Origin of the sequence: Litchfieldella anticariensis FP35 = DSM 16096 (assembly GCF_000409775.1) — a bacterium.
GTDB lineage: Bacteria > Pseudomonadota > Gammaproteobacteria > Pseudomonadales > Halomonadaceae > Litchfieldella > Litchfieldella anticariensis.
In genome coordinates this window covers 177,606-235,276 of the sequence record NZ_KE332388.1, presented here as the reverse complement: position 1 = coordinate 235,276, position 57,671 = coordinate 177,606, and the positions used below count along the sequence as shown (strand labels likewise).

The window sequence follows — 57,671 nt, the reverse complement described above, 5'->3', positions numbered from 1 at the left end:
ATCATCCATCGGGATGACATCGGTATGGCTACGACGGTCGTCAAGAAAGTGATGCAGCGGAACCTCGAAGATCGCATTGATCTCACCAGGATCAGGACGTAGTGGCAAGTCAGGGGGTATCAGCCCCACATAGGGGGTGACCGCGATTCCGTGTAACGAGATCAGGTCGCCGAGCTGGCCGAGCAGTTCGACTTCTCTAGAAGGTAAGGCGATCTCCTCTTCGGCCTCGCGTAGTGCGGTGGCCAGCAAGTCGATGTCTCCTGGTTCGCGTTTTCCTCCGGGAAAAGCGACCTGCCCGCTGTGCTGCTTGAGGTGATCGGCACGCCGGGTGAACAGTAGCGTGGGCTCGGACCGTGCGACGATCGGCATCAAAACCGCTGCCTGGGGCAACTCGGTAACGAGTCGGCGAGGGGTGTGCGCTTGCAGGCGCTCGCGAAGATTCTCTAACATGGGAGATCCACTGGGTTTCATCTCTTGTACCCAGCCCTTTAAAGAGCGTCAAGAGTCGATGTTCCCAGGTGTGCCGGCCAGGCCATGTAAGGAGTCCCATGAATTTCTGTAGTCACTGTGGGCATAGCGTCCACTTCGCGATTCCCGATGGCGACGACCGTCCGCGTTATATATGCGAGGCCTGCGGCACCATCCACTACCAGAATCCGCGCATCGTCGCCGGCACGCTACCGGTGAAGGGTAGCAAGATCCTACTGTGTCGGCGCGCTATTGCACCGCGCAAGGGCTATTGGACGCTGCCGGCCGGTTTCATGGAGAACGCCGAGACTACCTTGGAAGCCGCGGCCCGAGAGACGCTCGAAGAAGCTTGCGCCGAAGTGTCGATCCATGGGCTTTATACCCTGATCAACTTGCCTCACATCAACCAGGTCTACATGATCTTCCTGGCCGATCTCGAGGGCAGCTTCGATGCCGGCCCGGAAAGTCTCGAAGTGGCGTTGTTCGAGGAACATGAGATTCCCTGGGACGAGCTGGCTTTTCCCACCATCGAGCGTACCCTGCACCACTTCTACGCTGACCGCGATGAAGGTGCTTTCCCGCTGCATATCAGTGACATTACGCCGGAAGATAGGGAACGTTATTTCGGCAGCGCCTGAGGAAGCACTCAATAAATGCCTGTGCAGCTCAATCACTGCGTTACGCGGTGCTCGCAAGCCTCACATATACCCCATATGCTCCGGTTGCTGCGCTCCGGGCGCCTTATGCTTGAGCTGCTCGTCGATTTATTCAGCGCTTCCTGATTAATCCCTGTCGATATTGAACGCAGACCACGTCTGACGCGTCGGCATGATTTCCAGCCGGTTGATGTTGATATGGTCGGGCAGGGTGGCGATATAAAAGATCTGCTCGGCGATGTCTTCTGCTTGTAGCGGTGTGGTGCCGCGATACAGCTTGTCGGAAGCAGCCTGATCGCCTTTGGTGCGCACCAGGGTGAACTCGGTTTCTGCCAGGCCTGGGGCGACATCGGTGACACGTACGCCGGTCCCTTGCAGGTCGCAGCGCAGGTTGTAGCTGAACTGCTCGACGAAGGCTTTGGTCGCACCGTACACGTGGCCGCCAGGATAGGGCCAATGTCCGGCTACCGAGCCCAGATTGATGATACTGGCGCCAACGCCGGTGTCGATAAGTAGCGGCAGGGCAGCGTGAGTGACGTTGACCAGACCGGTGACGTTGGTGTCGATCATGGTGTGCCAATCCTTGAGATTGACCTTTTGTGCCGGTTCGGGGGCCAGTGCCAGACCGGCGTTGTTGACTAGACACTTGAGAGGGCGAAAATCGCTCGGCAGGCTGGCGATGGCGTCGGTTACCGCCTCCGCATCGCGCACGTCCAGCGTGATGATCAGCACGTCCACTTGTTTGCCGAGCTCCTGCTTCAAGGCTTCGAGCCGCTCCGTGCGGCGCCCGGTCAGGATCAGCGACCAGCCGGCGGCAGTGAAGCGGCGGGCGCTGGCGCGTCCAAATCCGGATGTGGCACCGGTGATCATGGCGATAGGCATCGCGTGTCTCCTCTACACTCGTTGATGAATGGCGGCAAGAGCTCCAGATTGCCACGCTCGAGCCGGCTAGGTCACGTACCCTACAGCGCATTGCAGGCTAGCTCCAGCAACCCGCTGGTGGCATCGCGCAGTGAATTGAACTTCCACGAAGGTTGGAGCTATCGCGGTCCGGGTGGGAACGCAGCTTCGCTGCGATGGGACTTCTGTTCAAATATCATCCAGACGCCACACGTCGTAGGCGGGTTCCTCGTAAGGGTGGGCGGCCTTCAGAGCCGCGACAGCGTCGCGAATCAGTGAGTCCTCGCATACCAATTCCACTTTGAGCTCCTCGACGCGCTCCAGGTCGCCGATCTTACCGATATGTGGAGTGGCACCGTCGAGCGGACGGAACTGCCCAGTACCAGGGGTCTGGAAGCAACAGGCCTCGTAGTCGCCGATACGTCCCGCACCTGTGGCGAAGATGGCTTCCTTGACGCTTTCGGCATTCTTTAGGGGGACGAAGAAGGCCAGCTTGTACATGGGGCACTCCTATATGCGAATCCTGAAATTTTGCCATAGTGATAGGGATCTATCGTGTCAGTATGGCTTCTGTACGTGCAATAAGAAGTGGGAGGAGGTCGGAGATGGAGCGTCATCTGCAGGAACTACTATCGACACTGGGGCTGACGCCACAAGGGGAGCCGCGACCGTTGTCCGGTGGCGATATCGCTGCTGTTTATCGACTCGATACCGACCAGGGCATGGTAGTGGTCAAGTGTGATACGGCGGAGCGCCTTGCTGGTGAGGCCGATGGCTTGCGAGCGCTGCGCGATGCCGGCACTCGCCTGGTAGTACCGGAAGTGCTAGGTGAAGCGGATGGCTGGTTGGTAATGGAAGCCCTCGATAGCGGGCTGGCAACTACCGGGAACGACGAGGTGCTGGGTGAGGGGCTGCGCGAACTGCATGCTGTGACGGCTGAGACTCATGGCTGGTATCGCGACAATGCCTGTGGGCGTACGCCGCAGCCTAATACCTCACTTGCCGATGGGCGCGCTTTTCAGCGTGAGCGACGCCTGTTGCCCATGACGGCGGCGTGTTACCAGCGTGGATTGATAGATTCCCGCTTGCGGGGGCGTCTCGAGGCGGTGGCTACCTCGTTGGACGACTGGTTGCCGGATGTCCCGGCGAGCCTGGTGCATGGCGACCTGTGGGGGGGCAATGTATTGCACACGGCACGTGGTCCCGCGATCATCGACCCAGCCGTCTATCGTCACTACCCTGAGGTCGATCTGGCCATGTTGACCCTGTTCGGTTCTCCGTCCGAGACGTTCTTCGACGCCTACTGGAACGGCCCTCGCCCAGACGACTGGCCGCGACGGCAGGCGCTATTCCAGTTGTATCCGCTACTCAACCACCTGTTGCTGTTCGGTGGTGCCTACCACAGTGGGGTCGAAAGCACGGTATCGAGGTTAGAGGCTTACCAAGCTTTATAGGCTCCCCCATAACACTGCAACGACGACAATCCTCATCCCTGAGATGCATGAGCTACTCTCGGAACATGAGTGTCAGCGACGCCCTGCGGGATAACGATGTCGTTGCCCTGCAACGTAGTGCCAACAAAGTATCCGGAGAAACGGTACCTCCGAACTACTGGGTGCAAGCCTATGTCCTCATGGCGACACAAATGGCACATCGATCTGCAAGAGTGCAGGTAGCTGTCACAAAAGACAGGGTATCTTGACCTTAATCTAGGTTGAGGAATTAGCCTTGGGTGCCCATGCTGGCCCATTTCGCTCTTTTTCCTGTGATCGGAAAAAGGCAAGGCTATGCAAAGAAAAGGGAATGTGACTGTGCAAAGGTAGTATACATACATGAATGTAGCTATAATCGTCACGTTCTCGCGATGACGAATCACCTTCTCCTGCAAGGAATTCCGATGTCATACAAGCACGACTCCTTCTCCAACGGCAGGGCTCGGACCCTGGCGAGGCGCCGCGCCGTTCTACCGCTCTTGATGACCATGTTGCTGGCCGGTCAGGCGCAGGCTGCGGATTTACTGACCATTACCCGCGATGCGCTGGAAAACGATGCCGATCTCGCGGCAGCGCGAGCGCGTCTGTCGAGCACACAGGCTGGCCGGGATGTCGTCCGTGGCAGCCTGTTGCCGCAGATCAGTGCTTCGGCCCAGGCGGCGCACAATCGCACCTACGACTCCCAATCGTCGTCTTCATCTTTGGAGGGGCTGGGCGGCTCAGCTCCAGGTGGCCTGGAAGGGCTGAGTTCCCTCTTTGAGGAGGACGATGTCTACAACAGTGCCAGCATTGGCCTGGAGGCTACTCAGTCATTGTACGACGCTGTCAGCAGTCGAGAGGTGACGCAGGCCGAGCGGGAAATCGACCAGGAAGCTTTCAGTCTGGCGGCCAGTGAGCAGCAACTGCTATCCGATGTGGCTAACGCTTATTTCGAGATTCTGCGCGCCAACGACATTCTGGCGGCGCGTGAAGCCCAAGAACGTGCCATTGAGCGTCAGCTTGAACAGGTCCGCGAACAATTCGAAGTCGGTTTGGTTGCCATCACCGATGTCGAGGAGGCCGTGGCCAGTTTCGACCAGGCTAGAGCCGATAGAATTGCCGCGCAGAGCGATTTGCAGGTCAGTTTCGAAGCGCTGGAAAGGTTGACCGGACAGCGTTACGACAGCATCGAGAGCCTATCCGAAGACATGCCGGTCGAAGTGCCTGCGCCAGTCGAACGTGATGCCTGGGTGGAACTGGCGTTGGCCAATAGTCCTGTGCTCAAGGGGGCGCAAGCGGGGGTCGAGGTGTCGCGCAGTGCCGTTGAAGTGGCGCGTGCGGCACGTTTGCCGGTGCTGGAGGCCTTCGCCAGCTACGATTATGGGGATAGCGACAGCGAGACTCTCAGTGGCTACGACTCGTCCAGTCAAGTGGGGGTGCGAGCCAGCATGCCACTCTACACCGGCGGCACCACCAGCAGTCAGATTCGTCAGAACACCTATGACCTGGAGGCCAGCCAGTACGATGCCGAGGCTCAGCGCCGTGACACGATCCAGCAGGTGCGATCGCTTTTCACGCGTGTGCAGAATGATGTTGCCACCGTCGAGGCTCGGCGTCAGGCGGTCGTGTCCACTCGCAGTGCCTTGGAAGCGACGCGTTCCGGCTACGAGGTCGGTACGCGCAATATCGTCGATGTGCTGAATGCCGAGCAAAACTTCTACGATGCTGTCTCCGCGCTAGCCGAAGCACGCTATGACTTCGTCTTGGACCGGTTGGCGTTGCGCCAGCAGGCCGGGACGCTCGATGCCGAGGTCATTCGTGTCCTGAATACGCAGTTGAAGGCCGATGAACAGGTTTTTCTGGAGCTCAATGGGGCGGGAGATGCCTATGGCGATGCCATGGACATCGGTGAGCCGCCTAGTCGCTGACGGCAGTGTCCGATGCGTTATGTCTTGTCCGCAACGGCTATTCGGCTGAGTCGGCAAGGAGATAGTCAAGCTTGGGGCGTCATCGCTGCTCCATGCGATCCACAGGGACTGAGATAGATGCTAATCATGAAACATGAGCGAATTCGGTTGATGTCGGCGTTGCTGGGACTCGGCTTGTTGCTGGCAGGTTGCGGCAATGAGCAGCAGGCGTCTTCGTCCGAGCAGCAGGCGCCGCCGCCCACACCGGCTCAGGTGATGGAGATGGCGCCACGGAATATCTCGCTCGACAAGTCCTATCCGTCCATGCTGCGTAGCGACAATGAAGTCACGGTGGTAGCGCGCGTTAGAGGCACTCTCGAGGAGCGACTCTTCGAGCCCGGCGACCTGGTAGAGGAGGGGGAAAGTCTCTATACCATCGAGCCTCCGTTGTATCGAGCGACGGTACGTCAGCGCGAGGCCGATCTGCAGAGTGCCGAGGCCGAGTTGAACCGGGCCCAGCGAGATGCCAGCCGGTACGAGCGGCTGCTAGGGCAGAACTCCATCAGCCGGCAGCAATACGATCAGGCCCAAGCCGACTTGGGAGTTGCACGTGCTAATGTGGCCCAGGCTCAGGCAGCGCTCGACAGTGCTCGGATCGATCTTGACTACACCAATGTCGAGGCGCCGGTGGGGGGCATGATCGGTCTCAGTGAAGTCAATGTCGGCAATCTGGTCGATGCCGGCACGGAGCTTGCTACCATCACGCCACTGGATCCGCTCGAGGTACGTTTCCAATTGCCTCAGGCGGATGCCTTGGAACTCCGCCGTCAACGTGAGCAAGGCAACAGTGAGATCGCTGCTCAATTGGTGTTTCCCGCCTCCAACAGCAGTCAGCCCGAGACACTTCAGGGAAGACTCGATTTTCTGGGAGCGCGAGTCAGTGAGAGCACCAGTACCGTGGAAGCCAGTGCTACCTTCGATAACCCGGACGGTCTCTTCCTGCCTGGTCAGTTCGTGCGCGTGAGGCTCACGGGGCTTCAGCGTTTCGATGTGCTGGCAGTGCCGGAGATCGCGGTGACCGAAGGTTTGATGGGCCCCCAAGTCTTCGTGCTCGATGAAGAAAACAAGGTGCGTGCCCGTAATGTGGAACCGGCGGAAACTGCTGGTCCTTGGCTGATCATCGCTTCTGGGATCGAGCCCGGTGATCGTGTGGTGGTCAGTGATCCGGCGGGTCTCGAGCCGGGCAGGGTCATCGATCCGCAGCCTTTCGATGGCGAAGCGGAGAAGGTTGCCGAGAACGGGACGTCACCACAGGCGACCCAGGCCGGAGCCGAAGGGAACCGGCAAACCGACGAGGCAAACGGGGCCTGATCAATGGTTATTTCCAATTTCTTTATCAAGCGGCCGGTATTCGCCACCGTCATTTCGATCATTGTCGTGCTGGTTGGCTTGATGGCGATGCGTATCCTGCCTATCGAGCAATATCCGGAGGTGGTGCCACCGACAGTCACGGTGGAGGCCACCTATCCAGGCGCCGACGCCGAAACGGTATCGCAAACGGTGGCTGCCCCTCTGGCCGAGGCGATCAACGGGGTTGAGAACATGCTGTACATGACCTCGACCAGTTCGGACAACGGCACGATGAACATGGAGATCGCCTTCAGCATCGATTCCGATGGCGATACCAATACCATCAACGTCAACAACCGGGTACAGCAGACATTGTCGACGTTGCCGGAGGCCGTGCAGGCTCAAGGGGTGACGGTCGAGTTGAGCTCCAGCAGCATTCTGATGTTTGCCGCATTGATCTCGCCCACCGGTGAGTACGACAACATCTACATGCAGAACTATGCCACGCTCAACATTCTCGACGAGCTACGCCAAGTTCCGGGTGTGGGCAATGCACAGGTGTTGGGCGGTGGCGAATTTGCCATGCGTATCTGGCTCAATCCGGACAAGTTGGCGCAATACGACCTGACGCCCGCCGAAGTGGCCAATACGATACGTTCGCAGAACACTGAGATACCGGCGGGCGGTCTGGCCCAGGTGCCGAACAGCAACCCGCGGGCCTATAGCTATACCGTTACGGCTCCCGGGCGCCTGACGAGTGCGGAAGAGTTCCGCAACATCATTCTGCGTACCAACCCCGATGGCTCGACATTGCGTTTGGATGATGTCTCACGTGTTGAACTGGGGGCATCGAGCTATGGGGTCGAGGCGCGCCTCAACGGCAGTTCCATGGCGCCGATTCTCATCAACCAGCAGCCGGGTGCCAATGCGTTGGCCACTGCCGAAGAGGTCAAGGAGACCATGGAACGGCTGTCGGAGCGCTTCCCGGCAGGCCTGGACTATGTGGTGCCCTATGACACCACGCTGTTCATTGGTGCATCGGTGGAGACCGTCACCCATACCTTCATCGAGGCGTTCCTGATCGTTGCGGTGATCGTTTTCGTGTTCTTGCAGAACTGGCGCACGACGCTGATCGCCATGTCGGTGGTACCGGTCTCGGTAGTGGGAACCTTTGCCGGCCTCTATCTATTCGGCTTTTCGATCAATCTGCTGACCCTGTTCGCCATGATACTGGCCATCGGCATCGTGGTGGACGATGCGATACTGGTAGTGGAGAACATCGAGCGTCTTATGGAGGAAGACGACGAAATCCCGATACTCCAGGCCGCGATGCAGGCCATGAAGGAGGTTGGCGGCCCCATCATCGCCACGTCCTTCATCATGGCGGCTGTCTTCGTCCCCGTGGCGTTCCTGGGTGGCTTTACCGGGCAGGTCTATCAGCAATTCGCCTTGACCATCGCGGTATCGGTGGCGATCTCGGCAGTGGTTGCCCTGACCTTCACGCCGGCGATGTGTGCGTTGTTCGTCAAGCACAAACGGCAGATTACCGATTCGAAATTGCTGCGTGCCTTGAATACGCCACTGCGCCTGTTCGATCGTGGCTTTGCCGGGGTGACGAGCTTTTATCTATGGGTGGTGCGTGTAATGGTCAGGTATTGGGGGCTGACCTTGCTCCTGACGGCGGCCACTCTTGGTGCTTCCTACTGGATGTATGAGAACACGCCCTCGACCCTGGTGCCGGAAACCGATCAGGGGATCGTGATTGCCAGCATCTCGTTACCTGACGCGGCTTCGCTGGCGCGTACCGAAGCCTACATGGAGAAACTCAGTCACGAGATCGAGCAGACCCCAGGCGTGGCTTATTCCACAGCGGTAGCGGGCTACGACATGTTGACCAGTTCGGTCAATACCGCGCGTGGCGTGATATTCATCAGCATGGTGCCGTGGGATGAGCGCGACCTCACGGTCCAGCAATTGATCGGCAAGGTCATGCAGGCCGGTGCCATGATCGACGGGGGGTCGGCAATGGCCTTCAATATGCCGCCGATCATCGGGCTGTCTACGACTGGCGGTTTTACCGGTTTCTTGCAGTCGTATGCCGGTGCCACGCCGCAGGAGCTGCAGCAGGCCGCCTTCAAGGTCATGCAGGCGGCCAACCAGCGCCCTGAGCTGAGTCAGGTCTTCACCACCTTCAGTGCCAATGTGCCGTCGTATCGTGCCAACATCGACCGAGAGAAGGCGCTCAGTTACGGTGTGTCGTTGGACGATCTGAATACGACCTTGTCGAATACCTTGGGTACTGGTTTCGTCAACTACTTCACGTATCGTAGCCGCAACTTCCAGGTCTACCTGCAGAACGACGAGGAATTCCGCCAGACGCCGGAGGATCTGAATGGGATCTTCGTTCGTGGTAGCGATGGTGAACGTATTCCCTTGTCGGAATTCGTCACCTTGGAGCGTCAGGCGGTACCGGCGGTCATGACACGCTTCAATGTCTATACGGCTGCCCAGTTCCAAGGCGGAGCGGCGCCTGGCTACAGCTCGGGTCAGGCAATTGCCGCCATGGAGGAAGTGGTCAACGAAACCCTGGGCTCCGGCTGGGGTATGGGCTGGACCGGCACTTCCTATCAAGAGGTGAGTACGGGTAACGCGGCCACCATCGCTATCGTGTTCGGTATCGTCATGATCTTCCTGATCCTGGCCGCCCAGTACGAGAGCTGGTCCTTGCCGTTGGCGGTGGTGACGGCAGTGCCGTTTGCCTTCCTCGGTGCGATCGGTGGTGTCGTGCTGCGAGGTCTGGACTCCAGTGTCTATGTCGAGGTCGGTATGTTGGTGGTGGTAGGGTTGGCGGCCAAGAACGCCATCCTGATCGTCGAGTTCGCCGAACTGCAGCGTCGTGAGATGGGCAAGTCAATCCGCGAAGCCGCCGTGATCGCGTCGGAACTACGTTTCCGGCCGATTGTCATGACCTCGCTGGCGTTCATCTTCGGTACCTTGCCACTGGCGTTGGCGACAGGAGCCAGTGACACCAGTAGTCACCACATCGGCACAACGGTGGCCATGGGCATGGCGTCGGTGGCGGTGCTGGCCAGCTTCTTCGTGCCGTCTTTCTACGCCATGATCGCGCATGTCCAGCAGTGGTTGGCTGAGAAACGCGGCAAGACGACTCAGGAGGTTTCTACCTGACGCCTCGACAAGCCGTGCGCTAGGCCGCTTCCGGTATCGGGAGCGGCCTTTTTCTTGTGGAGGCTTTCTGGAGGTGCATGAGCAAGACCTACTACACTGGAAAGGTGCAAGAGGCTTATCGCCGGTATCGACCCGCTGCCGTCAACGCTTGATATGCTGTGCAGTACGTCGGCCCGACGCCTGGTGAACTGTGGGGAGGGCCTGTTATGGAAGTGCTGATCCAGACCGCATTGAGCTTTCCTGTCGTTATTTTCATGGTCTTGTTGGGCCTGATGGTCATCTACTGGTTGCTGGTAGCCATTGGGTTGGCACCGATCGAGTTTCTTGAGCACGACAGCCTGCGCGATGACCATCTTGCCAGTGCCATGGTATCGCTTGGCTTCGCTGGTGTGCCGGTATCGGTGGCGCTGACGGTACTGCTGGGGTTGGGAACACTCGTGGCGGCGGCCGTGGAACTGCTGGTATTACGCTTTCTGCCTTTGGGAATGTTGCGATTGCCGCTGGGCTTGGTAGTGCTGTGGGGCTCTCTGGCGTTGGCCGCACCGCTTAGCGTCTCACTGTGCTATAAGCTGCAGCCCAGCTTGCACCGTCATCGTTCCGCCTGCCAGTGTTCGCTGTTGGGGCAGACGGTGATCGTCCGGGCCACGGAGCAGGAGGGCAATCTGTATCATGCCACCCTGGAAGAGGATCCCGATGTCGATGTGGTCTTGCATGCCAAGCGTGGTGCCGTCCCCGGACCAGGGGAGCGTTGGGTGCTGGTCAAGTATCTGGCTGACGAAGAAGCCTATCGGGCCGTGCCCAAGGCCAAGTTCATGGATGCACGAACCCGGCTTCGCAAGCTGCGCATGCTGCAGCGTCATAAGGGACATACGGCCCATTGAAATTGACAGAGGATGTCAGGAAGAGGGCGTCAGCAGCCGGCGCAACCAGTACCAACCGCGAATCCAGAATGGCGCATCTTCGCGGCTGACGGGGATGGGAACGGCGCGGAGTTTGGTGAGAAAGGCACGTATCGGTTCGACCTGGCTTGGTCGGTCGAGCATGGGAGCGTGGCCGCATCCTGGCACCTCGATGCTGATCAGACCTGGCTGATCTTCGTGCATACGTTGGACAACCTCGGTACTGAGCAACGTGGAGTCCGCGCCACGAATGACCATCGTCGGACAGATGATGGCTCGCCAGTCGGCCCACATATCGCGGGGCCTGTCATGAATGAACTGCTCGGCAATGCGCGGATCGTAGTGGAAGGTCCAACTGCCGTCGGGGAGGCGGCGTGCACTGTTCAGGGCCAGTTCTCGCCAAGCTGCCTCGTTGTCGATGCCGAAGCCCACATAGTGTCGCTCGAGTTCTCGCGCTAGCTCGCTGAAGGTGGAGAATCGGTGGGGAGCCGTAAAATAGCTACTCAGCCCGATCAATCCCTCCTGCTCCAGTTCTGGCCCCACGTCATTGAGAATCAGGCGCTCGATGCGAGAATGGTGCTCTTCGTGGGAGGCCAGCAGCATGCCCAACAGCCCTCCCATCGAAGTACCTAGCCAAGCCACCTGCTCCAGATCGAAGTGATCGAGAATCGCCACCGCCACCGTCACGTAGTGGCTGTATAGATAATCATGGGCAGGAAACAGCGACCAGCTCGAGAGCCCGCGGCCAGGAGTGTCAGGGGCCAGGATTCGCCAGCTTGGCCCCAGTTCTCGGGCCAGAGCGGCGAAGTCCCCACCATGACGCGCCAGACCATGCCAGGCGACAAGGGTACGAGGAGCGTTCGGGTGCCAGACACGCACGGCCACTTCCAATTCGCGAACGCGGACGAGTTCCAGGTCATCCATGGTCATCACTCTCTTGTCTGCATTGGCTTGAGTGTAGCGTGTTTTTATTGCATTGCAGCAAAAGCTGGAATCTTCGAATCTGGGGCTCACCGCCGCATCAGATCGAATAGGGCGTCGATCAATTCGCGACCGTCCTTGCTGATGGAAAAGCTCTCGGGATTGCGATGCCAGTCATGTACCAGGCCGCCCAGAGTCGATTGCAGCAACCGGGCGGCAATTTCCGGAGACAGGCCGGGTTTGAGCAGGTTGTGCTCATGAGCCAGCTGGAAGTGCTCGCGCAGCTCTTCGTCGCATTCACGTGCCAATTGGTCCTGCATTTCCAGGGGGTTGATATCGCTGAAGAATTCACAGCGATGCAATACAATGGAGTGGATGCGTCGGTAGTGAGGTTGCTCCAGCCTGGCCAGGGCCTTGTGACACGTCAGTCGGATGGCCTCCAAGGGAGAGTCGGTAAGGGTCGGGTCGTTGATCTCCTCGACCAATTCCTGGAAGGGCATGCGTACCCGTTCCAGCAAGGCCGTGAACAGGTCGGCTTTGTTCTTGAAGTGCCAGTACACGGCGCCACGGGTCATGCCGGCGTGACGTGCGATCTGTTCCAAGGAGGTGCGCGCCACGCCCTTTTCGTAGAAGACTTCCTCGGCGGCATCCAGCAGGGCTTCACGAGTCGCAGCGGCTTCCGCCTTGGTTTTTCTGGCCATGGGTACAAAGACCTCGAGTCGCCTTTCGTTTTAGCCATTCTACCGCAAAACCAGGATACTTACATTCGCGACTGTATAATTAAGCGACCTCTCCATAGAGGGAGCAGTGATTGAGCAAGGCTCGTCATTATCGTGGTGGAAAGGTATAAAGGAAACACTGTTCATTCTCAGGATTTCGTTTCATGGCTCGTGCTCCATTCGAACTTGCCGGCACCCGTGTATCTCCTGGTTCGCGTGCTCAGATTGACGTCCCTGTCGCCAAGCTATACACGCATGCTCCATTGCATATTCCGGTAGAAGTGGTGCATGGGCGCCAGAATGGTCCGGTTTTGTTGGTCTGCGGGGCCATCCATGGCGATGAGATCAACGGCGTGGAAATCGTGCGCCGCTTGTTGCGTTCCAAGGCGATCCGGCCCTTGCGTGGAACATTGATCGCCGTACCCATCGTCAATGTCTTCGGTTTCGTGCAACACACTCGCTATCTGCCCGACCGACGCGACCTCAATCGTTGTTTCCCTGGCAGCGAGGCGGGTTCACTGGGCTCGAGGGTGGCAGCGCTGTTTCGCGAGCAGATTGTCGATCAGGCCACCCATATCATCGACCTGCATACCGGGGCCATCCACCGCACCAACCTGCCGCAGATCAGGGCGCAACTGGTCACCGATAGCGAAACCAATGCCATGGCTACGGCCTTTGGCGCACCGGTGATTCTCAATGCTGAGCTGCGCGAGGGCAGCATTCGTCATTACGCTCAAACGCGTGGTGTTCCGGTGCTGACCTATGAAGCAGGCGAGGCGCTACGCTTCGACGAGTGGGCGATCGCGCCGGGAGTACGCGGGATACTGCGCGTGATGCGTACACTTGGCATGCTGTCCGCCGATCGGCGTCGACGCACCCCTAGGCCTGCCGAAGTGGCCGAAGGGTCGAGCTGGGCTAGGGCGCCGATCGACGGTATCTTGCGTCCCAAGGTGCGCTTGGGGGCACGGGTAGCGAGTGGCGAAGTGTTGGGCTTGGTGGCCGATCCCTTCGGCAATGCCGAAGGGGAGGTGAAGGCCAACGCCGATGGCATCGTCATCGGCATGAGCAACCTGCCGCTCGCCAATGAAGGTGAAGCCTTGTTCCATGTCGCGCGTTTCGAGGCTATCGAGGAAGCCGAGAATGCCGTGGAGTCATTCCAGTCGCGGTTCGATACCGGTTTTGAGCCGGCTTGATGATTCCGATAGCTGCGTCTGGCGGTAAACGGGCCTATGATGGGCAGTTCGCTATTACGTTACTTATTACCTTGCTCCGATGAGAGGCTTCCATGCAGTGGCCGTTTTCCCGGCGCGCCAACGCGCTGACCAGTTCCGCCATCCGTGAAATTCTGAAAGTGACCGAGCAACCGGACGTGATTTCGTTCGCTGGAGGCTTGCCGTCAGCGGCTACGTTTCCGGTAGAGGCAATGCAAGTGGCGACCAGGAAGGTACTGGAAGAACACGCGGAAAGCGCACTGCAATATGGTCCGAGCGAAGGGCTTGGCAAGCTGCGCGAGTGGATTGCCGCGGAGTATTCCCGCGACGGTGCTGAAGTACGGCCTTCCCAAGTGTTGTTGACCACCGGATCGCAGCAGGCGTTGGATTTGATTGCCAAGGCATTGATCGATCCCGGCAGTCGTGTATTGGTGGAAACACCGACCTATCTTGGTGCACTGCAGGCATTCTCGCTGTTCGAGCCGGAGTACGTATCGGTTGCCAGCGATGATCAGGGACTGCTACCCGAGACGCTGACTCCTGAGGTCATCGAGGGTGCGCGTTTCCTGTATGCTCTGCCTAATTTCCAGAATCCAACCGGGCGAAGGCTGCCGCTTTCTCGGCGTGAAGCACTCGCGGCCATTGCCCGTGAGCATGATTTGCCGATCGTCGAGGACGACCCCTATGGTGACCTCGACTACCAAGGAGAGCGATTGGCCAGCTTGCGCTCGCTGGCCCCGAAGCAGGTGATTCATCTAGGGTCGTTTTCCAAGGTACTGGCACCGGGGCTGCGGCTCGGTTACGTCATTGCCGATGACGCCTTGATCGCCAAGCTGGTACAGATCAAGCAGGCGGCCGACCTGCATACCCCGAGTTTCACCCAGCAGGTGGTCTACGAGATCGTCAGCCAAGGGTTTTTGAAAGGGCATATTCCGGAAATTCGCACGCTCTACGCTGAACGCTGCCAGGCCATGCTCGCCGCATTGGAGAAACACATGCCCGAGGGTGTGCATTGGAACCGGCCTGAAGGGGGGATGTTCATCTGGGTAACGTTGCCTGAATCATTGGACAGTACTGAGCTATTGACCGAAGCGATTCGGGAGCGAGTGGCATTCGTACCCGGGGCACCGTTCTATGCCACGGCGCCCCAGGCCAATACACTCAGGCTTTCCTTCGTCACTGTCGAACCGGCACGTATCGAGGAAGGAGTTCGACGCCTCGGGCGATTGGTTGCCAGGCAATTGGGTGGCACGTCGGAGCATCTGCCGCTGGTGTGATTTCAAGGCGGGGTCAGGCAGGCTCCGCCTCTCGCTCGGCAACCAGGCCCAGCGCGTCGTCGAACACGGCAAGACCAGCGCCGTCACGGTGAGCGTTTTCCGACAGATGGCGACGGAAGCGGCGCCCACCAGGGCAGCCTTGGAACAAGCCGAGCAAATGGCGGGTGATATGGTTGAGTCGAGCCCCTTCGGCCAACCGTTCAGCGATATAAGGACGTAGGGCCCGTGCCGCCGCATGGCGATTCTCGACAGGTCCTGGTTCTCCGTATAGGACTTCATCCACCTGGGCCAGCAGCCAGGGATTCTGGTACGCCTCGCGACCCACCATCACACTGTCGACGTGGGTGAGTTGAGTCTGACAATCCTCCAACGTCTTGATGCCGCCATTGATGCCGATATGTAGCTCAGGGCGGCTGGCTTTCAGACGATGCACGCGGGCATAGTTGAGCGGTGGGACGTCGCGGTTCTCCTTGGGAGAAAGCCCCTGCAGCCAGGCCTTGCGGGCATGCACGATGAACGTCTTGCAGCCGGCGTCCGCCACCATGGAGATGAAACGCTCCAAGTCGGCATCCTCATCCTGATCGTCGATACCGATACGGCATTTCACGGTTACCGGGATCGATACGGCATCGATCATCGCTCGGACCGCTGTTGCGACCTTCTCCGGATGACCCATCAGACAGGCCCCGATCAGGTTGTTTTGTACCCGATCACTGGGACAACCGACATTCAGGTTGACCTCGTCATACCCCCATTCCTCAGCGATCGCCGCACACTCGGCCAACTCACCGGCATCGCTGCCGCCAAGCTGCAACGCCAACGGATGTTCCACCTCGTCGTAGCCCAGGAACCGCTCCCGCGGGCTACCGTGCAGGATGGCTCCCGTCGTCACCATTTCGGTATATAGCAACGCACGACGCGTCAACGTGCGCGCGAAGGCACGGTAATCGCGGGTCGTCCAATCCATCATCGGCGCGACGGAAAAAGTACGGTCAAGCACGGGCATAACGAATCACAGAAGCTAATGAGGTCGAGCATTCTACCAGCCCGCGTGCTTGATGCGCGATACCTTGGAAAGCCCAATGGGACTTGGAAGAGATCAAGGAAAACAGCGAGTGACAGGTCTGTCAGGCTAGTAAGTACTTACCGGGGCGGTAGCCTCCCATCTTGGGCATGCAATCGCATCGCTCGTCAGGGACAACCTGGCTATTCCGAATCCAGACTGCTCTCAAGAAAGTTATGGGCATGGCCGAATCCAGCAATACTGATACTGCATCATTCGAATTCCTTACGTGCCTGATCACGGGCAAGAAACGCTGTGTTAACCTGTGAGTATTAGAGTTGGGTAAGACAATGATGGCGCGAGCGCCGAGCTTTCTGGAGGGCCAAGTCCTGAATATTCGCCCATCCGTATCCCGGAGTACGACATTGAAGTCGCAGCGGCTTCAGAACGGCTGTTTGATGCCGACAATATAGAAAGCACGCTGTATTCGAGACTGCTCAGCTTGCGCCCGAGGGGCTGGACCCGACCCAGATCGTCGGAGCCAAGGTGCGCGGTGATTCGATAGGGGAGACGCTGCGTGATGGCGACCTGGATCTAGTCGATCGCAGCCACCGCACGACGGATGGTGTGTTTCTGCTGCGTATGGGCGAAGAACTGCGCATCAAGCGCGTACAACGAGTGGCGGGAGGGGCGCTGATATTGATAAGCGATAACGAGCACTATCAGCCTGAGTTGATCAAGCCCGAGGATATGCGGGATGTGGAGATCCTGGGGCGGTGTGAGGTAAGGCTAGGGAAAATAAACTAGTTCTGAAAGTTTTTATTAATTTTTTATTCTTTTAAATTTTCTGTTTTTAATAGGGGCGTGTGTGTCTAAGTCAGTGGAAAAAAAATTTAAAAAGCTATCTCCAAAAACAAGCATTCATGAAGCCCTGGAAATTAGCAAGAAAATGTTAGGAAAGATTTCTTTAGATAGCTTCGTTGATGCTGTTTTGCGTAATGAAAACCTAATTGTGCAAGATGGTAACGTTGAGAAAGTACTGTGGGTGGTAGATTACTTAGGTTCATTAATTGAGTTAATAAAGGCTGAATATCCCAAAGAGCATGCAGGTGCGGTTCGGCGAATAGCTATTTTGCTTGTTATAAATAATTATTTCAATAAGCTGTATGAATGGCGGTCTGAAACTGAGGCGGTTAAAAGCTTAAGCGCTCCTGAGTTAGTTTCGGCTTCTCTTATCCGAGGCGCTGAGGACTATCTTGTAATTTCAAAAAAAGCTGTTGCTGCGTTAAGGGAAGGTGCTCGGGGCAAGGCGGTTATAGATACGCACCTATCATATCTGATTGAAGATTCAATAGGAAACAGGATTCATCCTGACTCAGCTATGTCGATGCTCTTCGATTCAATATTTCTTATCATGAAGAGTACAGGTTTTATTGAGGGTTTAAAAGAAAATAATTGCTTCGATTTTAAGCGGTTTTATTGTCCTTCTGAAGATGATATTTATAAAATCGGTGCTCTTAACTTGAATGCCATGTCTTGGAAGTTTTTTGACTCATTACAAAAAGATATTAGACATTGCGAGAGAGGTTGGAGCCACTCGGACAATAATGAAGATGTGCCTGAGGAACATAAAGAGCATGTCAAAGAGTATCTCGATATTAGTTCGCCGCTTGCATGGAGGATATACGAAATTATTGCTGAGCAAAGAATTCGCCAGCTGGCTAAAGAAATATATTTTACTACGTTAGAGCATCTTTCTATGATGCGCGAAAATGATAGTGAAGCTTATTTGAACAGGGTTGCAAATAATATTGTTATTGAAAGAATTCTTTCTATTGATCCAGGGGATGAAAAAAATAAGTGCCTTGGATTAACTTTAAGTCAATGGATAGAAGGGTATGCAGTCCTTCAGGAATTTGTTAGGAGTAATTACAATGATGATGATGCTTCTTCTCTTGTCCCGCTATTGGGGAAAGTTGAGATAATTGATTTATTCGTAAGCAAAGGCATTCCTATAGGAATAGCGGATACTTTTTTGAATAATGTTATTTTTGGTCCTGGTTCTTTTGATTTGTATGACACTCCTGTGATTAGGTTTGGAGATTTGTACATGATCTATGGCCCTGTTCTAAAAGACGCCATCTTATATGAGTTGGTAGTTTCTAATGTTGGGAGGAATAAAGAAAAGTTGGCACACAAGGGCGATGCTCTTGAGTATAGACTGCTCCATGTTTTTAAGGAAGCTGGTTTAAATCCTAAGAAGTTTAAAGAGATGCGAGGTAAAGAGGAGTACGAGTTTGATCTCTTGGTAAAGTGGAATGATTTTCTTTTTGTTTTCGAATGCAAAAATAGAGCGATCCCAAGAAGTCCTGTGCTGTCTAGAAATATGATAGATGATTATAAAGAACATATAGGCCAACTTAAAAGACTCTGTGCAGGTTTGGACAAGTACCCAGACATGGTTGAAAAAAATTTTGGTCCTAAACATGGAGTTAAGTATATTATTCCTTGTATAGTAAATGGCATGCCTTTCGCGCTTGATAAAAAGCTTGATGAGGTTTTTGTAACAGATATTTCTGCTATTTCAAGATTTTTTAATGGGAATGAAATCACGTTAAACTCTCCGGAAGGTGAAATCAATATTTATTCTCAATGGAGTTCAAGTAATCCTTCTCCTGAAGATTTCCTTTTCATGTTAAATCATCCTTTTAATGTAAAGATGAGATTGGAATACTTCTCAACTAGGGTAGAGTGTCTCCCTATAGGCGAGGGGGTTTATGTGCGCGCTGAGGAGTACTTGTATGAGGAAAAAGGCATTCAAGAATCAATTCGTTATTTTTCAGAGCTAGAAGATTACCGTAATAATTTGTTCTCTAATGGTGGGTATCCTTTTGTTTGATTGAAAAGGATTTATGTTGCATATAGCTAGCACAGAGTGAAATGGGAAGACATAATATTCCGCTGGCTTTAGTAACTCTCCGGCCATATATAAGGGAATCCTAAGCTTGCATCTTTCGTGCGTCACCACCTTTTCCGTCTACCCTTCCTTCGGGGCCGGCTGCCTTCGCAGCAGAAGCCCAGCATGAACGCTGGGTACTTACTAGAGTGCTTTTGCTCTGGGAATTTCTTCCCAGCGTGTCGACCAACATGGGGTACGGTTGGCACAGCGTAAGTGCCAGGCCGCCCCAGGACAGGGGGTGCCCAACTTCACCGTGCCGCGCCCCATCCTGTTATTCAGGTTATCCATCACACCCATCAGCTTCTGGCTGCGCTGCCGCTCGGCGTCGCTTTGTGGTGCGTCCAACAGCGAGAGTTGCTGCCGATCGGCGTCGATCAGGTCGAGCAGCATTACACCGCCTTTCTGGTAGAGATAGTGCGGCCGGTAGATCCGCTGCAGGGCGTGGCCAGCGGCGTGAAGGATCTCGCGGCTGTCGGCTGTCGGCTGTCGGCTGTCGGCCGTGGGGCGGGGCAGTTAGAGCGCCAGGCTCGGTGAGTACTGGTGCAAATCCTGTCGGAAGAGGTTCGTTTTCAGAAACACCAATACCGCTTTGGCGAGTCCGTTCTGTCGGCGCAACTTCTCGGCGCCACGCTGTCCGTGTTGTCGGATCGCCTCGCGGATTTCGTTGAGGTCGTCGGTGAGCTTGCCGAAGCTGCGGCTGGTCATGATGCGCTGGCGTGGCTCGTGGATGTCGTTCATCTCAATGCATGGCGTACCCTGCAACTCCAACACGGTGCGAGCCAGGGTGACGGAAAAGCGCCTGCGGATGCGCTCGTGGTCCTGCTGGACTAGGTCCCATGCTGTTGCAATTCCCATGAGGGCAAGCCGCTCTACTAAGCGGCTACCGACACCCCATACATCGCCGAGCTCGGTACGCTGCAGGATGCCTTTGATCTGTGGGCTGCCGGGCGGAAGCACGCAGACACCATCGTAGTCGTGCTACCTGGTCGAAGTGAGTCAGGATGCAGGGGGTAAAGGGACCGCTGATCGAGGGTGACCAGTTGGTAGTCGACGAAGCCCGAGTGCCACAACGACGATCTGAATGCTATTGAGTGACCGGGAGAGGCCTACCGGAGAGCTTTCCTGATATCCCCCAAGGTAATTCATACAACATTGGGCAATTGAGTTTGGTCACTCCACTCGAAATTGTAGGCCACCATCTGATGAGCTGGAGAGCTGTCGCCCAAGCTTTTCTTTTGTTCCAGTCTTTGCCGAGGTTGATAATAGTCATCCCTGCACGCTCGAATGCTAGGCGCTCAGGATCGCTTTTCTTGAAGCGGTCTTTAGAAATGATTACCCAATTGGATTCAGCCTTGAGTCTTTCAAGCCATACGTTGTCAGGTGTTCCTCTCCCGCAGTAGTCAATGGCATGCACCACCGTATGATTTTCATCACAGATATTGGAGAGGTGATTCAGGGCATGAGCAAGATGAATACTGATATTTTCGTCAATGAAGAAGTGCACCTGCCGCTATCCTTTTTTCAAAGTTAACGGCACGATTCACCTCATCAAGGGTGATATCGAAGTTTCTGGCCACGGTGTCGGCATCGCCTTCTTCGGCTTGAAAAGCATCGAATAGGGCTGCGGTAGACACATGGCTTGGCAAGACAATGGGCTTACCAAACGCAAAGCGTGGATCGATAACAATCTGTGGGTCAGCAGGATCTGGTGTCCAGCGTACCGGATTATCACTGGCATCGAAGGTAATGCCAGAGATAAGTGAAGGGCCAATGACTTCAGTAAGCACTCCTTGACGCTTTACAAGGTCAGTGAGGCCTTCTTCACCATTTTCCTCAAGTGCTTGCAGAAAGACGTCTTTACCGTCAGTCATAAGTCGAGGATGGATCAAGGGATAGTCGCGTTGCAGGTAGTCACTAAGGCTGCTCAATGCTTCTCTAATGACATGCATCGAGACACCATGTTCGCGGAACCGCGATACTGCACGAACTTCAAGTAAATCTTTAAAACTAAGCGTATCCTCGGCACCGAGTGACTCAGGCTCAGGATGCCAAAGAGGGCCTGCAGGTGAGCGATCACGCACTATCCAACGGCGGATCTTCTCTGCGTCGACGCCGATTAACCTCTCGGCTTGCTTGGGGCTATATAGCCCGATTCCTGCTAGTGCCGTCATGGCTCCCTCCCGACCTACCTGCGTTCTGACCAGGTGATTCCCAGTTCGTTCTTTTGTCTTAGATTATCTTTCAGTGTGGAGGACTATAGAGAATAGGTGAAGGCAGCTCAATGGCCATTTCGAAGTGATTACGTAAAGTGAATAAATTTATTCAATAAAATCAATGTGGTGAAGATGATGGATGTATCTGCATCTGCAGGGAAGTGGTATAGGCTGGGTGTGACTGCTCATGTGTCACCTTAGTGACGATCCACGCTTTGGCATCGATTGCTGCATTGAAATTGCCAAGGCGCACTGGAGTTCTGAGGCAGGCGCAGAGCAGGTGTTCCTCCTACCGGCGATCACTTAGCGGCAATTGGCTGCTTTGGGGCATCAGTAAGCCAGACCGTCGAGTGGCGGGGCTTGGGCCACTACCACGAAATCCGACGCTCGTATTCACAAGGAGAAGAACAATGGGTACCGATCTCACCAGCCATCAGATGGAACTCCTTTCCCGCGTTCTCCAGCACGGCGGGGTTCTGGCATCCCCATTTGGCCACGCAGGCGAGGACAGCTTGCTATCAAGGGTGTTGGAAGATATCGGCGAACTGGAATCCAGAGGCTTGATCACGGTCAAGCGTTTCCAGGACAGCCAAGACCCACAACAAATCGAACTTACCGCTATGGGATACGCGGCCTTGGGGATCGAATAGGGGAGTGATGTAGGCAAGAGTGCTGGACAGGGCCATCACCAATGGGTCTCAATGGCTGTAGAGCTTTGCGTGGGGAGGACATGAATGAGAGCGTGGGACAGCTGGCTGCGAAGCTTTAGCTTCGTTCTGGTGATATCGTGGGCGCTTACCGGTTGTGGAGGCGATGGAGGGAATTCGTCGTCCAACAACGAGGAAGAAGAGACCGCAACATCGATGGACGACCTGCCTGATGAGGGCGAACCCACTGGTGCTGAGGTGAATGAGGAGAAAAAGCCGGAGGTGGCACCTTTCTCCGAGCCAGTCGAGATCACGGCAGAGGGTGACCAACTGGCGGATCGCCGGTTAAGGGTGGAAGGACAGACCAACCTACCGGATGAAACCGAGCTGTTGATCGTCGTTGAGCGCCAGACCAGTGGAGTACGCTGGCGTATTCGTACCAGTGTCGACGGCGGGCACTTCTCAGCCGAGCCTTTCGGACCAGGCAGCGGCCTGCCTGATGGGGAGTACTCGATCACGGTATCCGTGCAGCCAGCCAGTGTCCAACCTCAGTCGGTCCGTGCGGTAATTGGTGAGCAGGGAGAGCACCTGAGTGGGCCGTTGACATCCAAGTCAAGGCATCGAGGAACCACGGCCGAGTACTCCACGTCCTTCACCGCCGGTACGGAGCCAGGCATCGGAACGTGACGGTGTGAAACGCTCGTTCACTGTAACCGCCAACGTGCTTGAACCTTGCCGTGTAATCGCAACGACGCATCAGCGATAGTCGTGTCATTATCCGCTTCCGACTCCCCTGTTAGACGCAGTTCCCCTGTAGGGCTTTGCTGGAGCCGTCGGATCTTGATCTGGCTCTGATGCTCGATGACATAGAGCCCGGCGCGTTGAAAGGTCGTAGTGGGACTGATGGCGGCCAAGTCGCCATAGGCGAGAAAGTCGAATGTTTGATCGGGAGCCGGTGTGACCAGGTAACAATCCGTCTCGAAATCGGTCGAGGAGATGAGTAGTTCCCGTGGCAGCGTGATGCAGTGTTTCGGTGCGGCATGCCATGGTATGGGAGGTATGGCAGTGAGGTGTAATACTTGAGGTGAAGATTGAGGCTGATCGGCCAGCAATTCGCTCAGGGGGCATTTGAGTGCTTCCGATAGGGCAACCAAGCGTTCATGGCCGATTTGCTTGATGGCCCCGGACTCCCAGTAGGATATGGTGACGTCCGATACTCCCACCAAACGTGCCAAAGCCGCCTTGTTGAGGTTGGCCTGTTGTCGCAATCGCTTGATCCGGGGGCCTAGGGCATCCATTGCTGCATCTCTCTTGAATGGGCTCATGATGCTCTAGTATCCCGCCTGTATTGTGCAAGATCACGCATCCAACGATGTGACAACTTTCTTTCACGAGAGTGCCCTTGCATGGTGCATGAATGCCCATGGGGGAAGAGAAGGAGGAAAAAGAAAAGCGCGCCGGATGTCAGCTAACAACCGGCCGCGCGCAAGCAGAAATGCACTGAAGGCGTCATCCAGGCGTTGGCGTCATTGCCTTGGCCTGATGGCGTTGACGTTCGGAGGATAGCTCACAATCGAGTTCGACCCGAACGCAGGTGCAGTATAGGGAATCGGCTTTTGCGGAATAAGTGGGTACAATCGAAAACTAGTGTTTCCATTATGGAAACAAGGGCGGTCGAATGGTAGCCGCTACCCTATAGCTGACAGTACAAAAGGAGGGCTTTTTGGCAACCCTGGATGCACTGCGGGTGTTCATCGAAGTGGTGCGCAGCGGCAGTTTCACTGCGGCGGCGCGACGCCTGGGGATCTCCAAATCGTTGGCTTCCAAGCGCGTGGCAGCTTTGGAGGAAGAACTTGGAGTCAGCCTGCTCAACCGCTCGACACGCTCACTGCATCTCACTGAGGCTGGGCAGATCTATTACGAGCATGGGTTGCGTATACGCGAGGAGCTATCGGCGGCGGAAGCCCAGGTACAGTCGGTGACAGCGCGCCCGAGGGGGCAGCTCAAGGTCAGTGCACAAGTCAGTTTCGGTTTCATGTATCTGGCGGCGCCCACCACCGCATTCATGCGCCGTTATCCTGACGTGGCGGTGGAGATCCTGCTCGAAGATCAGCGTTTCGAGCCCATCGATGATGCGGTAGACCTAGCCATCCGTATGGGGCCCTTGCCACCTTCGAGTCTGGTATCGCGGCCATTGTGCAAGGTGGTGTATGGCCTCTACGCCGCCCCGGAATATCTGGCTCGGGTCAATTGGCCATTACACCCGCAGGACATTCGCGAGCATGACAGTATTTTCTATGGCAACTATGACCTGGGGGCTCACTGGCGTTTTTCGCTCAACGGCCAGCCACTGGACATCGAGCCGAATTCGCGGCTGGTCATCAACAATCTGTTGGGGGTAGTGGAAGCGGCCAAGGCTGGTTTCGGCCTGGCCTACTTGCCGACCTTTGCGGCACGCTCACCTGTTGCCACGGGGGAATTGGTGCCGTTGCTGCAACCTTACTGGAACGAACACGGCAGCATGCTGGTGTTGTTTCGCTCGCGCAAATATCTGCCCGACAAGACCCGTGCCTACCTGGACTTCATCACTGACTGGTTCCGCGAGCACTTGGCGCTATAGGTACCCAGCTACAGTCGGCATTAGCCGACTAAAACAAGGAGACATCACTCTTGTGCCTTCGAGCCGCGAAGTGCCGATCTTCTATCTTATCGCTCAAAGCTGATGGGGGGATCATGAGTGCGTATAATGCCGCCAAGTTCATTCACCCAACGGATCTGGCAAGATAATGACCGTACGTACTCGCATCGCTCCTTCGCCGACCGGCGATCCCCACGTAGGCACTGCCTATATCGCGCTGTTCAACTTGTGCTTCGCTCGCCAGCATGGGGGGCAATTCATTCTGCGTATCGAGGACACCGACCGGGTGCGTTCGACTGCCGAATCGGAGCAGATGATCCTTGATTCACTACGTTGGCTCGGGCTGGAATGGGACGAGGGACCCGATGTAGGCGGCCCTCATGGCCCCTATCGGCAGAGTGAGCGCGGAGAGCTCTACGCCGAATATGCACGCCAGTTGATTGAAGCGGGGCATGCCTTCAAATGCTACCGTACCAGCGAAGAACTCGATGAACTGCGCGAGGCGCGTAAGGCGGAAGGGCTGCATCTGGCACTCAAACCAGCCGACCTTGCACTGCCCGAAGACGAAGTGGCGCGCCGTGAAAGCGAAGGGTGGCCTTTTGTCGTGCGTATGCAGGTGCCCGACGAAGGTATCTGCGTAGTAAAGGATATGTTGCGCGGTACCATCGAGGTGGACTGGGCTCAGGTTGATGCTCAGATCCTGCTCAAGTCCGATGGTATGCCGACCTATCATCTAGCCAATGTGGTCGATGACCACCTGATGGGCATTACTCATGTGCTGCGTGGTGAGGAATGGATCAATTCCGCGCCCAAGCACCAGTTGCTCTATGAGTACTTTGGCTGGCAGATGCCGGTGCTCTGTCATATGCCGTTGTTACGCAACCCGGACAAGTCCAAACTCTCCAAGCGCAAGAATCCGACATCGATCAATTACTATCGGCGCATGGGTTTCCTGCCTCAGGCTGTCCTCAACTATCTGGGGCGTATGGGATGGTCGATGCCCGATGAGCGCGAGAAGTTCAGCCTCGATGAGATGATGGCGCATTTCGACGTGCACCGTGTCTCATTGGGAGGACCGGTATTCGATCTCGACAAATTGACTTGGCTCAATGGTGTCTATATCCGCGAGGATCTGGATGACGATGCCTTCCTCGAAGCTCTCAAGCAGTGGGCCTTCAATGAGGAGTACGTGCGCCAGATCCTGCCCCAGGTGCGTCCTCGGGTGGAGACGCTCTCGGACGTGGCACCGCTTGCTGGCCACTTTTTCTCTGGCCTGCCCAAGATCGATGAAAGCAGTTTCGAAAGCATCAAGCTCGAACGTGAGGAACTGCTCAAGCTACTCCAGTTCCTGACTTGGCGTCTGGAAACGGTACAGCGGTGGGATAAGGATGCGCTACTGGCCGAGGTGAAGTCCCTGGCCGAGGTCTTCGAGCTGAAAATGAAAGCCTTCCTGGCTCCGGTATTCATTGCCGTGACTGGCTCCGCAACTTCCACGTCGGTAATGGACGCGATGGCTATCCTCGGCTCGGACATGACCCGCGCACGGCTGCGCCACGCCATTGCCGTGCTGGGTGGTGTCTCCAAGAAGCAAGCCAAGCGCTTCGAGAAGGAATACCGGGCTCTTTGACCCCAAGCCTCGTGCTGCGGGCTTTGAGCTACGAGCTGTTCAGTGGATACTGAATAGCCCGTAGCCCGTAGCCCGTAGCCCGTAGCCCGTAGCCCGTAGCTGAATTTCTTGTTGACGGACCCGAAGCGAATCAGTACTATGCGCTCCGTCTTCACGAGATGCGGGGCCTTAGCTCAGCTGGGAGAGCGCGACACTGGCAGTGTCGAGGTCAGCGGTTCGATCCCGCTAGGCTCCACCAATCTCGATTTTTGACATCCTGCGTCCCATTCGTCTAGTGGTCTAGGACACCGCCCTTTCACGGCGGGAACAGGGGTTCGAACCCCCTATGGGACGCCACTCATCAAATGCGGTTTTGAAGAGTTACCAAAGACGCTCAATGCGTCTTTTTTTGTTGCTGTGATTAGTCTTCTCATGCTTCGTGTGTAGCGCCGTTTTTCCTCATATACGATGGTCGCATGGGTAGATTTTCCCTCCTGTTACCCTTGACATGCTTTCCAAGTTGTCCACGGGATCGTGGAAATGATGGGTGCTTGTGCACAAGCCTAATGTGAGCCGCATGGTTGCGGGCTTTGGCTAATATATCCTTTAAAATCAACAAGTTATTTTTGATTAAAAAATGATCAATCTAAGCGTAACCCGCTTGTCATGGTGACTGATGACAGTTTTCTCATGGTTTTAAACAGGGTTATCCACAGAAAGTGTGGAAAACAAAACGTGTCTGATCGAGTCGGGATAGTGAGTACGGAATTTGCTGTATCGCAACATGAAATCACGCCGAGAAGGATACATTTCGCTTCTCTGGGATGAGAGCAGAAGGGCGCGAGGTATGAGTGATACCAGCCTTTGGCGGTAGACTTGGATGTGCTTTCCATGTGAAGGGGGAAGAGGGCTCCCCATCCACAGATATGGCAGCGAAAACAACGGAGGCCGCCCATGGGCGGCCTCCGCAGTGGTTGTGGCTATTACTTGCTGGGATAGTCCCTTTGGGCATGCCCTGTATAGAGCTGGCGCGGGCGCCCGATCTTGTAATCACCGCTGATCATCTCGTGCCAGTGAGAGATCCAGCCAATGGTCCGCGATACAGCGAAAACCACTGTGAACATATTGGTGGGAATGCCGATCGCCTTGAGGATGATGCCTGAATAGAAGTCGACGTTGGGGTAGAGCTTGCGCTCGATAAAGTAGTCGTCTTCCAGGGCGATCTGTTCCAGGCGCTTGGCGATCTTGAGCTGCGGGTCATCGGCCATGCCCAACTCACTCAACACCTCATCGCAGGTCTCTTTCATGACCTTGGCGCGTGGGTCGAAGTTGCGGTAGACGCGGTGGCCGAAGCCCATCAGGCGGAATGGGTCGTCCTTGTCCTTGGCCCGGTCGACGAAGCGTTGGATGTTCTCCTCCGACTCATCGCCGATCTCGTCGAGCATGTTGAGCACTGCCTCGTTGGCGCCGCCGTGGGCCGGCCCCCAGAGCGCCGCAATACCGGCACTGATGCAAGCGAACGGATTGGCACCAGTGGAGCCGGCCAGGCGCACCGTCGAGGTGGAGGCATTCTGCTCGTGGTCAGCGTGGAGCATGAATATCCGGTCGATGGCCTTAGCGAAAACCGGGTTGATCTTGTATTCCTCACAGGGGTTGCTGAACATCATGTAGAGGAAGTTTTCCCCATAGGTCAGGTCGTTACGCGGATAGTTGAACGGCTGGCCGATATTATACTTGTAGCACATGGCTGCCAGGGTGGGCATCTTGGCGAGAAGCCGGATGGCGCTGATGCGACGATCTTCCTCGCGGGTGATGTCCAAGTGGTCATGATAGAAGGCCGCCAGGCCACCGACCACGCCACACAAGATCGACATGGGGTGTGCGTCGCGACGGAATCCCTTATAGAAATTGGCCAGTTGTTCGTGAACCATGGTGTGGTTCCGAATCGTTCTCTCGAAGTTCTCGTACTCGTCCTTGCTCGGTAATTCACCGAAAAGCAATAAGTAGGCAAGCTCGACGAAGTTCGAGTGATTGGCCAGTTGGTCGATGGGGTAGCCGCGATGCAACAATATCCCCTTGCCACCATCGATGTAGGTGATGGCAGATTGGCAGGAGGATGTGGCCATGAAACCTGGATCGTAGGTGAAGAAACCTTCGGCGGTGAGGCCTCGTACATCGACGACGTCGGGGCCGACAGTGCCGGAATAGACAGGGAATTCGATTACCTTGTCTAGCCCTTCGATCGTCAACTGCGCTTTCCTGTCAGCCATGTTGGCCTCCTCTCTATTATCTGGTGTCAGGCGATAAGTCGTTGTCCCGCTTGCCTTGCTGGCGAAAAAGGTCCGCCCACTATAGAAGTGTCCCGGGGATTGTCAATTAGCCCATGGGGCAGTTGTCTTATGCAGGGGCGGGCATCTGTTACAAGGTTTGTATAATTGATGGTGCTCTGCATCATTTTCCCCCTTTCCTGGCGTCGGTCAAGGCAATGCGAAGGTCGTACTTTGACCTCTTCGATTTGTCATGGTTGACCCTAGTCCCTATAATCCACCCCGCGCGACTGGCTGGAATGCAAGGTCGTGCCGACTTGGCAGGCGGCCGAGCCCTTCCTCAAAACCACCGCCCGCTCGGGCCTAGCCCGATTACAGACGAGCGGGCCAAGAGAGTGTGTAAAGAGCCGTGAATAGCAAACGACCCGTAAACCTCGATCTAACCACGATCCAATTTCCTCTCCCGGCACTAACGTCGATTGCCCACCGCATCACCGGCGTCATCCTGTTCATCGGTCTGATCTTCGCCTTCTGGGCGCTAGATAAGTCGCTTTCCTCCGCTCAGGGGTTCGCGGCAGTACGCGATGTCTTGGCAAGCAATATTCTGGCCAAACTGATTGCCTGGGGCCTGCTGTCCGCCCTGGGATTTCATTTCGTGGCCGGTATCAAGCATCTGCTGATGGACATTGATATCGGTGTGACCCTGGAAAGCGGGGTGCGCAAGGCGCAGATCACGGTGGTGGTTAGTGCCGTTCTGGTGATTCTGGCAGGAGTCTGGGTATGGTAACCAATATTACGAACCTTGGTCGAAGCGGGCTTTCCGACTGGCTGATCCAGCGCGTCTCGGCGATCATTCTCGCACTCTACACTCTCTTCATCGTCGGCTTTCTGCTAATCAACCCGGGGCTGGATTACGCCACCTGGAGTGGGCTGTTTGCTCAGACTTGGATGCGCATCTTCTCGCTGCTGGCGTTCGTTTCCATAGCGGCGCATGCGTGGGTAGGCCTATGGACGGTAACCACTGATTATCTCAAGCACACCGCCATTCGTCTCGCCGTCCAAACTGCCATCATCCTGGCCGTCTTCGTCTTTCTGGTGTGGGGCATTCAAGTCCTGTGGGGAGCCTGATCCATGTCTAACCTGCGTAGTCTAACCTTCGACGCAATCATCATTGGTGGCGGCGGCTCCGGCCTGCGTGCCGCCCTGGAACTTGCCAAGTCCGGCAAACAGACTGCCGTCCTGTCCAAGGTGTTCCCGACTCGCTCGCACACCGTTTCCGCCCAAGGTGGCATCACCTGCGCCATCGCTTCCGCCGATCCCGATGACGATTGGCGCTGGCACATGTATGACACCGTCAAGGGTGGCGACTACATCACCGATCAGGATGCCGCGGAATACATGTGTTCTGAAGGCCCCAAATCGGTGTTCGAGCTCGAGCACATGGGCTTGCCCTTCTCGCGTTTCGACAATGGCCGCATCTATCAGCGTCCTTTTGGTGGTCAGTCCAAGGATTACGGTAAGGGTGGTCAGGCCGCGCGTACCTGCGCTGCCGCCGACCGTACTGGCCACGCTCTGCTGCACACCCTTTATCAGAACAATCTGAAGAACAATACCACCTTCCTCAATGAGTGGTATGCGGTCGACCTGGTCAAGAACGCCAATGGCGATGTGGTAGGTTGCATCGCATTGAGCATCGAGACCGGCGAAGTGGTCCACGTCAAGGCCAAGGCGACAGTGCTGGCCACTGGCGGGGCCGGGCGTATCTATGCGTCTACCACCAATGCCTTGATCAATACCGGTGATGGCATCGGCATGGCGCTGCGCGCCGGCTTCCCGATGCAGGACATGGAAATGTGGCAGTTCCATCCCACCGGCATCTACGGGGCGGGTGTCCTGGTTACTGAAGGCTGTCGCGGCGAAGGTGGCTACCTGATCAACAAGGATGGCGAGCGCTTCATGGAGCGTTATGCTCCCAACGCCAAGGACTTGGCCGGTCGTGATGTGGTGGCTCGCTCCATGGTCATGGAAATCCTCGAAGGGCGTGGTTGTGGCGAGAAGGGCGATCACGTCTTCCTCAAGCTCGATCACTTGGGTGAGGAAGTCCTCGGCAAGCGCCTGCCTGGCATTGTCGAGCTGTCCAAGACTTTTGCCCATGCCGATCCGGCCAAGGAACCTATCCCGGTGGTGCCAACCTGTCACTACATGATGGGCGGGATTCCCACCAACGTGCATGGGCAGGCCATCATGCAGGACGCCGACGGTAACGACCAGATCGTCAACGGTCTGTTCGCCTGTGGTGAGGCGGCTTGCGTTTCGGTTCATGGTGCTAACCGCTTGGGTGGTAACTCGTTGCTCGACCTGGTGGTGTTCGGGCGTGCCGCTGGCATGTTTATCGAGGGCGCGCTCAATGAAGGCATCGACTATCTGGATGCGTCCGAGTCCGACATCGATGCTGCCATGGCGCGCATGAATCGCTGGAATGAATCTGGTGGTGGTGAATCGGTACCGGCGCTCAAGGCCGAGTTGCAGGACATCATGCAGAATTCCTTTGGCGTGTTCCGTCAGGAAGACAACATGAAGGATGGTGTGCAGAAGTTGGCTGAACTGCGTGGCCGCATCGCTGAAGCACATCTGGCTGACAAGTCGAACGCCTTCAATACCGCTCGTGTCGAAGCGCTGGAGCTCGACAACCTGATGGAAGTGGCCGAGGCTACTGCGATTGCCGCTCTGGAGCGTAAGGAAAGCCGTGGCGCCCATTCCCGCTACGACTATCCGGATCGTGACGATGTCAACTGGCTGAAGCACTCGCTGTACTTCCCGGCCGAGAAGAAGGTGGGTAAGCGCGACGTCAACTTCAAGCCAAGGACCGTCGACACCTTCGAGCCGAAAGTCCGTACTTATTAAGGGAGTCCATGATGTCCACGCTTCAGGTATCCATATACCGTTACAACCCTGAAACCGACTCCGCGCCGTACATGCAGGAGTTCCAGGTAGAGACTCATGGCCGCGATCTTATGGTCCTGAACGTTCTTGAACTGATCAAGGAGCAGGACAGTTCCATGGCCTATCGTCGTAGCTGCCGCGAAGGTGTATGCGGCTCCGACGGCATGAACATGAACGGCAAGAACGGTTTGGCCTGTGTCACCGCGTTGTCCGACGTGGTCAAGAACAACAAGCTGGTACTGCGACCGCTGCCTGGCTTGCCGGTGATTCGCGACTTGGTAGTCGACATGGGGATTTTCTACAAGCAGTACGAGCGTATTCAGCCGTATCTCCAGAACGATGAGCCGGCGCCCGCCATTGAGCGTTTGCAGTCGCCGGAAGATCGCGACAAGCTTGACGGCCTCTACGAATGTATCTTGTGTGCCTGCTGTTCGACCGCGTGTCCGTCGTTCTGGTGGAATCCAGAGAAGTTCGTTGGTCCGGCTGGCCTGCTGCAGTCCTATCGCTTCTTGGCAGATTCGCGGGATACCGCGACACGTGAACGCCTGGCCGATCTCGAGGATCCGTTCTCGGTGTTCCGCTGCCGTGGCATCATGAATTGCGTGGCGGTATGCCCCAAGGGACTCAACCCGACACGCGCGATTGGCAAGATTCGCGAAATGCTATTGGCCAATGCCACTTAAATCGTGGCGCTCGGCTTGCTATCATAGGCGCCGGTTTTCGGGTGTGACCAAGTGTCGCAGCCGTGTCCGGCCCAGTTGTAGAGAGCCGGTGCCCTGCGCACCGGCTTTCGATGATGAGTGGCAAGCCTTACGGGGCATTTTTGCCACGGCCAGGCCAGGCAGTCGCCGGCTAACATGATCGCCCTTCCGGCAGGGCAACAGAAACGCCCGATGCGGCGATGCCGTATCTGGCGCCGACAACACCCCCATCAGTGTAGGGTGACCGAGAGATGCAAGAAGGCATAATGGAGTTGATGTGGCGCACTTCCCACATGAGTGGTGGCAATGCTCACTATGTGGAAGCGCTTTACGAACAGTACCTCGTCGATCCCAATGCTGTCCCTGACGAATGGCGCAATTATTTCGATCGATTGCCACGTCCCGAAGGCAGCTCTTCCCACGATGTTCCACTAACCCCGATTCGCGATCAGTTTTACCAGCTCGGCAAGAACCGACGCTCTCCTCAGGCCGCAACGGCCACCGACAGCGGTGAGAACAAGAAGCAAGTCAGAGTTCTCCAGTTGATCAACGCTTACCGCTTCCGTGGCCATCAGAAGGCCGATATCGACCCTCTCAAACTGCGTGCCCAAGTACCGGTTCCCGATCTCGACCTCTCCTTCCACCAGCTTTCGTCCGCTGATCTGGATACCGAATTCCAGACCGGTTCCTTCTTCCTGGGCAAGGATAAGGCACCGCTCAAGGAGATTGTCGAAGCCTTGGAGCAGACCTACTGCCGCTCCATCGGCTGCGAGATCATGCACATCGTCGATACCGAGGAAAAGCGTTGGCTGCAGCAGCGCTTCGAATCGGTACGCTCGAAGCCGAAGTTCAGCAACGAGGTGCGCAAGCATGTGCTGGAGCGGCTGACGGCGGCTGAGGGCCTGGAGAACTATCTGGCCTCCAAGTACCCGGGTACCAAGCGTTTTGGCCTCGAAGGCGGCGAGTCCTTCATCCCGATGATGGATGAGATCATTCAGCGTGCCGGCGGCTACGGCACCAAGGAAGTGGTCATTGGCATGGCCCACCGTGGTCGTCTCAATCTGCTGGTCAACATCCTTGGCAAGAGCCCGTCCGAGCTGATTGAAGAGTTCGACGGCAAGAAGGTGATCGAACAGGGATCGGGCGACGTCAAGTATCACCAGGGCTTCAGTTCCAACGTCATGACCCCAGGCGGGGAAGTGCACTTGGCGCTGGCGTTCAACCCTTCGCATCTGGAGATCGTCTCTCCGGTGGTCGAAGGTTCGGTGCGGGCCCGTCAGGATCGCCGTGACGACAGCGATGGCGACAAGGTTCTGCCGATCAATGTCCACGGTGATGCTGCTTTCGCCGGACAGGGTGTGGTCATGGAAACTTTCCAGATGTCCCAGACCCGTGCCTACAAGACCGGCGGTACACTGCATATCGTGATCAACAACCAGGTGGGGTTCACGACGTCGCATCCGCAGGATACGCGTTCCACCGAATACTGCACCGATATCGCCAAGATGGTCCAGGCGCCGATCTTCCACGTCAATGCCGACGATCCGGATGCCGTGTTGCACGCCACGCAGGTGGCTATCGACTACCGTCAGCAGTTCAAGCGTGACGTGGTCATCGACTTGGTTTGCTACCGTCGCCGCGGCCACAACGAAGCCGATGAGCCATCCGGCACGCAGCCGATGATGTACCAGAAGATCAAGAATCACCCCTCGTCGCGGATATTCTACGCCCAGAGACTGGTGGAAGAAGGCGTGCTTTCCGAAGAGGAAGCCAAGTCACTGAGTGAGATTTACCGCGAAGATCTGTCAGCTGGCAATCATGTGGCCAACGCGCTGGTCAAGGAGCCCAACAAGTCGCTATTCGTTGATTGGGCACCGTATCTCGGTCACGAATGGACCGGCGATGCCGATACCACCTTCGATCTGAAGCGCATGCAGCAACTGGCTACCAAGATGTGCGAGATCCCTGATGGTGTCCAGGTGCAGCGGCAAGTGGCCAAGATCTACGAAGATCGCCGCAAGATGCTGGCTGGCGGCATGGCGCTCAACTGGGGGTTTGCCGAAACCCTGGCCTATGCCACGCTGCTCGATCAAGGGCATCCGATTCGTATCACCGGCCAAGACTCGGGGCGTGGTACTTTCTCCCACCGTCATGCCGTGGTGCACAATCAGAAGGACGGCAGCACCTATGTGCCGCTCGAGCATATCAAGGATGGCCAACCACGCTTCACCATCCATGACTCCTTCCTTTCGGAAGAGGCAGTACTGGCTTTCGAATACGGCTATGCCACCACTATGCCCAACGCGCTGATCGTTTGGGAGGCGCAGTTCGGCGACTTCTTCAACGGCGCCCAGGTCGTGGTCGACCAGTTCATCTCCTCCGGCGAAACCAAGTGGGGACGTCTGTGTGGTTTGACGTTGTTGTTGCCGCATGGATACGAGGGGCAGGGGCCGGAGCACTCCTCGGCACGCCTTGAGCGTTTCCTGCAACTGTGTGCTGAACACAACATGCAGGTTTGTGTTCCAACCACACCCGCGCAGATTTTCCATCTGCTGCGCCGCCAGGTGATTCGCCCGCTGAGAAAACCCTTGGTGGTGATGTCGCCCAAGAGCTTGTTGCGCCACAAGGAAGCGACCTCGACTCTCGAGGAGTTGGCGAATGGCAGGTTCCAGATGGTGTTGCCGGATCAGGGCAACCTCGACGCCGAGAAGGTCAAGCGTGTGGTGTTGTGTGCCGGCAAGGTCTACTACGATCTGGCTGCCTACCGTACGGAAAACCAGCGTGAGGACACTGCCGTCGTGCGTCTCGAGCAGCTTTACCCCTTCCCCAAGGAAGAGCTGTACGAGGCACTCAAGGACTACATCAACCTGGAGCAGGTGGTGTGGTGTCAGGAAGAACCGCTCAACCAGGGGGCCTGGTACCAGAGTCAGCATCATATGCGCATCGTCGCTGACATGTTGCATGACGGCTTGGGTCATGGTCTCAAGTTTGCCGGTCGCCCGGCGTCGGCCGCCCCCGCGTCGGGCTACATGTCCGTTCACGTCGAACAGCAGCGCCAACTGGTGGATGACGCCTTCAACGCCTGAGGCGTCCCATCGGACGAGAGAGAATACACAAGGGAAACGAAATGGCTACCGAGATCAAAGCGCCAACCTTTCCGGAATCCGTTGCCGAAGGTAGCGTGGCCGCCTGGCACAAGCAGCCGGGTGATAGTGTTGAGCGCGACGAACTGATCGTCGAAATCGAGACCGACAAGGTCGTGCTCGAGGTAGTGGCGCCGGAAGCCGGCACGCTGTCCGAGATCAAGGCGCAAGAGGGCGATACCGTCCAGTCCGAGCAGATACTGGGTACGTTGGGTGAAGCCGGTGCCAAGGCGAGCGCTGCCGCCAACAATGCCGAAACCAAGGTGGAGCCGGCATCCAAAGGCAAGAACGACGCCAAGGCCAGCGAGTCGACAGTCAGCAACAAACAGGCCGCTGCTTCCGGTAAAATCCATGAGGTCAAGGCTCCGACCTTTCCGGAATCCATTCAGGAAGGTACGGTGGCGACTTGGCACAAGCAGGTCGGCGAACCGGTCAAACGCGATGAGGTGCTGGCTGACATCGAAACTGACAAGGTGGTGCTGGAAGTCGTGGCTCCCGCTGATGGTGCGCTGAGTAAAATCAACGCCGAGGAAGGCTCGCAGGTGGAATCCGAGGCGGTACTGGCACTTTTTGCTGAAGATGCCGGTGGTGAGGCCGAGGCAGGCAAACCCCAGGCCGAATCGGGTGTCGAGGCCAAGGGAGCCGAGGAAGGCAGTGATGAAAAACTCGGTGACAAGATACTGGCCCCGGCGGCGCGCAAGCTGGTCGCCGAGCACGACCTCGATGTAAGCAAGATCGAAGGTACCGGCAAGGGTGGGCGTATCCTCAAGGAAGACGTCCAGCGCGCTGTCGATGCTGGCAATGCCAAGAAGGCGAACAAGCCTGCCGCTGCCCCTCAGCTGGCTACTGCCGCTGTCCCGGCCTTTGAGGGCGAACGCCCTGAGAAGCGCGTGCCGATGAGCCGGCTGCGTCAGACTATTGCCAAGCGCTTGGTGCAGGCCCAGCAGACCGCGGCCATGCTGACCACCTACAACGAGGTGGACATGAGTGCGGTAATGGAGCTGCGTTCCCAGTACAAGGAAACCTTCCAGAAAGCCCACGATATCAAGCTCGGCTTCATGGGCTTCTTCGTCAAGGCGGCCAGCGAGGCGCTCAAGCGTTTCCCCGATGTCAACGCTTCTATCGACGGCACCGATATCGTCTACCACGGTTATCAGGACATTGGTGTGGCCGTTTCCACCGATCGTGGCCTGGTGGTTCCGGTGCTGCGCGATACCGACAGCATGAAAATCGCCGATGTCGAGAAGGGCATCGTCGATTTCGGCAAGCGTGCTCGTGATGGCAAGTTGGGCATCGACGAGATGCAAGGTGGAACCTTCACCATCACCAATGGCGGCATCTTCGGTTCATTGATGTCGACGCCAATCCTCAACCCGCCGCAGACCGCGATCCTGGGTATGCACAAGATCCAGGAGCGTCCCATGGCGGTGAATGGTAAGGTCGAGATCCGCCCGATGATGTACTTGGCACTGTCATACGACCACCGCATGATCGATGGTAAGGACGCGGTCCAGTTCCTGGTGACTATCAAGGAGCTGCTCGAAGATCCGGCACGCCTGCTGCTGGATATCTAAGCGTTGCCACGTCTGCGAACTCTCAAGCGAACGGATTAACAGGAAGATTCCATGGCCGATAAATTCGATGTGATCGTCATTGGCGCAGGTCCCGGTGGGTATGTAGCTGCCATTCGTGCCGCTCAACTGGGGTTGAAGACCGCTTGTGTCGAGAAGTGGGTCAACAAGGAAGGCAAGACCGTCCATGGCGGTACCTGTCTGAATGTGGGATGTATCCCCTCCAAGGCATTGCTGGAGACCTCTCACAAGTTCGTCGAAGCGCGCGATCACTATGACGAGATCGGTATCGAGGTGGGGGAGCTTACCCCCAATATCGCCAAGATGCTCGAGTTCAAGGAAAAGGTCATCGCCAAGAACGTCGGTGGCATCAGTGCCTTGTTCAAGGCCAATGGTGTCACCGCACTGGAAGGCACTGGCAAGGTGATTTCCAGCAAGCAGGTCGAAGTTACCGGGCATGACGGAGAAAAGGCGACTTACGATGCCGACAATATCGTCATCGCCTCCGGCTCGGTACCGGTGGAGATTCCGCCGACTCCGTTGACCGACAACCTGATCGTCGACTCCTCAGGTGCCCTGGAGTTCACTGAAGTGCCCAAGCGCCTGGGTGTAATCGGTGCTGGTGTCATCGGTCTGGAGCTTGGCAGCGTGTGGAGCCGTCTGGGCAGTGAAGTCACCATGCTCGAAGCCATGGATACCTTCCTGCCGGTAGTCGACCAGGCGGTTGCCAAGGAAACCCTGAAACTGCTCAAGAAGCAGGGTCTGGATATCAAGCTGGGCGCTCGTGTCACCGGCTCTGAAGTCAAGGGCAACGAGGTGGTGGTCAAGTACACCGACAGCAAGGGCGAGCAAGAGGTCACCTTCGACAAGTTGATCGTCTGCGTCGGACGCCGCCCCTATACCCAAGGTGTGCTGGGTGACGATGTCGGCGTCAAGCTCGACGAGCGTGGGTTCATCTTCGTTGACGATCATTGTCGCACCAGTGTGCCCGGCGTCTACGCGATCGGTGATTGCGTGCGTGGTCTGATGCTGGCTCACAAGGCCTCCGAGGAAGGAGTGATGGTTGCCGACATCATCGCCGGCCACAAAGCCGAGATGAATTACGACGCCATTCCCAGTGTCATCTACACTGCCCCGGAAGTGGCCTGGGTCGGTATGACCGAGGAGGAAGCGAAGTCCGCTGGCATTGAGGTCAAGACCGGTTCCTTCCCGTTCTCCGCCAATGGTCGTGCGTTGGCCAATAATGCCCCTGACGGGCTGGCCAAAATCGTCGCCGATGCCGAGACCGACCGTATCCTCGGGGTGCACATCGTCAGTCAACATGCCGGTGAATTGATTGCCCAAGGCGTGATCGCCATGGAATTCGGCTCCAGCGCCGAAGACCTGGCGTTGACCTGCTATGCACACCCGAGTACTTCGGAAGCGATTCACGAGGCGGCTCTGGCTGTCGATGGCCATGCGATCCATATGGCCAACCGCAAGAAGCGCAAATAAGTCTTTCGCCAAGCGCTTATGCAACAACAAGCGCCACCCGCGGGTGGCGCGCAGCGTGCCCGACCAAGTATCGGGCACGAACGGGGATGACCCGAGCGCGATGCCATGCTGGCACCTCTCGCGGTCATCGTTCGAGTCACATGCAACCAATGGCATGAATCGATGAACCTTCACGAGTATCAGGGCAAACAACTGTTTGCCGATTATGGACTGCCGGTGTCCAAGGGCTTTGCCGTGGACACTCCCGAGGAAGCAGCCGAAGCCTGCAAGAAGATCGGTGGCGACATGTGGGTCGTCAAGGCCCAGGTCCACGCTGGTGGTCGCGGCAAGGCTGGCGGTGTCAAGCTGATCAAGAGCCCGGAGGAAGCCAAGGCGTTCGCCGAGCAGTGGCTGGGCAAGAACCTGGTGACTTATCAGACTGACGAAAACGGTCAGCCGGTGGCCAAGATCCTGGTTGAAAACTGCACCGATATCGCCAACGAGCTGTATCTGGGGGCTGTCGTTGATCGCGCCACCCGTCGCGTGGTGTTCATGGCTTCTACCGAAGGTGGCGTGGAGATCGAGAAGGTCGCCGAGGAAACTCCCGAGAAGATCCTCAAGGCCGTGATCGATCCGCTGGTCGGTGCACAGCCGTATCAAGCGCGTGAGTTGGCCTTCGCTTTGGGCCTGAAAGGTGATCAGGTAAAGCAGTTCACCAAGATCTTCCTGGGATTGTCCAAGCTGTTCCACGACAAGGATCTGGCGCTGCTCGAGATCAACCCACTGGTGATCACCGACGAAGGTAACCTGCACTGCCTCGACGCCAAGATCAACCTCGACAGCAATGCCCTGTACCGCCACCCGGATCTGCAGGCGATGCGCGATCCGTCACAGGAAGACGAGCGCGAAGCCGAAGCTGCGGCTTGGGAGCTCAACTACGTGGCGTTGGAAGGCAATATCGGCTGCATGGTCAACGGTGCTGGTCTGGCGATGGGCACCATGGACATCATCAAGCTCAATGGCGGTCAACCGGCCAACTTCCTCGATGTGGGCGGTGGTGCCACCAAGGAACGCGTAGCCGAGGCCTTCAAGCTCATTCTCTCCGATGATTCGGTGAAGGCCGTGTTGGTCAACATCTTCGGTGGCATCGTGCGCTGCGACATGATTGCCGAGGGCATTATCGGTGCCGTCGAGCAGGTCGGCGTCAACGTACCGGTGGTGGTGCGCCTCGAGGGTAACAACGCCGAGCTGGGTGCCGAGAAACTGGCCTCCAGCGGTCTGAACATCATCGCTGCTACCAGCCTGACCGATGCGGCACAGCAGGTCGTCAAGGCAGCGGAGGGCAAGTAATGAGTATCCTGATCGACAAGAACACCAAGGTCATCTGCCAGGGTTTCACTGGTGGCCAGGGGACCTTCCACTCCGAGCAGGCGCTCGCCTACGGCACCAAGATGGTTGGTGGTGTGACCCCGGGCAAGGGGGGCCAGGAGCATCTTGGCCTGCCGGTGTTCAACACTGTCAAGGAAGCCGTCGACAAGACTGGCGCCGAAGCTTCGGTGATCTACGTACCGGCTCCGTTCTGTAAGGATTCCATCCTTGAGGCCGCCAACGCCGGCATCAAGCTGATCGTGTGCATCACCGAGGGTATCCCGACCCTCGACATGCTGGACGTCAAGGTCAAGTGCGATGAACTGGGCGTGCGCCTGATCGGCCCCAACTGTCCTGGTGTGATCACTCCTGGAGAGAGCAAGATCGGTATCATGCCGGGCCATATCCACCAGCCTGGTCGCGTGGGTATCGTATCGCGTTCCGGTACCTTGACCTATGAAGCCGTCAAGCAGACCACCGATCATGGCTTCGGTCAGTCCACTTGCGTAGGTATCGGTGGCGATCCGATCCCGGGTTCCAACTTCATCGACATCCTCGAGATGTTCGAGAAGGACCCCAAGACCGAAGCCATTGTCATGATCGGCGAGATCGGCGGTACCGCCGAGGAAGAGGCGGCAGCCTACATCAAGGAGCACGTCTCCAAGCCGGTGGTTTCCTACATTGCCGGTGTCACGGCGCCTCCGGGCAAGCGCATGGGCCATGCCGGTGCCATCATCTCCGGTGGCAAGGGCACCGCGGACGAGAAGTTCGCTGCCTTGGAAGATGCCGGTGTGAAGACCGTGCGTTCGCTCGCACAGATCGGCGACGCACTGAAGGAAGTCACTGGCTGGTAAGCCATGTCCTTCCCGGCAGCACGTAAGAGGGCACCTTCGGGTGCCCTTTTTGCGTAGGTGCCCCTGGTGATCGACGGCAAGTGGCTATCAGGCCAGAGTGGCATCTGTCTCGCTTGAGTTTATTCCAAGCAATTCGACTTCCAGGTTCTGGCCGTTGGCATCTTGCACGGCGACTGTCTCGGGGAGTGACTTATCCTCGCCATAGGCCTTGTAGGAAAAGCGCCATGTCTCGCCAGGCGTCAAGGTATTGCTCTCGTCATCGCTGACCCGATAGTCGCCATTCTCTTCGCTGAGCTCACCGTTCCATAGTGTGTCGATATCGGCAGGCAACGAGAAACTGGCCTCGGGGTTGACGATGTTGCTCTCCGAGGTGTTCTCAATCAGGATCTCGGCCACGTACCCATTGGACCACTGGTTGGTGACATTGCCGGTAACGGTGACATCGGCTTCCGCGTCGGTCTGAGTGCTATCCGCAGTGTTTGTAGTCGAATCCTCTGTGGTCGTCGTAGTCGAGTCCTCAGTAGCCGTCGTAGTCGAGTCGCCGAGTATCTCAGCGGGGCTTGGGATGCTTACCGGCTCTCCGTTGCTGATACTGCCAGAATTGAGATCCACTCGGGTGCCATCGGCGAAAACGGCACGCTCCATGTCGACCAGGGTATCGGTGCCGCCTTCGCCCCGGATGGTGACCTCGCCATTCTCCGCGATCGCGATATCGAAGGCATCGTAGCTCTGCAGGTAGAGTGCCGTATCGTTGCCACCGCCGCCACTGAGCACGTCATCGCCGTCATATCCATGGTTGCCCGGGCCGCCCTGCAGGATATCGTCGCCGGCGCCGCCGGTGAGGTGATCATGTCCCAGACCGCCATTCAAGTAGACCCCGTCGTCGGAGCCCTGGAGAGTATCGTCGCGGCGTGAACCGACCACGTAGTCGAAGCGAACCTGATTAGCTGACGCATCGGTGATGGCGCCGAAACTCTCGCCTCCGGAGTTGACCCACAATGTGGTCGACATCTCGTCGGCATCGGGGTCGCGAATGGATTGCTTTACCCGTACGCTATTGTCGTGGTCGCGTCCGCCATGGAAATTGATGTCACGGTCGGTAGAGGCCACCTCGATGTCATTGCCCACCGATGATCGCCAGGATGCGAACAGCAAACCATGGCGCATGCCGGTATCTTCCAGCCCGGTGAAAGTTCCGTCGTAGCTCTCACGTAGTTCGAAGGCATAGCCATTGCCTCCACTCCCCTTATTGAAGGCGCCGTGGGCCTGAAGGTCGCGGGCGTCGATGTCGAGCGAACGTGCAAGGTGGAAGGCGATGGAAGGACCATTGATGACCTGGACATCGGACAAGTGGCTATTCGTCGTGCCATCGAGAGAAACCGCCTCGTATTCCGTCAGGCCGGTCTTGGTATTTTCGAAGACCGACTTGTCGGGGGTACTCAACTCGAAGCTGACGCTGAAGCCTTCCAGGGTGACGTTATCGCGTGTGTTGAGGTGTTCCACCTGGGTCTTACCCGCATCGAAATCGAAGTGCACGCCTCGGTCGAGGGTCACATTCCCCCCATCGACAGCAGACACCTTGGCCATGCTGGTGCGCAACTCAGCGTTCTCTTGCTTGCGCCAGGAGGTGTCGCCGATTTCGTCGAAAAACTCCGTATCGTTGTCTTGCCAGATGCGTACGGTATCGCCAGGTTTTAAATCATGGCCCTGTCCCAGCGAAAGGATGTGCTGGCCTTCGGCGACAGCAGACTGGAGTGTGCCGACAGTCTCGCTTTCACTACCATCCACACGCAATCCATAGTCATCGTTTCGATTCAGGGCTGTGCTGCTGAAGGTCAGTGTGGTCTGGTCGGAACCGGCACCGACCAAAGAAACATCGGAGCGGGAAATGGTGACAGCGTTATCAAGGACATAGTTTCCTGCGCCGAGCTTGAAGGTGGCATTCTTGGGAGCGGTGTTGATCAGCTCTTCAAGCTCTTCGGCCGTAATACCGGTGCCAACCTCGATAACGTTATTTTGGTCGTTCATGCACTACCTCTAAATGATCCAGTCATGTTCAGCATGTGAAAGCCATTTTTAGTGGCTATTGCTATGCCATTTTTATATGAGATATTACTGTTTTTTTAAATGAGTGATTCCTGAAAAATGTTGTGAAAGGAAATACAGAAACGATGGCTCCTGCCTTGGCTTCATTTCCGGCTCGTCCGTTATTTTTAATCTGTAGGAAAGGTGAAGTAGAAGATGCTAACGGCTTAATAAAGAAGAAGCCAATACCGGTTCCGCTGCGAGTGATGGCTATGTTTCTAACATGTGATCAGTGAAGTCATTGTGGTAATTTCCGCCATCATATTGAAACTAAAGGTATTTCATGGCGACTTAGTGGAAGGCTGAGGGGCTCATATTAAGGTGGGAGAGCAAGTGGTGTTACAAAAGTGTGATTAAAATAATCATAAAATATCATTTCGTTTGTTACGCTGGCGCCACCAAGCATTCACTCACATCCTTGATGCGGTTATGTCCCATGAAATCTGACCATGAAGTCAGAGAATTGAAGTGTGTTTTGAACACGTGTCGGAGTTCCTTTCTCTCGGTGGCCGGGTTCAGTCTTGTCATCAATTTACTGATGCTGACGCCTGCTTTTTACATGTTGCAGGTCTATGACCGGGTCATTGCCACAGGCAGTGAGGCAACCCTGTTCATGCTGACCTTGGTGGCTGTCGTGCTGTTCATGGTCATGGGAGGGCTGGAGTTCGTCCGTTCTCGTCTCCTGATAAGGGTGGGAAATTGCCTTGATACCTTGGTCAGCACCCGTCTTTATCGTGCCATGTTTCGTCACAGCCTCGATGTCGGTGGCCAACAGACAGCTCAGCCGCTGGACGACCTGAATACAATTCGTCAGTTTCTCTCTGGTAGTGGGTTATTCGCCTTTTTCGACGCACCGTGGGTGCCGATCTATCTTGGTATCCTGTTCGTATTCAATATCTGGTTCGGAATTTTCGCCTCTTGCGCAGGTGTGGTGCTGCTGGTTCTGGCGATCTCTAATGAGAAGGCAACCAACTCATTGCTGGTCGAGGCTGGTAACGAAAATATCCAAGCCCGTGCCCTAACCAACAGTAATCTGCGTAATGCAGAAGTATTGCATGCTATGGGAATGTTGCCGGGGATCATGCGCCGTTGGGCCTTGAAACACTATGCCTCTTTGCTCAAGCAATCCCAGGCGAGTGATCGTGCCAGCACCTTGACCAATTTATCCCGGATATTGCGGTTGCTATGTCAGTCGATGATCCTGGGGTTGGGGGCGTTGTTGGTGCTTGAAGGCAGTATCACTCCTGGCATGATGATCGCTGCTTCCATCATCATGGGGCGCGCCCTGGCGCCGATCGACCAGATGATTGGAAGTTGGAGAGGGTTCGTCGGCTGCCGCGATGCCTATCGGCGACTCGATGCACTGTTTGTCCAAGTACCCAAGGAGCAGCGCCATCTATCGTTGCCAGCACCGCATGGTGATGTCGCTGTCGAAGCGGTAACGGTAGTGCCACCGGGTGCCCACCAAGCAGCGCTGGAGGGAATCGATATCCAAGTCGCGCCGGGTGAGCATATCGGCATCGTTGGCCCCAGTGCCGCTGGAAAGTCGACATTGGCGCGGGTGTTGCTGGGTGTTTGGCCTGTCCAGCGCGGTACGGTGCGCCTCGACGGTGCGAATATCGAGCACTGGAACCGTGATGAGTTGGGTCCATATCTTGGATATCTGCCGCAGGACATTGAGCTCTTCGACGGTACCATCAGTGAAAATATCGCACGCTTCGGCGAGATCGATGCCGAGCAAGTGGTAGCGGCAGCCACCAAGGCTGGCGTTCACGATATGATCCTGCGGTTGCCCGATGGCTACGATACGGTCATCGATGCCGTCAGTGGATCCCTTTCCCGTGGCCAACGCCAGAGAGTCGGTTTGGCCCGCGCCTTGTACGGTAATCCGGTAGTCGTGGTGCTCGACGAGCCCAACTCGAATCTCGATGAAACCGGCGAGCGTGCCCTGTCGCACGCCATGCAGTGTCTGAAGCAAGAGGGAGTCACGCTGTTCGTCATCAGTCATCGGCGTAGCGTGCTAACCAGCACCGATAAGTTGTTGGTGCTGAAGAATGGACGGATCAGCCTGTTTGGCCCACGCGATCAAGTGATTGCAAGGCTAGCGCAACCGCAGCGTTCACGGGCAGGAGTGGCCGCTTCTCCGGAAAGCAGGCACCTGGCTGCAGTCGGTATGTCCGGTCACGATGCCATGTCTTTCTACGGCGGCGAGAAGGAGTCACAGTGATGCTTGAGGCCTTACAGTCTCTGCCGGTCAGCGGGCGCGGCTATCGTCGTCTGGGAGCACTCATTGTCTTGATCGGTGTCGGCGGTTTTGGGGGATGGGCGCTGATGGCTGATCTGGCCATCGCCGTCGTGGCCCCAGGCAAGGTCTCGGTCGCCTCTTTCAAGAAGACGGTCCAGCATTATGAAGGAGGGATCGTCGAGGAGATCCCTGTCAGCGATGGTGACCATGTCGAGGCTGGTGATACCTTGGCGGTTCTCGACAACACTCAGGTGCTCTCCCAGTTGCAGATCGCTCGCTCGCAGTACCTGATCAATCGAGCGACCGAGGTTCGGCTGACGGCAGAGCTCTCTGACCAGGAAACATTGCAATTTCCCGACGAGCTGCGAAAGGGTGACTCTCCACGTGTCGACGATGTGCTAGCCGTGCAGCGAGGCCTGTTTTTCGCCCGGCGTCAGGCCCAGCAGGGGGCGTTGGAAGCTCTCGACCAGCAGACACGGCAGTTACAAGAGCAGAGCGAAGGACTCGAGGCCCTAGTGGAGATCAATCGTCAACGGGTTGCCTCATTACGTGAAGAGGCGGGGGATCATCGCAAACTGTTCGAGAAGGGGTTGGGCAACAAACAGCGGTTACGGGAGTTGGAACGGCAAATTCTGGAATATCGTGGCGAAATTGCCAAGCATCGTGCCGAGATCGCTCGTCTTGCCGCACAAGTCAGTGAAAACGAACTGCAGAAGCAGGTGCGGGTCCAGGAGTTTCAGAAAGAGGTAGGCGAGCAACTGCACCAGGTGCAAGCACGTATCACCGATGCCGAAGAGCGCATGACCGCATTGAGCGACGAGGTCCAGCGGACCACCTTGACGGCACCGGTCGCAGGAACGGTAGTTGCTCTTCAGGTCCATACCCAGGGGGCGGTGCTAAAACCGGGTGATCCTGTCATGGATATCGTGCCCAGCGGCGAAGGCTTCGTGGTAGAGGCTCGCATTGCGGATCGTGACATCGATAGCATTTATCCAGGACAACCGGCGGAGATTCGCTTCAGTGCCTTCAATCAACGACTTTCCAATGTCATCGAGGGCGAAGTCATCCATGTCTCGGCCGACAGTTTCGAAGACAAGGAGAGCGGCAAGAGCTATTACAAGGCGCGAATCAAGGTCACCGATACAGGACAACAGGAGATGACGGGAGATATGAAGCTGCTCGCCGGCATGCCCGCCGAAGTCATGATTCGCACCGGAGAGCGCACCTTCGCCAGTTATCTCATCAAGCCCGTTACCGATATCCTGGCGCGAGCGATGCGAGAATAGGAACACCGACAGTGTCGTGAAACGTTGATCGAAAGAGCGGCCGGAATGAGCGGGATCCGTTAGGCTTGGTGGGGTGGACTATCCCCAAGCGATTCAGGAGACCTGCATGGCCAAGGTACCTGCCGCCTACCAGGCGACAAAAGGGTCGGTACTGGATGTCGATCGTGATTTCTATTCCCGCCTGACCGACCCTGCCGTCCGCACTCGTGTGGCGCAACTGATCGTGCCGATTCGAGATGGTCGCGCCTGGCGAGTACCTGCCGGCCATGTATTGCGACTTTCTACGCTGGAAGGGCCCCAGGTGGGCGACTTCAACCTGTGGCATCTGCTTAATCCACGCGAACGTTTCTGGGCGTCGCGCACCCGACAACTGCAGCGGGCGCATGTCTCGACGTTTGACCGCCTGTGGTCCACGTTGCCTTATCTGCGTCCCATGGCGACCATCATTGACGATACGTTGGCCAGCTATGGCGTGGATGACGAAGGTGGGCGGGTACACGACCTGCTGGGCACCCGCTGTGACCCCTACGTCAATCGACTGCTTACTGGGGAGGACTTCGACCACCACTGCCACTCGAATCTGGTACGGGCCGTGGCCCCCTTCGGGTTGACCGAGTTCGACGTTCACGATGTTCTGAACGTATTTCAGTGCACCGGCCTGAACGACGATGATCAGTACTTCATGAAGGCGTGTCCGGCACGCGAGGGTGACTATCTCGAGCTGTTTGCCGAGATAGATCTGTTGTGTGCGCTTTCTTGTTGCCCGGGGGGCGATCTATCGGTGGATTTGTGGGGGCCTAACGCACGCGATCCACTGGTGACCTGCCATCCTATTGGGGTTGAAGTCTTCAAGCTCGAAGATGCTGTACTGCAGGGCTGGCGGCAGCCGGAGTATGCCCCTTATCGGGGTGGTCATGGCATGCGTGGTCCTGAAGTCGACTGGACGGCGGAAAAGGCAAGGCGTTTCGGGTAATCGGAAGAACAGAGTTGTACGACACGTCAGGGAATGCTGGTGCAACTGCGATCGCGACCGCCACGTTTTGCGCGCAATAACGCCTGATCGGCACGCAGAAGGGTTTCATGGAGCGGATCTTCGCCAACATGATGTTCACTGAGCCCGGCACTGGCGGTGACTGATAGCGTGACATCGCCGACTGTGATGGGAGCCTTGGACAAGCGTTGGCGCAGGCGATTGACTATGGTTCGACCTTCCTCGAGACGCGTATTGGCCAGTAGCAGCAGGAATTCCTCGCCTCCCCAGCGAGCGCAGAGGTCGTATTCGCGCAATTCCTGTTGGATGATTTGGGCGATAGCCACCAGCACCTGATCACCGATCTCATGACCATGGCGGTCATTGATCTGCTTGAAGTGGTCGATGTCGAGCATGGCGAGGGTATAGCCCTGGGCCCGCTGACTGGCATCTTTCGAATCTCGTTCGAGCCGCTCACCGATCATGCGCCGGTTCGGTAGGCCCGTCAGGGGATCATGGGTCGAATCTTCCTTGAGCGCGATGTTGTGTTCGCGCATGAGCTGTTGGAAGCCATCTGAAATGCGCGATAGTTTCTCCTGACGCTGCAAAGCCTTGTCATAACGCTGCCGGACGGATAGTTGGTCTTCCCGGGCGTAGCGCTGGAAGTTGTCTGAGATGCTGACCATGCGCTCGAGGCTGGCCTTCTCTTCGAGATGGTGAAGATAGAGACGTTCCAAGGCCTCGCGTAGTGGATCCTGAGCATAGGTAGGGTCGGCGAGCAGCGACTCGACCCATGTCAGCAGTTCCGTCTTTTCGCGTGTCATGCTTCGACCTGGGTCGGTGTGATCGCGAAGGGAAAGGTGCAGTCCTCGCGAAACTCGTCGGCCAGCTCGGCGATGCGTTCGTTGCGTGGATCGTAGCGCCAAGTGACACTGATGTCGCGACCGTTGAGATGGGCTTCCTCGAGGAGGTCGAAGATATCCATCATGGCCTTGACCGAGCTGGTATTGAGATAGACCAGCCCTAGTTCCAGCGAGAGCGGGCGAGTCTCTTGACCGATGAAGTGTTCGACCCAGCCGATGACTTGATCGAAGAGCTCATAGGAGTTTTCGGGATAAGAGTCTCCCTGCATGGTGAGAAGGCCAGCTTGCCAATCGCTCCGAATGGTAGGGGTAGACTGGCTGCCGGGGATATTCAAGTCGATGGTCATAATGCTTACTCGGCAGGGTCAAATAGTGGCGGTTAAACTAAAGAATCCACGCCCATCGGGCAACGCCTTGAGCGAGGCCTGCATGGGCTGGCTGGACTTGCGCGCGATATCGAGCAGGCCCAAGCCGGCACCGGAGTTGGAACCTTCCTCGCGGGGCTGGCGGAGCTGCTGCTTGTAGGCTTTTTTCAGTTCCTGCTTGTCGAGGCCGGCTAACGTCTCGATGGTCTCGACCAGTTTCTTTCCGTCCTCCATCTCGACGAGGTTGCCAGCCGATACCATGTAGTGCCCTTGTTCGTTTCTGGCCACCGCGACGGTGGCGGAAGCCCCTTCCTCGTCATATCCCTGCAGGCGTGCATAATGGCGAATGTTCTGGGTCATCTCGATATAGGCAGCGAAGACATCCATTGAGGCAGAGGGCGTGACCTGTTGAGAGTTCAGGTAATTGCGCAGGGCATTACCGATCTCTTCGATCAGGCTGCGCGAAATGGGGCCATTGAAGCACAACATGATGCGCTGGCTGAGATAGTTTTCACGCATGCTTAACAGGTCCATGACACCTCCTATGATGGTTTATTCGTCCTGGCCGGGGTTGTGTGAGGTAGAGGAGTCGGATATTGGCGCCAGGTGCCTGTCATGCTCCGGAACACAGTTGTCCTGTGTGAAACGAAAACCGAGGACGGTGATATCATCACGCTGTGGCAGATTGCCTTGGTAGGCGAGCAATTCGGCCTCGAAATTTCTCATCTGCTCGGACAGCGGACGATGGGCGTTGGATTTCAAGATGGATTCGAAACGTCCTTGACCGAAGCCAAACCCGGTTTCCCCACCTGCCTGATCGAGAAAGCCGTCGGTACACAGTGAATAGGTCCACCCCAAGTGTAGCGGTGCGGTCTGATTGCGATAGGTGACACGGCGCTTGTGGCCGAGTGCGCGCTTATGGCCCGGCAGTTGCTCCAGAGAGGTTCCATCGCTGGTGTAAAGTCCGATCTTGGCACCGGCGAAGGTCAACTGTCGTTCCTCGAGATTCACCCACACCAGACCGATATCCATGTTGGTCGCAATAGACGCGGGCAATTGGTCGGGACGCAGTACATCGCGACACTGGCGGTCGGTTTCATTGAGGATGGCGGCAGGGTCTTCGGCTCCGACCTGGAGAATGGCATGGTCGATGGTCGCGCGTGCCAGCATGGTCATCAGCGACCCCGGGACACCATGACCGGCACAGTCGACCACACCCAGCAGATAGCCTTTGCCGTGAGCACGGAAAATATAGAAATCCCCACCCACCGTATCGCGAGGCTTCCACAGCACCCCATAGAGGTGTTCGAGATGGAGATCGAGTTGCCTATCGGGCAGGATGGCGCGCTGAATGATGCTGGCGTATTGCAACGAATCATCGATTTTCTTGTGCGCCGCGGCCATTTCGGCATTTGCCCGTTCCAATTCTTGAGTGCGTTCTCGAACCTTGCTTTCCAGTTCCTGGGTATGACGCTCGACTTGGCCCGCCATGTGCGAGAAGGCCTGCGACAATTCGCCGATCTCGTCGTTACGCGCGGTGGGAAGCGATGACTCGTAGTTGCCGGCGGCAATGGCCTGGGCCGAGAGTTTCAGTCGATTCAGAGGGGAAAGAATCAGTCGCTCGGTAGCATAGGCGAACGCCATTAGCAGGATACCCAGAACCAGGGTCAGGGCGACGAGCAGTGGCCATAGCCAGTGACGTTCGAGGATCGGGGCAACGCTGAGGTCGAGTGCCGTAATCAGATGCCAGTCGAGTTCGGGGATGTAGCCGACCGAAAGCAGGCGCTCGCGCTGATCGAGGGTCGCCCATAGTGTCTGAACGTCTTCGGGTGACTGCCGAGAGGCTTGCATGGCATCGGTTAGACGCTCCCGCTCCTCGGTATCGCTCAGAAGGGACTGGACGGTCTGTTGCTCGTCGACGTCGCCATCGCTGACGCCGGAACTGAAGGCGATGCGTTCCGGTGAAGGATGAGCCTGCAAGGCGCCATGACGGTCGACGATCATCGGAGTCAGCCCCGGCGCCTCGTCGCGAATGAATTCATCGAGAAACTGGCTAAGATCGAGTCCCGTACCAGCAAGCCCCAGTGGGCCTCGTTCGCCTTGAACCACGACGTTGAACCACACCTTGGTGACACCAAGCTTGTGGTCGATGTTGACATTCAGGTTGTACGGCTCGTTGCTGCTCGTGGTCTGGAAGTACCAGGCGTCTTCCGGGTCGTTGGCATTGAGCCGATAGCTGGGCGATTCCAGGTTGGGCCGCTCGTCATCGACGAAATAGTAATCGCCACTGTCATGGTCGATGACGAAATAGGAATGGTCGGCGAAAGCGCGGCGATAGCCTTCGGCCTCCTTGGTAAAGCGGGCCTTCCTGGCGGGGTCTGATTCGTTCTCGAGCCATTCGCGGGTCACTACGGAATCGGCGAAGCGCTGTGATAGGGCTAACTCTCGCGATACCGGAGCAAGGATCTTCTGCATGTGCAGCAAGGTATAATTTTCGGCGTAGGCGTTGGCGAAGTGTCGACGAATGTCGTCGATGGCCTGCCAGCCGATAATGGCGGCGGGTATCAAGGACAGAATACAGGCCAGCAGCAAGGTCGCGACCGACTTGCCTCGCAGCCCCCAGCGTGCAGCCATGATGAAAGGTCCCCGCTATGATATGACAAAACGGATTTGTGTCGTATGCCGTTAGTCATTCACTGACTAGTTCTTCTCATACTAAGATGCCACAAAGAAATCGTCATGGCGAGTTGGATGATGGAAGCATGGGTCATCGTATCAAGCGGGTCTCCACAGGATCCGTCCGGCCAAGGTGAGGAACGCCGGGGCGCCGGCCAACAGGTAGAAGTGATAAGTGACGAAGCGCCAGATCGTCACGGCGGCAGTGGCCTGTTGCTGACCGATCGATGGAATGAGCAACGCACTGGACGTCAGTTCGGCACCTCCGGCTCCGCCGGGCAGTAGGCTCAGTTGACCAGCCGCCATGGACAGCATCTGCACCATGAACGTCCAGCCCCAGTCCAGTGAAGCGCCAAGACCTTGGATGGCAAGATACAGCACGCTGTAACGTAGTAACCAGTGCATGGCACAGAGAGTGAAAATTGCCGTCAGGGTGGAACGCGGGAGTTGCAAGGTCACCTGCAACGCGTGACGAAAATGAAGGAGATGTCTTCCAAGCCCTCGGCGGCGTTGCAGGGGAATGCCCAGGCGTATCAGGAAGGCATTGCCTAGGCGTAGCAGGACCGGCAGGTGACGTATCACCCACCAGGATGCCAGCAGCAGGATGAGTAGTGACAGTGTTGACAAACCCACCAGTCCTTCGTATTGCCACTCCAGCGTCGAGAACATGACATGAGTGATGACGCCAAGCATGGCGATGAGAAAGAACAACAGATCGCTGAGTTGATCGACCATGAAGATCGCCGAGGCACGTGCCGGTCGCAGGCCGCGTCGAGCCAACAGGGCGAGTAGCGTTACGGGGCCGCCACTGCCGCCGGGCGTGGCGCAGATGGCAAATTCGGTAGCCATTACCATGGCTACGGCACGACACTGGCCGAGATGCCCCGCGCGTCCGGCCAGTAGCAGTCGTAGCCTCAAGGCATTGAGATTCCAGCACACTAGAACCAACCCCAGCATGTAGACCAATTGGCTACCGGGGAATATCGCTAGAGTGTCAAGTAGGCCGGTTCCTCCCAGTGCCAGTGGGACCAGGAGTGTCACGGCCAATGCGGTGGCCAGGAGAATGACGTAGCGGCTACACAGTAAGTTCATGGGACAAGGAGAGCAAAAGTCCCCGTATCAGGCACAGAGTCCATCTATCCATACTGGCGTTGCCCATCTCCGGGTGTGATACCGATAACGTCTCGATAATGGTCCAGCAGGGCCGCGATGACCTGCGGCCAACTAAAGTGTCGTTCGACATGCCGGCGAGCATGTCGCCCCATGGCGGCGGCATCGTTGAGGAACAGTTCGTTCACTGCTCGTGCCATGGCCTCGGGAGAGTGGGGTTCACAAAGGACGCCACAACCGAGAGGAACATTCTCCGCCAGCGCACCGGCCCGTGCCGCTACTACTGGCAAGCCGCTGGCCATGGCCTCGAGAGCGACCAGTCCGAATGTCTCGCGGGTTCCCGCATGTATCATGGCGTCGGCGCTGGCCAAGGCGCGCGCCACTTCATTGGGGTTGCAGCAGCGATTGACGACGGTCACGTTGCCAGGTGTACGGGTTGGCATGCCCGGCCCCAGTACCAGCAAGTGATAGTGCGGGCCGAGCAAGCGTGCCGTTGTGAAAAGAACATCGATGTTTTTCTCCCGGGAGTTGCGCCCGGCGAAGACCAGTAGACGTTGCGAGTCCCGCATACCCAGCCAGTCCCGTAGCTCGGGGCTGCGACGCCGAGGATGGAACGTATCCACGTCGACGCCAAGCGGTTGGACGCGAACGTTTTCCACTCCCCACGCTTGCAGCCGGTCGGCCATCGAACGGCAGGGGGCCATCACGCTGTCGAAGCGTTGGTAAAGGTCGGCGACATAGCGTTTCAGACGTCGTGACACGGGCTGGCCGAAGCGATCTCCCATCAAGCGTGGCAGGTCGGAATGGTAGAAGCCGATGACTGGCACTCCCAATACCTGACCGGCCTCCAATGCCGCCCAGGCAGTGACATAGGGATCACCGGCCTCGATCACATCGGGTTGCAGTTCGACCAACGCATCGCGCCAAGGACGACGGCGTAGGGGGAATCGATAATCTCGTCCCAGCGGCAGGCGTAAAGCCGGCAGGGTTTGCAGCGCTCCCAGGCTTAGGCGTTCACTACCGGGAATCAGCAGGCTGGCATCGATATCCTTCGACTGGGCCAGGTACCGGTGCTTGGCTTGCAGGTAGGTTCTGACGCCACCGCTGCTGGGGGCATGAAACATGGTGATATCGGCAATATGCAAGGCCATCTCCCAGGCAATCGGCATCCTGGCCTCAGGGTAATGGCGTAATACGACAATTCAGCGACAACGAATGAGTGATGACGCAATGAAAAACGGCGACCCGTAGGGCCGCCGTTTTAGCGTCTCGAAATGAGAGACGTCAGGCCGCGGGACGGGCCACCAGCGAGCGGGTTTCCTCACGGGCTTCGGTAAGTGCCACGCGAATCATGTCGCCGAGCTTGAAGCGTTCCTCACCCTCGATCTGTACCCGGCCCTCTTTGTCGTCGATGGCCACCTTGTCGCGGTCGCTATGCAGCAGAGGGGCTGGCACGAAGGCAGTGGCGCCGTTGGCAGTCAGGCGTACGCGCATGCCGCCACGGCGGATATCGACGATCTCGGCGTCGAACTCCTGTTGCTGCTTGGCGGCCTCGGTGAGGAAGCGTACGTACAGCCAGTCCTTGACGTCACGTTCAGCCATGCGGTTGAGGCGCCGACGCTCAGTGAGCTGTTCGGTCAGTGCAGCACTGGCCTCGGTGGGAGCATTTTCTCCCTTGAGGACACGCTTTATCAGCCGGTGGTTGACCATGTCGCCGTACTTGCGGATCGGCGAGGTCCAAGTGGCATAGGCCGGCAGACCCAAGCCAAAGTGGGGGCCGGGCTGGGCGGACATGCTGGTGAAGCCTTGAAAGCGACGTAGGCGTGCATCAAGCCAGGCATCGTCGCGGCTTTCCAAAGCCCGCTTGAGTTCGCGATAACGGGTCAGCTCGAGCAAGGCCTCGCGCTCGATCTCGATCTGCTGGCTGGTCAGGAACTCAAGGGCGGCATCGGCCTTGTCCGGCTCGAAGGCGCGGTGCACGTTGAAGATGCCATGGCCAACCTTGTCGGCGAGAAGATCGGCACAGCAGGCATTGGCGGCGATCATCGACTCTTCGATCATGCGGTTGGCGATGCGCCGTTCCTCGGTGCGAATATTCAACACATTGCCGGCATCGTCGAGGTCGAAGACGTAGTCGGGGCGGTCCTTGAACACCAGCGCATGTTCGGTACGCCAGGCCGAGCGTGCCTCGGTCAATGCCGAGAGTGCCTTGAGCTGCTCGCTGATCTCGTCCACCGGAGCCCAGTCACCCTTGTTTTCCAGCCAGTCGGAAACCTGGTCGTAGATCAGGCGAGCTTGAGAGCGGATGCTCGCAGCGAAGAAGCGATAGTCGCCTAGGCCGCCATCAGCATCGATGTCGAGCGAACAGGCCAATACGGGGCGCTCCTGACCTTCCCACAGAGAACACAGGTCGTCGGCCAGTACTTCAGGCAGCATAGTGACGTTCTGGCCCGGCAGATACACCGTGAAGGCTCGAGTGCGGGCTTCCAGGTCAGCGGCGTGGTTCTCCTCGACATAGGCAGTAGGGTCAGCGATGGCCACCGTCAGGCGCCAGCCGCCTTCAGGGCGCGACTCGACGCGCAGGGCGTCGTCCATGTCACGGGTCTTCTCGCTGTCGATGGTAAAGAACGGCTCGCTCGTCAGGTCCTCGCGTTGGAGGCCTTCGTCACGCAGCGGCCACTCGTTGCCAGCCTCGGGAGACGCCTGCTCTAGCGCATGACGAGCCAGGGTCACACGCCACGGCACGGCTGGATCGTCGGCCTTGACCACCAGTTCGTCGATCTGGGTGAAGAAGGCGCGATCGTCGGGCTTGAGTGGATGGCGCACCAGGCGTGCCACCACCCAGTCGCCATCGCCGATGCTTTCCTCATCGAGGCTGCGCTTGATGCGTGCCTTGAGCGCATTCTTGATCGACGGGTGGTCGGGTATCACGGACAGACGGCCATCACGCTTCTGGATACGGGCGATGAAGCGTTCCAGGCCCGGCTCCAGCAGGGTCTCCGGTTCCACGCTCTTCTTGTCGCCGTCCTCCTTGAGGACGGCGTCGACACGGTCACCGTGCAGTACCTGCTTCATGGCCGGAGGGGGCACGAAGTAGGACTCGCCGTTGTCGGTTTCGAGGAAGCCGAATCCCTTATCGGTGGCTTTGATCACGCCTTGGACACGGGGCGTGTTATCGCGGATCTGTTGCTTGAGCTGAGCAAGCAGCGCGTTGTTTTGCAGCATCGGACACTTTTGCTTGGCGGGAGGACAGAGGGCCACTATACGGATTCAGGCCGGCTGCGCCAATTCACTATTTCTATAGCCGCTTCTATAACAGCGCCATGGCGATGCTCGACTGCCCATCCAACAGGTCGAACTCACGGTTCTTGAGCGTCCGTGCCTGGGTCAGGTAGACCAGTGCATGGGCGACGTTGCCGCGTGACACTTCCATCTTCTCGGCGTGACTGGCGGCAGTGGTCACCAAACGCGTGGCTGGTTCGTCGGTCAGGCGTCCCGGCTTGAGGATCACATGCGGAATCCTGGCACAGCGCAGATAGGCATCGGCGGCAAACTTGGCAGCCATATAGGGGCGTAGCTTCTCCGGTGCCGCCAGCGGGTCGCTGGCGCGTAGGGCGCTGACCATGATGAAGCGCTCCAGACCCAGCTCTTCCGCGCGATCGATTGAGCGAATCGCGCCATACAGATCGATCAACAGGGTGTTGTCAGGACCGGTATGCGGTCCCGAGCCAGCGGTGAAGATGGCCTGCTCGCAGCCATTGAAGGCCTGGCGCATATCGCCTTCGAGATCTCCGAGAACCGTCTCGATGCCCCTCTCCCGAAACCAGGGTTGCTGATCGGTATGGCGAATCATGGCGCGGATCGCCATACCGCCATGTGCGGCGAGTTCACAAAACTGGCGGCCAATCTTGCCATTGGCGCCAATCACCAAGGTCTTCATCGTTGCATCTCCTTTCCGCATACGAGTGTCGTCATACATGCTGCCAGTGTGGCAGGACATTGTGCAGAGAGCGGGGGGCTTCGACCAAGGTACAAAATCTTTGATATTTCATACGACTTCATGGTCGAACTCACTCCCTAGGGGAACGATGCCTTACGATGATATCCCCATCCTCGACGTCTGACCGGCGTGCCCTCTGTCGCTGACCACCCGAGATGCGGTAGGCTGAAGCACTGAGCGACTACCTACAGGGACCGTGCATGACGCCCCGCTTGATCGTTACCGACCTCGACCGCACCCTGCTCAATGCCAACCATGACCTGGATCCGCAGACCGTCGACACTTTCCGTGCTCTCGAGGCACAAGGTCATCACCTGGCCATTGCCTCTGGTCGTCACTACCGGGATATTTTGGCCATTCGTGACAGGTTGGGTGTGGCTGCGCACATCATCAGCACCAACGGTGCCTATCTGCACGCTCCCGACGACACGTTGCTCTTGGCCAAGCGCCTTGACGAAACCTTGGTGCGTGAATTGATCAACCTCGAGCGCCCCAAGGCGGTGCGTCTAAATCTGTACAGCGATGACCACTGGTTGATCGATTCCCCGATGCCGGAACTGCTCGAATTGCATGCGCATACCGGTTTCGGCTACCGGGTCACGGATTTCGATGCCTTGAACGGCGAGGGGATTGGCAAGGTGCTGTATATCGGCGAACCTGAGTTGCTCTCGCAACTCGAGGGCAATGTGCGTTTCCGCCATGGTGAGCGGTTGCACGTGACTTACTCGATGGTCGATTCCCTGGAGGTCATGGCTCAGGGCGTCAACAAGGGTACGGCACTGCAACACTTGCTTGATGTTCTGGAATTGACGCCGCAAGAGTGCCTGGCCTTTGGCGACAACCTTAACGATACCGAGATGCTGAATCTCGCTGGCCATGCTTTCGTGATGGCCAATGCTCATCCTGATCTACCGGGTCAGGTCCCGCGGGCGACGCGCATTGGCCGACATGACGAGTTGGCGGTGGCCAGGTTGTTGTGCGAGCACTTTGGTCTTTGATTCGTTGGCGAGCGTCAGCCTACCACCTTGGTCGCAAGCATCTTGTCGGGCTAATAGGCTTCACCCATTATCGGGATCAGGTAACTAGACGATAACAATACGCGACCAGCTCCCATTCGCCAGCCTTGGCCTATCATGACAACGACACCTGCCACCCTGATCGTGGTCGACGATGACCCCGAAATCCGCGAACTGCTGGCTGATTATCTCGGTCGCCATGGTTATCGTGCCTTGGTAGCCGAAGATGCCCAGGAATTGAGATGCCTACTGGCCCGGGAAGCGCCCGACCTGTTGATCGTCGATATCATGCTGCCCGGTGACGACGGCTTCACTATCTGCCGCGAAGTACGCCGCACCAGCGAGGTGCCGATTATCATGCTGACGGCGAGTGCCGATGAGATGGATCGCATCCTCGGCTTGGAATTGGGTGCCGACGACTACCTGGGCAAGCCTTTCAACCCCCGTGAGCTTCTGGCGCGGATCAAGGCCGTATTACGCCGTACCCGCAGCACGGCTCACGAGGGCCCGGCGCATGCGCGTCTGGTGGCGTTCGGCGATTGGCGACTGGACCGCGTGACTCGTGAATTGATCGATCGTCATGGAGAGCGCAGCCCGCTTTCAGGGGCCGATTTCCAGCTATTGCAAGTGTTCCTAGAGCATCCTGAACAGGTACTGTCGCGTGAAGCACTGTTCGACCTCAGTCGTGGACGTCCGGCACCAC

General features: G+C 57.1%; 48 protein-coding genes, 2 tRNA genes and 1 pseudogene (2 of these 51 cut by a window edge). 30 read left to right on the top strand and 21 right to left on the bottom strand.

Features of this window, described 5'->3' with window-relative positions:
• Positions 1-450: the 5' portion of a CoA pyrophosphatase gene (locus L861_RS08045; protein WP_016416558.1), read on the bottom strand. It extends 201 nt beyond the left edge of the window; the window shows 450 of its 651 coding nt (coding positions 1-450); its start codon is at positions 448-450; its stop codon lies beyond the left edge, outside the window.
• Positions 451-548: 98 nt separating this feature from the next.
• Here L861_RS08045 and L861_RS08040 point away from each other — a divergent pair, with 98 nt between their 5' ends.
• Positions 549-1,106, top strand: a complete 558-nt coding sequence (locus L861_RS08040) for an NUDIX hydrolase (protein ID WP_016416557.1) — start codon at positions 549-551, stop codon at positions 1,104-1,106.
• A 144-nt stretch (positions 1,107-1,250) separates the two neighbouring features.
• Here L861_RS08040 and L861_RS08035 read toward each other — a convergent pair whose 3' ends face one another.
• Positions 1,251-2,006, bottom strand: coding sequence for an SDR family NAD(P)-dependent oxidoreductase (locus L861_RS08035; protein ID WP_016416556.1), 756 nt, complete (start codon positions 2,004-2,006; stop codon positions 1,251-1,253).
• A 207-nt stretch (positions 2,007-2,213) separates the two neighbouring features.
• Complete coding sequence (locus tag L861_RS08030; protein WP_016416555.1) at positions 2,214-2,525, bottom strand: YqfO family protein; 312 nt, start codon at positions 2,523-2,525, stop codon at positions 2,214-2,216.
• Between the two features lie 104 nt (positions 2,526-2,629).
• Here L861_RS08030 and L861_RS08025 point away from each other — a divergent pair, with 104 nt between their 5' ends.
• From L861_RS08025 to L861_RS08005, 5 genes are all read left to right on the top strand, one after another.
• A complete protein-coding gene (locus L861_RS08025) occupies positions 2,630-3,478 on the top strand; it encodes a fructosamine kinase family protein (protein ID WP_016416554.1) in 849 nt (282 codons plus the stop codon).
• Between the two features lie 443 nt (positions 3,479-3,921).
• Complete coding sequence (locus tag L861_RS08020) at positions 3,922-5,424, top strand: TolC family outer membrane protein (RefSeq protein WP_016416553.1); 1,503 nt, start codon at positions 3,922-3,924, stop codon at positions 5,422-5,424.
• Positions 5,425-5,550: 126 nt separating this feature from the next.
• Positions 5,551-6,774 (top strand): efflux RND transporter periplasmic adaptor subunit, encoded by a 1,224-nt coding sequence (locus L861_RS08015; protein WP_035568197.1) that lies wholly within the window; start codon positions 5,551-5,553, stop codon positions 6,772-6,774.
• A gap of 3 nt (positions 6,775-6,777) precedes the next feature.
• On the top strand, positions 6,778-9,939 hold the full coding sequence (locus tag L861_RS08010; RefSeq protein WP_016416551.1) for an efflux RND transporter permease subunit: 3,162 nt from the start codon (positions 6,778-6,780) through the stop codon (positions 9,937-9,939).
• 206 nt (positions 9,940-10,145) lie between these two features.
• Entirely contained in the window at positions 10,146-10,820 is a 675-nt protein-coding gene (locus L861_RS08005) for a hypothetical protein (RefSeq protein WP_016416550.1), read from the top strand.
• Between the two features lie 15 nt (positions 10,821-10,835).
• On the opposite strand, the gene L861_RS08000 is transcribed toward L861_RS08005, so the two are convergent.
• Both L861_RS08000 and L861_RS07995 read right to left on the bottom strand, forming a co-directional pair.
• Positions 10,836-11,762 (bottom strand): alpha/beta fold hydrolase, encoded by a 927-nt coding sequence (locus L861_RS08000; RefSeq protein ID WP_027947540.1) that lies wholly within the window; start codon positions 11,760-11,762, stop codon positions 10,836-10,838.
• An 86-nt stretch (positions 11,763-11,848) separates the two neighbouring features.
• Complete coding sequence (locus L861_RS07995; protein WP_016416548.1) at positions 11,849-12,460, bottom strand: TetR family transcriptional regulator; 612 nt, start codon at positions 12,458-12,460, stop codon at positions 11,849-11,851.
• A 182-nt stretch (positions 12,461-12,642) separates the two neighbouring features.
• On the opposite strand from L861_RS07995, the gene L861_RS07990 reads away from it, so the two are divergent.
• A complete protein-coding gene (locus L861_RS07990; RefSeq protein ID WP_016416547.1) occupies positions 12,643-13,671 on the top strand; it encodes a succinylglutamate desuccinylase/aspartoacylase family protein in 1,029 nt (342 codons plus the stop codon).
• Between the two features lie 92 nt (positions 13,672-13,763).
• Positions 13,764-14,966 (top strand): aminotransferase-like domain-containing protein, encoded by a 1,203-nt coding sequence (locus L861_RS07985; RefSeq protein WP_016416546.1) that lies wholly within the window; start codon positions 13,764-13,766, stop codon positions 14,964-14,966.
• A 13-nt stretch (positions 14,967-14,979) separates the two neighbouring features.
• On the opposite strand, the gene dusA is transcribed toward L861_RS07985, so the two are convergent.
• Positions 14,980-15,972 (bottom strand): tRNA dihydrouridine(20/20a) synthase DusA, encoded by a 993-nt coding sequence (gene dusA, locus L861_RS07980; protein ID WP_016416545.1) that lies wholly within the window; start codon positions 15,970-15,972, stop codon positions 14,980-14,982.
• A 513-nt stretch (positions 15,973-16,485) separates the two neighbouring features.
• On the opposite strand from dusA, the gene L861_RS07975 reads away from it, so the two are divergent.
• Positions 16,486-16,776 (top strand): S24 family peptidase, encoded by a 291-nt coding sequence (locus tag L861_RS07975; protein ID WP_081645808.1) that lies wholly within the window; start codon positions 16,486-16,488, stop codon positions 16,774-16,776.
• A gap of 61 nt (positions 16,777-16,837) precedes the next feature.
• Positions 16,838-18,868: a hypothetical protein gene (locus L861_RS07970; RefSeq protein WP_144062990.1), complete on the top strand. Its 2,031-nt coding sequence runs from the start codon at positions 16,838-16,840 to the stop codon at positions 18,866-18,868.
• 201 nt (positions 18,869-19,069) lie between these two features.
• On the opposite strand, the gene L861_RS25230 is transcribed toward L861_RS07970, so the two are convergent.
• From L861_RS25230 to L861_RS07955, 4 genes and pseudogenes are all read right to left on the bottom strand, one after another.
• Positions 19,070-19,225: a DUF4113 domain-containing protein gene (locus L861_RS25230; RefSeq protein WP_330217780.1), complete on the bottom strand. Its 156-nt coding sequence runs from the start codon at positions 19,223-19,225 to the stop codon at positions 19,070-19,072.
• Between the two features lie 60 nt (positions 19,226-19,285).
• Positions 19,286-19,783, bottom strand: a pseudogene (locus L861_RS25225) (DinB/UmuC family translesion DNA polymerase); the annotation flags it as partial.
• A gap of 229 nt (positions 19,784-20,012) precedes the next feature.
• The gene (locus tag L861_RS07960) at positions 20,013-20,432 is read right to left on the bottom strand and encodes a PIN-like domain-containing protein (RefSeq protein WP_016416540.1); all 420 of its coding nucleotides are present in this window, start codon (positions 20,430-20,432) and stop codon (positions 20,013-20,015) included.
• Positions 20,416-21,099: a MerR family transcriptional regulator gene (locus L861_RS07955; protein WP_016416539.1), complete on the bottom strand. Its 684-nt coding sequence runs from the start codon at positions 21,097-21,099 to the stop codon at positions 20,416-20,418. The genes L861_RS07960 and L861_RS07955 overlap by 17 nt, the downstream gene beginning before the upstream one ends.
• A 452-nt stretch (positions 21,100-21,551) precedes the next feature.
• Here L861_RS07955 and L861_RS07950 point away from each other — a divergent pair, with 452 nt between their 5' ends.
• Together L861_RS07950 and L861_RS07945 are read left to right on the top strand one after the other, a co-directional pair.
• Positions 21,552-21,791 (top strand): hypothetical protein, encoded by a 240-nt coding sequence (locus L861_RS07950; RefSeq protein WP_016416538.1) that lies wholly within the window; start codon positions 21,552-21,554, stop codon positions 21,789-21,791.
• An 84-nt stretch (positions 21,792-21,875) separates the two neighbouring features.
• The gene (locus L861_RS07945) at positions 21,876-22,475 is read left to right on the top strand and encodes a hypothetical protein (protein ID WP_016416537.1); all 600 of its coding nucleotides are present in this window, start codon (positions 21,876-21,878) and stop codon (positions 22,473-22,475) included.
• Positions 22,476-22,492: 17 nt separating this feature from the next.
• On the opposite strand, the gene L861_RS23595 is transcribed toward L861_RS07945, so the two are convergent.
• Positions 22,493-23,113, bottom strand: coding sequence for a helix-turn-helix domain-containing protein (locus L861_RS23595; RefSeq protein WP_081645807.1), 621 nt, complete (start codon positions 23,111-23,113; stop codon positions 22,493-22,495).
• 398 nt (positions 23,114-23,511) lie between these two features.
• Here L861_RS23595 and L861_RS07935 point away from each other — a divergent pair, with 398 nt between their 5' ends.
• The 4 genes from L861_RS07935 to L861_RS07920 all read left to right on the top strand — a co-directional run bounded on the left by L861_RS07935 (position 23,512) and on the right by L861_RS07920 (position 26,389).
• Positions 23,512-24,408 carry a LysR family transcriptional regulator gene (locus L861_RS07935; protein ID WP_016416535.1) on the top strand — a complete coding sequence of 299 codons (897 nt, stop codon included), beginning with the start codon at positions 23,512-23,514 and terminating at the stop codon, positions 24,406-24,408.
• Between the two features lie 166 nt (positions 24,409-24,574).
• Entirely contained in the window at positions 24,575-26,053 is a 1,479-nt protein-coding gene (gene gltX, locus L861_RS07930) for a glutamate--tRNA ligase (protein ID WP_016416534.1), read from the top strand.
• A gap of 162 nt (positions 26,054-26,215) precedes the next feature.
• A tRNA-Ala gene (locus tag L861_RS07925) sits at positions 26,216-26,291 on the top strand.
• Positions 26,292-26,313: 22 nt separating this feature from the next.
• Positions 26,314-26,389 (top strand) — tRNA-Glu (locus tag L861_RS07920).
• A 626-nt stretch (positions 26,390-27,015) separates the two neighbouring features.
• On the opposite strand, the gene gltA is transcribed toward L861_RS07920, so the two are convergent.
• Entirely contained in the window at positions 27,016-28,302 is a 1,287-nt protein-coding gene (gltA, locus tag L861_RS07915; protein ID WP_016416533.1) for a citrate synthase, read from the bottom strand.
• 406 nt (positions 28,303-28,708) lie between these two features.
• Here gltA and sdhC point away from each other — a divergent pair, with 406 nt between their 5' ends.
• The 9 genes from sdhC (at position 28,709) to sucD (ending at position 40,352) form a co-directional block, all read left to right on the top strand.
• On the top strand, positions 28,709-29,086 hold the full coding sequence (sdhC, locus tag L861_RS07910) for a succinate dehydrogenase, cytochrome b556 subunit (protein ID WP_016416532.1): 378 nt from the start codon (positions 28,709-28,711) through the stop codon (positions 29,084-29,086).
• Positions 29,080-29,427: a succinate dehydrogenase, hydrophobic membrane anchor protein gene (gene sdhD, locus L861_RS07905; RefSeq protein WP_016416531.1), complete on the top strand. Its 348-nt coding sequence runs from the start codon at positions 29,080-29,082 to the stop codon at positions 29,425-29,427. The genes sdhC and sdhD overlap by 7 nt, the downstream gene beginning before the upstream one ends.
• 3 nt (positions 29,428-29,430) lie before the next feature.
• The gene (sdhA, locus tag L861_RS07900) at positions 29,431-31,203 is read left to right on the top strand and encodes a succinate dehydrogenase flavoprotein subunit (protein ID WP_016416530.1); all 1,773 of its coding nucleotides are present in this window, start codon (positions 29,431-29,433) and stop codon (positions 31,201-31,203) included.
• Between the two features lie 11 nt (positions 31,204-31,214).
• On the top strand, positions 31,215-31,925 hold the full coding sequence (locus L861_RS07895; RefSeq protein ID WP_016416529.1) for a succinate dehydrogenase iron-sulfur subunit: 711 nt from the start codon (positions 31,215-31,217) through the stop codon (positions 31,923-31,925).
• A gap of 269 nt (positions 31,926-32,194) precedes the next feature.
• Entirely contained in the window at positions 32,195-35,029 is a 2,835-nt protein-coding gene (locus L861_RS07890; RefSeq protein WP_021029139.1) for a 2-oxoglutarate dehydrogenase E1 component, read from the top strand.
• A gap of 41 nt (positions 35,030-35,070) precedes the next feature.
• The gene (odhB, locus tag L861_RS07885; protein WP_016416527.1) at positions 35,071-36,660 is read left to right on the top strand and encodes a 2-oxoglutarate dehydrogenase complex dihydrolipoyllysine-residue succinyltransferase; all 1,590 of its coding nucleotides are present in this window, start codon (positions 35,071-35,073) and stop codon (positions 36,658-36,660) included.
• Between the two features lie 51 nt (positions 36,661-36,711).
• The gene (gene lpdA / locus L861_RS07880; protein WP_016416526.1) at positions 36,712-38,151 is read left to right on the top strand and encodes a dihydrolipoyl dehydrogenase; all 1,440 of its coding nucleotides are present in this window, start codon (positions 36,712-36,714) and stop codon (positions 38,149-38,151) included.
• 162 nt (positions 38,152-38,313) lie between these two features.
• Positions 38,314-39,480: an ADP-forming succinate--CoA ligase subunit beta gene (gene sucC / locus L861_RS07875; RefSeq protein WP_027947542.1), complete on the top strand. Its 1,167-nt coding sequence runs from the start codon at positions 38,314-38,316 to the stop codon at positions 39,478-39,480.
• Positions 39,480-40,352 (top strand): succinate--CoA ligase subunit alpha, encoded by an 873-nt coding sequence (sucD, locus tag L861_RS07870; RefSeq protein ID WP_016416524.1) that lies wholly within the window; start codon positions 39,480-39,482, stop codon positions 40,350-40,352. Before sucC ends, sucD begins: the two co-directional genes overlap by 1 nt.
• A gap of 87 nt (positions 40,353-40,439) precedes the next feature.
• Here the strand turns inward: sucD and L861_RS25220 are convergent, their stop codons facing one another.
• Positions 40,440-42,380 (bottom strand): cellulose binding domain-containing protein, encoded by a 1,941-nt coding sequence (locus L861_RS25220; protein ID WP_016416523.1) that lies wholly within the window; start codon positions 42,378-42,380, stop codon positions 40,440-40,442.
• A 493-nt stretch (positions 42,381-42,873) separates the two neighbouring features.
• Here L861_RS25220 and L861_RS07860 point away from each other — a divergent pair, with 493 nt between their 5' ends.
• The 3 genes from L861_RS07860 to L861_RS07850 all read left to right on the top strand — a co-directional run bounded on the left by L861_RS07860 (position 42,874) and on the right by L861_RS07850 (position 46,941).
• Complete coding sequence (locus tag L861_RS07860) at positions 42,874-44,664, top strand: type I secretion system permease/ATPase (protein ID WP_021029138.1); 1,791 nt, start codon at positions 42,874-42,876, stop codon at positions 44,662-44,664.
• The gene (locus L861_RS07855) at positions 44,664-45,968 is read left to right on the top strand and encodes an HlyD family type I secretion periplasmic adaptor subunit (RefSeq protein ID WP_016416521.1); all 1,305 of its coding nucleotides are present in this window, start codon (positions 44,664-44,666) and stop codon (positions 45,966-45,968) included. Before L861_RS07860 ends, L861_RS07855 begins: the two co-directional genes overlap by 1 nt.
• 106 nt (positions 45,969-46,074) lie before the next feature.
• Complete coding sequence (locus tag L861_RS07850) at positions 46,075-46,941, top strand: urea carboxylase-associated family protein (RefSeq protein WP_016416520.1); 867 nt, start codon at positions 46,075-46,077, stop codon at positions 46,939-46,941.
• Positions 46,942-46,967: 26 nt separating this feature from the next.
• Here the strand turns inward: L861_RS07850 and siaD are convergent, their stop codons facing one another.
• From siaD to L861_RS07810, 8 genes are all read right to left on the bottom strand, one after another.
• Entirely contained in the window at positions 46,968-47,762 is a 795-nt protein-coding gene (gene siaD, locus L861_RS07845; RefSeq protein ID WP_016416519.1) for a biofilm regulation diguanylate cyclase SiaD, read from the bottom strand.
• The gene (gene siaC, locus L861_RS07840) at positions 47,759-48,148 is read right to left on the bottom strand and encodes a biofilm regulation phosphoprotein SiaC (RefSeq protein ID WP_016416518.1); all 390 of its coding nucleotides are present in this window, start codon (positions 48,146-48,148) and stop codon (positions 47,759-47,761) included. Before siaC ends, siaD begins: the two co-directional genes overlap by 4 nt.
• A gap of 18 nt (positions 48,149-48,166) precedes the next feature.
• Positions 48,167-48,700, bottom strand: a complete 534-nt coding sequence (gene siaB / locus L861_RS07835; RefSeq protein ID WP_016416517.1) for a biofilm regulation protein kinase SiaB — start codon at positions 48,698-48,700, stop codon at positions 48,167-48,169.
• An 18-nt stretch (positions 48,701-48,718) separates the two neighbouring features.
• A complete protein-coding gene (gene siaA / locus L861_RS07830) occupies positions 48,719-50,800 on the bottom strand; it encodes a biofilm regulation protein phosphatase SiaA (RefSeq protein ID WP_016416516.1) in 2,082 nt (693 codons plus the stop codon).
• A gap of 141 nt (positions 50,801-50,941) precedes the next feature.
• A complete protein-coding gene (gene gpgF / locus L861_RS07825) occupies positions 50,942-51,934 on the bottom strand; it encodes a glucosaminyl phosphatidylglycerol flippase (RefSeq protein ID WP_016416515.1) in 993 nt (330 codons plus the stop codon).
• 44 nt (positions 51,935-51,978) lie between these two features.
• Entirely contained in the window at positions 51,979-53,097 is a 1,119-nt protein-coding gene (gene gpgS, locus L861_RS07820) for an N-acetylglucosaminyl phosphatidylglycerol synthase (RefSeq protein WP_027947546.1), read from the bottom strand.
• A gap of 139 nt (positions 53,098-53,236) precedes the next feature.
• Positions 53,237-55,177, bottom strand: a complete 1,941-nt coding sequence (locus L861_RS07815) for an exoribonuclease II (protein ID WP_016416513.1) — start codon at positions 55,175-55,177, stop codon at positions 53,237-53,239.
• An 85-nt stretch (positions 55,178-55,262) separates the two neighbouring features.
• Positions 55,263-55,892, bottom strand: a complete 630-nt coding sequence (locus L861_RS07810; RefSeq protein ID WP_016416512.1) for an SDR family oxidoreductase — start codon at positions 55,890-55,892, stop codon at positions 55,263-55,265.
• 260 nt (positions 55,893-56,152) lie between these two features.
• On the opposite strand from L861_RS07810, the gene L861_RS07805 reads away from it, so the two are divergent.
• Both L861_RS07805 and L861_RS07800 read left to right on the top strand, forming a co-directional pair.
• Positions 56,153-56,950, top strand: coding sequence for a Cof-type HAD-IIB family hydrolase (locus tag L861_RS07805; RefSeq protein ID WP_016416511.1), 798 nt, complete (start codon positions 56,153-56,155; stop codon positions 56,948-56,950).
• 135 nt (positions 56,951-57,085) lie between these two features.
• On the top strand, positions 57,086-57,671 hold the 5' portion of the coding sequence (locus tag L861_RS07800; protein WP_016416510.1) for a response regulator. 137 nt of this gene lie beyond the right edge of the window; 586 of the gene's 723 nt are visible here — the first part of the coding sequence; the start codon lies at positions 57,086-57,088; the stop codon falls past the right edge of the window.

Bases quoted from the DNA above. Each gene is read 5' to 3' on its own strand.
- L861_RS08040 (WP_016416557.1), top strand. From the start codon at position 549: ATGAATTTCTGTAGTCACTGTGGGCATAGCGTCCACTTCGCGATTCCC.
- L861_RS08035 (WP_016416556.1), bottom strand. From the start codon at position 2,006: ATGCCTATCGCCATGATCACCGGTGCCACATCCGGATTTGGACGCGCC.
- L861_RS08030 (WP_016416555.1), bottom strand. From the start codon at position 2,525: ATGTACAAGCTGGCCTTCTTCGTCCCCCTAAAGAATGCCGAAAGCGTC.
- L861_RS08025 (WP_016416554.1), top strand. From the start codon at position 2,630: ATGGAGCGTCATCTGCAGGAACTACTATCGACACTGGGGCTGACGCCA.
- L861_RS08020 (WP_016416553.1), top strand. From the start codon at position 3,922: ATGTCATACAAGCACGACTCCTTCTCCAACGGCAGGGCTCGGACCCTG.
- L861_RS08015 (WP_035568197.1), top strand. From the start codon at position 5,551: ATGAAACATGAGCGAATTCGGTTGATGTCGGCGTTGCTGGGACTCGGC.
- L861_RS08010 (WP_016416551.1), top strand. From the start codon at position 6,778: ATGGTTATTTCCAATTTCTTTATCAAGCGGCCGGTATTCGCCACCGTC.
- L861_RS08005 (WP_016416550.1), top strand. From the start codon at position 10,146: ATGGAAGTGCTGATCCAGACCGCATTGAGCTTTCCTGTCGTTATTTTC.
- L861_RS08000 (WP_027947540.1), bottom strand. From the start codon at position 11,762: ATGGATGACCTGGAACTCGTCCGCGTTCGCGAATTGGAAGTGGCCGTG.
- L861_RS07995 (WP_016416548.1), bottom strand. From the start codon at position 12,460: ATGGCCAGAAAAACCAAGGCGGAAGCCGCTGCGACTCGTGAAGCCCTG.
- L861_RS07990 (WP_016416547.1), top strand. From the start codon at position 12,643: ATGGCTCGTGCTCCATTCGAACTTGCCGGCACCCGTGTATCTCCTGGT.
- L861_RS07985 (WP_016416546.1), top strand. From the start codon at position 13,764: ATGCAGTGGCCGTTTTCCCGGCGCGCCAACGCGCTGACCAGTTCCGCC.
- dusA (WP_016416545.1), bottom strand. From the start codon at position 15,972: ATGCCCGTGCTTGACCGTACTTTTTCCGTCGCGCCGATGATGGATTGG.
- L861_RS25230 (WP_330217780.1), bottom strand. From the start codon at position 19,225: ATGGGTGTGATGGATAACCTGAATAACAGGATGGGGCGCGGCACGGTG.
- L861_RS07955 (WP_016416539.1), bottom strand. From the start codon at position 21,099: ATGACGGCACTAGCAGGAATCGGGCTATATAGCCCCAAGCAAGCCGAG.
- L861_RS07950 (WP_016416538.1), top strand. From the start codon at position 21,552: ATGGGTACCGATCTCACCAGCCATCAGATGGAACTCCTTTCCCGCGTT.
- L861_RS07945 (WP_016416537.1), top strand. From the start codon at position 21,876: ATGAGAGCGTGGGACAGCTGGCTGCGAAGCTTTAGCTTCGTTCTGGTG.
- L861_RS23595 (WP_081645807.1), bottom strand. From the start codon at position 23,113: ATGAGCCCATTCAAGAGAGATGCAGCAATGGATGCCCTAGGCCCCCGG.
- gltX (WP_016416534.1), top strand. From the start codon at position 24,575: ATGACCGTACGTACTCGCATCGCTCCTTCGCCGACCGGCGATCCCCAC.
- gltA (WP_016416533.1), bottom strand. From the start codon at position 28,302: ATGGCTGACAGGAAAGCGCAGTTGACGATCGAAGGGCTAGACAAGGTA.
- sdhD (WP_016416531.1), top strand. From the start codon at position 29,080: ATGGTAACCAATATTACGAACCTTGGTCGAAGCGGGCTTTCCGACTGG.
- sdhA (WP_016416530.1), top strand. From the start codon at position 29,431: ATGTCTAACCTGCGTAGTCTAACCTTCGACGCAATCATCATTGGTGGC.
- L861_RS07895 (WP_016416529.1), top strand. From the start codon at position 31,215: ATGTCCACGCTTCAGGTATCCATATACCGTTACAACCCTGAAACCGAC.
- L861_RS07890 (WP_021029139.1), top strand. From the start codon at position 32,195: ATGCAAGAAGGCATAATGGAGTTGATGTGGCGCACTTCCCACATGAGT.
- odhB (WP_016416527.1), top strand. From the start codon at position 35,071: ATGGCTACCGAGATCAAAGCGCCAACCTTTCCGGAATCCGTTGCCGAA.
- lpdA (WP_016416526.1), top strand. From the start codon at position 36,712: ATGGCCGATAAATTCGATGTGATCGTCATTGGCGCAGGTCCCGGTGGG.
- sucC (WP_027947542.1), top strand. From the start codon at position 38,314: ATGAACCTTCACGAGTATCAGGGCAAACAACTGTTTGCCGATTATGGA.
- sucD (WP_016416524.1), top strand. From the start codon at position 39,480: ATGAGTATCCTGATCGACAAGAACACCAAGGTCATCTGCCAGGGTTTC.
- L861_RS25220 (WP_016416523.1), bottom strand. From the start codon at position 42,380: ATGAACGACCAAAATAACGTTATCGAGGTTGGCACCGGTATTACGGCC.
- L861_RS07860 (WP_021029138.1), top strand. From the start codon at position 42,874: ATGAAATCTGACCATGAAGTCAGAGAATTGAAGTGTGTTTTGAACACG.
- L861_RS07855 (WP_016416521.1), top strand. From the start codon at position 44,664: ATGCTTGAGGCCTTACAGTCTCTGCCGGTCAGCGGGCGCGGCTATCGT.
- L861_RS07850 (WP_016416520.1), top strand. From the start codon at position 46,075: ATGGCCAAGGTACCTGCCGCCTACCAGGCGACAAAAGGGTCGGTACTG.
- siaD (WP_016416519.1), bottom strand. From the start codon at position 47,762: ATGACACGCGAAAAGACGGAACTGCTGACATGGGTCGAGTCGCTGCTC.
- siaC (WP_016416518.1), bottom strand. From the start codon at position 48,148: ATGACCATCGACTTGAATATCCCCGGCAGCCAGTCTACCCCTACCATT.
- siaB (WP_016416517.1), bottom strand. From the start codon at position 48,700: ATGGACCTGTTAAGCATGCGTGAAAACTATCTCAGCCAGCGCATCATG.
- siaA (WP_016416516.1), bottom strand. From the start codon at position 50,800: ATGGCTGCACGCTGGGGGCTGCGAGGCAAGTCGGTCGCGACCTTGCTG.
- gpgF (WP_016416515.1), bottom strand. From the start codon at position 51,934: ATGAACTTACTGTGTAGCCGCTACGTCATTCTCCTGGCCACCGCATTG.
- L861_RS07815 (WP_016416513.1), bottom strand. From the start codon at position 55,177: ATGCTGCAAAACAACGCGCTGCTTGCTCAGCTCAAGCAACAGATCCGC.
- L861_RS07810 (WP_016416512.1), bottom strand. From the start codon at position 55,892: ATGAAGACCTTGGTGATTGGCGCCAATGGCAAGATTGGCCGCCAGTTT.
- L861_RS07805 (WP_016416511.1), top strand. From the start codon at position 56,153: ATGACGCCCCGCTTGATCGTTACCGACCTCGACCGCACCCTGCTCAAT.